We start from the raw sequence: 56527 nt of genomic DNA on the forward strand, positions 1-56527 counted from the left end.
CGCCCGGTCGACCCGACGACGGTCGGCGCACCACCAGGACGGACGGGAGGCCCGGTGCCAGCGGGCACCGGGCCTCCCGTCCGTCATGTGGTGGCGTCAGGGACGCCGGTCCCAGAACGGGACCGACCGTCTGCCTCAGTACTCGATGCGACCGCGCCGGTCGTGGAACTCGCCCGTCGGGCCGTCGACGCCGAGCGTGGCGAGCATGACCGTGGCGTCCGTGCCCTCGGTGATCGTCTGGTGCCCGCCGAAGCCGTTGAACTCCGTCGCCGTGTAGCCGGGGTCGCTCGCGTTCACGCGGAACGTCGGCAGGTTCTTGGCGTACTGGACGGTGAGGGCGATGACCGCGGCCTTCGACGCGGCGTACGGGATCGACGGCACGGGGTACTCGTCGTGCCCGGGCGTCGAGAGCCAGCGGGTGAAGCCGACCCCGGAGGCGACGTTCACGACGACGGGGTTCGACGACGCCTGCAGCAGCGGGAGTGCCGCCTGGGTGACACGGACGATGCCGACGACGTTCGTGTCGAGCACGCCGGTCATGACGGCTGCGTCGAGGTCGTCGACGCCGAACGAGGCGCCGAGCACCCCGGCGTTGTTCACGAGCACGTCGAGCTCGGGGATCGACGCGATCGCGCTGTCGACACTGGACTGGTCGGTGACGTCGAGCTGGACGACGTGGGCACCGAGTGCGCGGGCGTCGTCGCCGGTGGACGGGTCGCGCATGCCGGCGTACACGGTGTGGCCGGCCTCGATCAGGCGGCGGACGGTCTCGAGTCCGAGGCTGCGGTTGGCCCCGGTGATGAGTGTGGTGGTCATGTGCCCAGCCTGTCCCCTCCGCCACCGGACTCCCAGGTGCCGCTCGACGGTGGGACTCCGAGTACCACCCCGGACGGTCACGGACAGGCGAGGATGGGGACATGAGCGAGTTCGCGAACGTGCTGCGGTCGTGGCGGGACCGGGTCCGTCCGGAGGAGGTCGGGCTGCCCGCCGGCGCCGGACGCAGGACGCCCGGGCTCCGACGCGAGGAACTCGCCGCGCTCGCCGGGGTGAGCGTCGACTACGTCGTCCGGCTGGAGCAGGGCCGGTCGGTGAACCCGTCGCCGCAGCTGCTCGGCGCCCTCGCGACGGCGCTGCGCCTGACCACCGAGGAGCGCGACCACCTGTTCCGCGTCGCCGACGCCGCCCCGCCGTCGCGGAACGTCGTCCCGCGGCACATCACCCCCGGCGTGCAGCGGATCGTCGACCGGCTCGGGGACGTCCCGCTCGCGGTGTTCACGGCGACGCACGACATCCTGCTGTGGAACGACCTCTGGGCGGCGATGAACGGCGACCCGGAGCGCCTGGTCGGGCTCGAGCGCAACCTCGTCTGGCGGCACTTCATGGTCGGGCAGCACAACGTGGACTACGACGACGAGCACGCCGAGGAGTTCTCCAGCGACCTCGTCGCCGACCTCCGCACCGCGTACGGGCGCTACCCGGGCGACCGCGCCCTCGCCGACCTGGTCGCACGGCTCCGCGCCGAGTCGCCCGAGTTCGCCCGCCGCTGGGACACGGCCCGCGTGGCCGAACACCGGGCGAGCCGGAAGACGGTCCACACCGCGGCCGGGCCGATCGAGGTCGACTGCGACGTGATGACCGTGCCGGGCGGTGACCTGCGGATCGTCGTCTACACGGTGGTGCCCGGCTCCGAGGCGGCGACGACGCTCGACCTGCTGCGGGTCACCGGACTGCAGGACCTCGCGCCGCGCTGAGCGCGAGCAGGCCGGACGTCCGGACCGCGCACACCGCGAGCCGGCCGACCGACCGGACCGCTCACACCGCGAGCAGTGCCAGCGACGCGTTCTGCCCGCCGAAGCCGAACGAGTTGTTGAGCGCCGCACGGACCCGCGTCCGACGAGCGGCACCGGACACGACGTCGAGGTCGATCGCCGGGTCGAGGTGCTCCAGGTTCAGCGTCGCCGGCACGGTCCCGGTCTCGAGCGCCTTCACGGTCAGGATCGTCTCGACCGCACCGGCCGCGCCGAACATGTGCCCGATCGCGCTCTTCGGGGCGGTGACCACGGCGTCCCGGCCGACGACCCGGGCGATCGCGGCTGCCTCGCTCGCATCGCCGAGCGGGGTGCTCGTCGCGTGCGCGTTGACGTGGTCGACGTCCGCGCCGGTGAGCCCAGCCATCCGGAGCGCCTGCGTCATCGCCCGCCCCTGCCCCGAGCCGTCGGCGCGCGGCGCGGTGATGTGGAACGCGTCCGAGGTGATTCCCCACCCGGCCAGCCGAGCGTGCACCCGGGCGCGACGGGCAGCGGCGTGGTCGGCCCGTTCGAGCACGACGATCCCGGCTCCCTCGCCGAGCACGAACCCGCGGCGGCTCAGGTCGAACGGCCGCGAGAGCGTGGTCGGGTCCTCGCCCTCCGGCTTCGCGAGAGCCTGGGACTGGGCGAACGCGGCCATCGTCACCGGGGTGACCGCCGCCTCCGTGCCCCCGGCGACGACGACGTCGGCCTCGCCGGAGCGGATGAGTCGGGCACCCATCGCGATCGCCTCGGCGCCCGACGCGCACGCCGACACCGTCGTGTACGCCCCCGCCCGGGCGTCGACCTCGATGCTGATCTGCGCCGCGGCCCCGTTCGCCATGAGCATCGGCACCGTCCGCGGTGACACCCGGCGGGCCCCGCTCCGACCGAGTTCGTCATGTGCGTCCAGCAGCGTCTCGATGCCGCCGATGCCCGTCCCGACGACGACGGCGAGCCGCTCCGGGTCGAGCCCGGTCGCGGCTCCGGCGAACCCGGCGTCCGCCCAGGCCTCCCCCGACGCGACGAGTGCCAGCTGCTGGCTCCGGTCGAGCCGGGCGGCCCGCACCCGGCCGAGCGCCCCCTCGGCGTCGAGGGCGGCGTCGGCCCCGACGCGGATCGGCACCCGGGCCCACAGGTCGCCGTCGCGACCGAGCTCGTGCACACCGGACCGGCCGGCCACCAGGGCGTCCCAGAGCGGGTCGACCCCGTGCCCGAACGGTGAGACCGCGCCGTACCCGGTGATGACGATGTCGCTGCTGTCGCTGTTTGTATGCTGCACAAGTTGAGTTGTACCACGTACAATTCGGCCATGGCAACACCACGTGGCACGGCGACGCGCGCTCGGATCCTCCAAGCGGCAGCGGATCTCCTCGCCGACCGGAACCCCCGCACCCTGACGGTCAGCGAGGTCGCGCGGTCAGCCGGGGTCTACCCGAACCAGATCACGCACCACTTCGGCTCGAAGGACCGGCTCGTGGTGGACGCCGCCTTCGTCCGGTTCCTCCGCGACACCACCCGGCTGCAGGCGGCGGGACGACGGGCGTCGACGTCCGAGGGCTTCCGCGACGTCCTCGCCCGGACCGCCCTCGCGATGCCGTCGACGGGCCTTCTCGTGACCGCCCTCGGGCTGGCGCAGGGCGACGCCGCGCTGCGGGAGCGCACGAGCACCCTGCTCGCCGTGCTGTTCCGCCAGTCGGAGCGCTGGCTCGAGCGGGTCGTCGCGGACCACGGCTGGACGAGCGAACGCGGGGTCGCACGGGACGCCAGGACGTTCTGGAGCGCCGTGTTCGGTGCCGTCCTGTTCGCCACGGCCGGGGCGGTCGGCGGCCCCTCGGACGTGGACGTCGCCGCGACCGTCAGCATCCGGGGCTGACGACCGCGGCGACGCGAGCGCTCGGTGGTGGGCCGGTCTCAGTGGCTCGTCGGGCTCACTCGCCGAAGCCGGACCGGACCAGGGCCTCGAGCGCGTCGACGGCGTCCTGGGCGTCGGCACCCGTTGCCTCGATCGACACGGTCGCGCCCTTCGGCAGGGCGAGGGCCATGATCCCGAGCAGGCTCTTCGCGTCGACGCCGTTGACGCGGACGGCCGCCTCGTACTTCGCGGCCGTCTTCACGAACTCCGCCGCGGGGCGGGCATGCAGACCGGTCTCGTTGACCAGCTGCACGGTGGCGGACGCGGCCACGTCGTCAGCGGGGCCGGCTCCGGTGTCCGGCACCGGGCCTCCAGGCTGGTCGCCGTCGGGCCGGGAGGCTCCCCCCGCGTCCGCCTCGGACGCTGCGGCCGTGCGGGCGGCTGCGAGCACAGCGTCGACGTCGCCGCCGGTCTGGGCGGCGACCGCCGCGGCGACCGTGCCCTCGACGACAGGGGCGTCGGACACGTGGACCCGTGCGCGGACGTCGTCGTCGAGGAAGTCGAGCGCGGTGTCGGTGGTCAGGTAGGCGGACCCGAGGTCGCACAGGACGACGACCGCGTCGGCGGAGGCGAGCTCCTCGATGCCGGCGGTGATGGCGTCGAAGGACGTGCCGATCCCGCCGTCGTCGGTGCCGCCCGCGGCGACGAGCTGGACGTCGGCGGCCATCTGCCGGGCGAGCTCGACGGTGCCGGAGGCGATCGCCGCGCTGTGCGAGACGACCAGGATGCCGACGCTCACGCCGCGTCCACCGCGGCGCGCAGGATGTAGGCCGTCGACTGCGCCCCGGGGTCCCGGTGCCCGACGGCGCGTTCGCCGAGGTAGCTCGCGCGGCCCTTGCGGGCGACGAGCGGCTCGGTGGCCTCGGCCCCGCTGCGTGCGGCGTCGGCGGCGGCCTCGAGGACGCGTTCCGGGGACTCCCCCGCCTGCGCTGCCGTGGTGGCGGCGTCGACCGCCGGGGTCCACGCGTCGATCATCGTCTTGTCGCCGACCGCGGCCTTGCCGCGGGAGACGACGCCGTCGCGGGCCGCGGCGAGCACCTGCACGAGCGTGTCGGCGTCGAGCTCGGTGGCGTCGCCGGCCGCCTGGGCCGCCTTGAGGTACGCCGTGCCGAACAGCGGGCCGGCGGCGCCGCCCACGGTGGAGATGAGCTTCGTCGCGACGGTCTTGAAGACGGCGCCGGGGGTGTCGAACGTGCCGGCCTCGACGGCCTCGAGCACGGCGCGGAACCCGCGGTCGAGGTTCTCGCCGTGGTCACCGTCGCCGATCTCCCGGTCGAGCGTGACGAGCTCCGCCCGGTGCTCGTCGATCGTCGCGGCGGTGCGTCGGACCCAGTCGGTGGCCCATGCGGTGTCGAGCGCCAATGTCGTTCCTTCCTGCGGGGTCACGCTCGGCCCTGCGTGCGGGCCGGGCGTGACCGGTTCGGCGGCCGGGGGTGCCGGCCGGTCGGGTGTCAGCGACCCCAGCGCAGTGCCGGGGTCTCCACCGGTGCGTCCCAGAGGGTGAGCAGGTCGTCGTCGAGCACCGTGACGGTGATCGAGAAGCCCTGCATCTCGAGGGACGTGACGTAGTTGCCGACCAGGCTACGCGCGACCTCGTGGCCGCGATCGGAGAGCACCTCGGCGGCGCGTCGGTAGGCGATGTAGAGCTCGGAGAGCGGCGTGCCGCCCATGCCGTTCACGAACAGGAGCAGGCGCGACCCGGCCGCCAGGTCCAGGTCGGTGAGGACGGGCTCGAGGACCCGGTCGACGAGTTCGTCGGCCGGCGCCATCGCGATGCGCTCCCGCCCGGGCTCCCCGTGGATCCCGATGCCGAGCTCGACCTCGTCGTCGGCCAGCGTGAAGGACGGCTCCCCCGCGTGCGGCACGGTCCCTGGCGCGAGCGCCAGGCCCATCGACCGCGTGACGTCGTTGACGTGCCGGGCGACGGCCGCGACCGCGTCGAGGTCGTCCCCGCGCTGCGCAGCGGCTCCGGCACACTTCTCCACGACGACGGTGCCGGCGACCCCGCGCCGACCGGCCGTGTAGAGCGAGTCCTGCACGGCCACGTCGTCGTCGACCACGACGGTCTCCACGCGGATGCCGTCCATCTCGGCGAGCTCGGCCGCGGTCTCGAAGTTCAGGACGTCGCCCGTGTAGTTCTTCACGATGTGGAGCACACCCGCGCCGCCGTCGACGGCCTTGGTCGCGGCGACGACGGGGTCCGGCGTCGGGCTCGTGAACATCGGCCCGGGCACCGCGGCGTCGAGCATGCCGAAGCCGAGGAAGCCGGCGTGGAGGGGCTCGTGCCCGCTGCCGCCACCGCTCACCAGCGCGACCTTGCCCGCCACCGGGGCGTCCGCGCGGTGCAGGTGGACCGGGTCCTCGACCAGCTCGATGTGTCCGGCGTGGGCCGCGGCGAACCCGCGGACGGTCTCGGTGACGACGTCGTGCGGGTCGTTGATGAGCTTCTTCATGGCGGGAGGACTCCTCGGGTCGGGACCGGGACGAGGCCTGCACACCGCCGACGTCGTCCGGAGTGGAGCCAGGCTACAGCGGGCGGGTGTTCCCGGAGGGTGCACGTCCGTGCACCGCCTGGCAGGCGGGAACCGGGGTGTCGATGGTCGGACGCCCGCTCCTCGTGCACGTTCGTGCACTTTTCTGTCGAAGGCTCACGAGGACCCCCCGTGGGCTGGAAACCCGGCAGTATGCTCGCCCCAATCACTCGATGGGGAGTGCCGAGCACCAGCGGGCATCCCCAACCAACACAGTTGGAGGTCACCGATGGACGACATCGGCGTCAAGTTCCTTTCCGAGCTCGTGGGCACAGCGATGCTCATCATCCTGGGTGGCGGTGTCGTCGCCGCCGTCTCGCTCAAGAAGTCGAAGGGCTTCGGCGCGGGCTTCCTCATGGTCACGATCGGCTGGGGCTTCGCGGTCTTCGCCGGCGTCACGGTGTCGTACAAGTCCGGCGGCCAGCTCAACCCCGCGGTCAGCCTCGCGCAGGCCATCCTCGGCAACATCTCCGTCGGCACGATGCTGCTCTTCTGGCTCGCGCAGATGATCGGTGCGGTCATCGGAGCCGTCATCGTCTGGCTCGCGTACAAGCAGCACTTCGATGAGGAGCCCGACCCCGCCGCCAAGCTCGGCGTGTTCTCCACCGGCCCCGCGATCCGCTCGTACGGCTGGAACCTCGTCACCGAGATCATCGGCACGTTCGTCCTCGTCTTCACGGTCATCGCCTTCACGAACGGCAAGACCCCGTCGGAGCTCGGCGCCATCCCCGTCGCCTTCCTCGTGATCGCGATCGGTGTCAGCCTCGGTGGCCCGACCGGCTACGCCATCAACCCGGCACGTGACCTCGGCCCGCGCATCGCGCACGCCTTCCTGCCGATCAAGGGCAAGGGCTCGAGCGACTGGGCCTACGCCTGGGTGCCGGTCGTCGGACCGCTGCTCGGTGGCGCGATCGCCGCCGGCCTGTCCTACGCACTCCTCCCCGTCGTCGCCTGACGCCGACCCCTCCCAGCACCACGGTCGACCCCGACCCCGGGGCCGAGCGCAGCACCGACCACCCAGAAGGAGCACCCATGGCCGACTACATCGTCGCCATCGACCAGGGCACGACCAGCACCCGCGCCATCGTCTTCGACCACTCCGGCTCGATCGTGTCGAGCGGTCAGAAGGAACACGAGCAGATCTTCCCGCGCGCCGGGTGGGTCGAGCACGACCCCAGCGAGATCTGGGACAACACCCGTGAGGTCATCGGCCAGGCACTGTCCCGCGCCGACATCACCCGCCACGACGTCGCGGCGGTCGGCATCACGAACCAGCGCGAGACCGCGGTCGTCTGGGACAAGACCACCGGCAAGCCCGTCTACAACGCGATCGTCTGGCAGGACACCCGCACGCAGGCACTCGTCGACAAGCTGGCCGCCGGTGACACCGACCGCTACAAGTCGATCGTCGGCCTGCCCCTGGCCACCTACTTCGCCGGCACGAAGATCATGTGGATCCTCGAGAACGTCGAGGGTGCGCGTGAGAAGGCCGAGGCGGGCGACCTGCTCTTCGGCACCACCGACACCTGGGTCCTCTGGAACCTGACCGGTGGCACCGACGGCGGCGTCCACAAGACCGACGTCACCAACGCGTCCCGCACGCTGTTCATGGACCTCGAGACGCTGCAGTGGCGCGACGACATCCTCGCCGACTTCGGGGTGCCGAAGTCGATGCTCCCCGAGATCGTCAGCTCCTCCGAGGTCTACGGCCACGTCGAGTCCTCGAGCCTGCTCCGCGAGGTCCCGATCGCGGGCATCCTCGGCGACCAGCAGGCCGCGACCTTCGGGCAGGCCGCGTTCGACAAGGGCGAGTCGAAGAACACCTACGGCACCGGCAACTTCCTCATCTTCAACACGGGCACGGAGATCGTCCGCTCGGAGAACGGGCTGCTCACCACCGTCGGCTACAAGCTCGGCGACGGCGAGACCCACTACGCCCTCGAGGGCTCGATCGCCGTCACGGGCTCGCTCATCCAGTGGCTCCGCGACAACCTCGGCCTCATCCAGAGCGCGCCGGAGGTCGAGGCCCTCGCCAAGACCGTCGAGGACAACGGCGGCGTGTACTTCGTGCCGGCGTTCTCCGGGCTCTTCGCGCCGTACTGGCGTCCCGACGCCCGCGGCGCGATCGTGGGCCTGACCCGCTACGTCAACAAGGGCCACATCGCGCGTGCGGCCCTCGAGGCGACGGCGCTGCAGACCCGCGAGGTGCTCGACGCGGTCAACGCCGACTCCGGCGTCGACCTGACCGAGCTCAAGGTCGACGGCGGCATGACGGCGAACAACGCCCTCATGCAGTTCCAGGCCGACATCCTCAACGTTCCCGTCGTCCGTCCGGTCGTCGCCGAGACGACCGCGCTCGGTGCCGCCTACGCCGCCGGCCTCGCGGTCGGCTTCTGGGCCAACCTCGACGAGCTCCGCGCCAACTGGCAGGAGGACTCCCGCTGGGAGCCGCAGCTCGACGCCGCCGAGCGCGAGCGCACGCTCCGCCTCTGGAAGAAGGCCGTCACGAAGACCTTCGACTGGGTCGACGAGGACGTCCAGTAACACGGGACAGCAGCACTGACGGCCTGGAGGCCCGGTGCCGGTCCCCGGGACCGGCACCGGGCCTCCTTCGCGTTGTCCGGTACGCGCTACGCGGCGCCGACCCAGTCGGCGAGTTTCTGCTCGGCCGCGCCGGAGTCGACGGCCTCGGCCGCGACCAGGAGCTGCTCGCGGAAGCGGTGCAGGATCGGGCGGTCCCACTCGGCCGGGTCCTGTGCCAGTCGGAACGAGACCAGGCCGGCGGCTGCGTTCAGCAGCACGATGTCGCGGACCGGGCCGGTCTCGCCGGCGAGCACCCGACGGACGATCGCGGCGTTCACCTCGGGCTCGCCGCCGAGCAGGTCCTCGGTCCGGGCGCGGGGGATGCCGAGGTCGCGGGGGTCGAGGTCGTGCTCGGTGACCCGGCCGCCGGTGACCTCCCAGATGTGGCTGTGGCCCGTGGTGGTGAGCTCGTCGAGGCCGTCGTCGCCACGGAACACGAGTGCCGTCGCGCCGCGGGTCTGGAACACGCCCGTGATGATCGGCACGAGCTCCAGCTGGGCGACACCGACCGCGTTGGCCTCGCACCTGGCGGGGTTCACGAGCGGTCCGAGGAAGTTGAACACCGTCGGGACGCCGATCTCCCGCCGGACCGAGGCCGCGTGCGCGAACCCGGGGTGGAACGCGCTGGCGAAGGCGAAGGTCAGGCCGACACGACGGAACGTCTCGGCGACGCGCTCGGCGTCCATCGTCAGGTCGAGCCCCAGGGCCGCGAGCACGTCGGACGACCCGCTCTTGGACGACGACGCCCGGTTGCCGTGCTTCACCACGGGGACCCCGGCGGCGGCGATCACGACGGCCGCCATCGTCGAGACGTTCACCGTCCCGACGACGTCCCCGCCGGTGCCGACGATGTCGAGCGCCATCGGGTCGACGTCCAGCGGGACCGCCGCCTCGAGGATCGCGTCGCGGAAGCCGACGACCTCGTCGACCGTCTCGCCCTTGGCGCGGAGGGCCACCGCGAAGGCGCTGATCTGCGCGTCGGTGGCGCGCCCGGCGACGATCTCCTCCATGGCCCATGTGGACTGTCTGATGCTCAGGTCCTCGCGCGCCATGAGCGCACTGATCACCACGGGCCAGGTCAGGAGGTCAGACATGCCGACGATCGTACTGTTTTCGAACGACCCGCCAGTTGACTGGCAAAACACTGTCGGTGGTTTCGGCCATAATGGAGAACGTGACAAGCACCCCTCTCTCCAGACCAGCCAGCGGTACGGTCCTCAACAGGCCGAACCCCGTTGCCGTGGGGACGATCGTGTGGCTGGGCAGCGAGGTCATGTTCTTCGCCGGCCTGTTCGCGATCTACTTCACGCTGCGCAGCACCTCGCCCCAGCTGTGGGCCACCGAGACTGCGCACCTCGAGGTGCCCTTCGCCTCGGTGAACACGATCATCCTGGTGCTGTCCAGCTTCGCGTGCCAGTTCGCCGTCTTCGCGGCTGAGCGCTTCCAGGTGCACCGCACCAGCTGGAAGCCGACCGACTGGGGCATGACGGAGTGGTTCTTCGTCACGTACTGCATGGGCGCGATCTTCGTCTGCGGCCAGATCTTCGAGTACGCCAACCTCTGGCACGAGGGCATCACGCTCTCCTCGAGCGCCTACGGCTCCGCCTTCTACTTCACCACCGGCTTCCACGGCCTCCACGTCACCGGTGGCCTGATCGCCTTCCTCCTCACGATCGGTCGTGGCTTCGCCGCCAAGAACTTCGGTCACAAGGAGGCCACCACGGCCATCGTCGTGTCGTACTACTGGCACTTCGTCGACGTGGTCTGGATCGGCCTCTTCGCCGTCATTTACCTTCTCAAGTAGGAAACGGACAGCACCAAGCGCATGTTCAACAGCAGCAAGTCCAAGAAGAAGGGCCGTCGCTCCCCCGTGGCGACCGTCTCGCTCATCGTCGTGGGTCTGATGACCACCGGTGGCGCGTACGCCCTGTTCAGCTCGACGGCCAGCGCCGACGACAACGTCAGCACGGTCGCCGCGTCGAGCCAGTCGCAGGTGAACGAGGGCGAGAAGCTCTTCGCGTCCAACTGCGCCACGTGCCACGGCCTGTCCGCTCAGGGCACCAGCGAGGGCCCCTCGCTCATCGGTGTCGGCGCAGCGTCGGTCGACTTCCAGGTCGGCACCGGCCGCATGCCGCTCGCGCAGCAGGGCCCCCAGGGCGAAGAGAAGCCCGAGCAGTTCACCAACGACCAGGTCGACGCGATGGCGGCCTACGTCGCTTCCCTCGGCCCCGGCCCGTCGGTGCCGTCCGAGTCGCTCACCAACGGTGCTGACGGTGACGCAGCCGAGGGCGCCGAGCTCTTCCGCATCAACTGCGCCATGTGCCACAACGTCGCCGGTGCCGGTGGCGCCCTGACCGAGGGCAAGTACGCCCCGAACCTCGAGACGGTCACGGGCAAGCACATCTACGAGGCCATGCAGACCGGCCCGCAGAACATGCCGGTGTTCAACGACCTGAACATCACGCCGGAGCAGAAGGCCGACATCATCACGTACCTCAAGTACGTGCAGGACAACAAGTCCCCCGGTGGGTTCGCCCTCGGGTCCCTCGGCCCGGTGGCAGAGGGTCTGTTCATCTGGATCTTCGGACTCGGCGCAGTGGTCGCGATGACCGTGTGGCTGACCGCGAAGTCCAACTGATCGTCCGTGTCGCACGACACTGAAGGGAACACCATGGCAGAGCACGACGACGAGGCGCTGAACTCGTCCTCGGCTGTCGAGAGGCACGCGGCATCGGTCGGCGGCGGGACCGCGGTCGTCCCCGCGGAACCGTTCGAGAACCCGGGCGAGCCGCCGCACCGTCCGCGTCGCACCGACGTCGACCCGAAGAAGGCCCGCCTGGCCGAGCGCCAGGTCGCGACGTTCTTCTACCTGTCGATCGTCGGCAGCGTCCTGTCGATCGCCGCGTACATCGCGTTCCCGATCAGCGCGGACGACTTCGGCACGGTCCGCCTCGCGAACCTCTTCCTGGGTCTCTCGATCTCCCTCGCCCTGCTCTCGCTGGGCATCGGCGCCGTCTACTGGGGCAAGTCCCTCGTCACGGACCGCGAGATCACGGAGCAGCGCCACCCCACCCGTGGGACCGACGCCACGCGCGCCAAGGCCGTCGAGGCCTTCCAGCTCGCCGACAAGGAGTCCGGCTTCAGCCGTCGCAAGCTGATCCGCAACTCGATGATCGGCGCGCTCGTCGCGTTCCCCCTCCCCGGCATCGTGCTCGTGCGTGACCTCGCACCGGCCGCCGACCCGAACGAGCTCCTCCGCCACACCATGTGGGCCAAGGGGACTCGTCTCACGAAGGACCCGACCGGACTCCCGATCAAGGCATCGGACGTCACGATCGGCTCTGTCTTCCACGTCATCCCCGACGGGCTCCTGGACAAGGAGCACATGCTCGAGGAGAAGGCGAAGGCCGCGGTGCTGCTCATGCGCCTCGACCCGAAGGACCTCAACCCGGCGAAGGGGCACGAGAACTGGGGCTACGACGGCATCGTCGCGTACTCCAAGATCTGCACCCACGTCGGATGCCCGGTCGCGCTCTACGAGCAGCAGACGCACCACCTGCTGTGCCCTTGCCACCAGTCGACCTTCGATGTCTCGAACAACTGCGAGGTCATCTTCGGACCGGCTGCCCGTCCCCTCCCCCAACTTCCTATCGCGATCGACGACGACGGCTACCTGGTGGCGCAGAGCGACTTCCACGAACCTGTCGGGCCGTCCTTCTGGGAGCGTGCACGCTGATGACAACCACAACCACGACACGAGCGCCGGAGACCAGCACCAAGCCGGCTCCGGAGCGCGGGTCCCGCATCATCGGCGGGATCTCCAACTACATCGATGAGCGGACCAGCATCTCCGGCCTGGTGAAGGAGGTCGGGCGCAAGATCTTCCCCGACCACTGGAGCTTCATGCTCGGTGAGGTCGCGCTGTACAGCTTCGTCGTCATCCTGCTGTCGGGGACGTTCCTGACGTTCTTCTACCAGGCCTCGATGGCCGAGGTCGTCTACAACGGCACCTACGTCCCGCTCAAGGGCGTCGCGATGTCGACGGCCCTGCAGTCCACGCTCGACATCTCGTTCGACATCCGCGGCGGGCTCTTCGTCCGGCAGATCCACCACTGGTCGGCTCTGCTCTTCGTCGCCTCCGTGATGCTGCACATGGCCCGCGTGTTCTTCACCGGCGCCTTCCGCAAGCCCCGCGAGCTCAACTGGGTCTTCGGCTTCGTGCTGTGGGTCCTGGCCATGGCCGAGGGCTTCACGGGCTACTCGCTCCCCGACGACCTGCTCTCCGGCAACGGTCTGCGCATCATCGTCGGCATGATCGAGGGCGTCCCGGTCATCGGCGTCTGGATCGGCTACATCCTGTTCGGCGGCGAGTTCCCCGGGACCGCGATCGTCGGGCGTCTGTACACGCTCCACATCCTGCTGCTGCCGGCGATCCTCGTGGCGGTCCTCGGTGTCCACCTCGTGCTCGTCGTGATCAACAAGCACACGCAGTACGCGGGCCCCGGCAAGACCAACGACAACGTCGTGGGCGTCCCGATCCTCCCGGCGTTCGCCGCGAAGGCCGGTGGCTTCTTCTTCATCGTCGCGGGCATCCTCGCCCTCATCGCCACGCTGTTCACGATCAACCCGATCTGGAACTACGGCCCGTACGACCCGTCCCCCGTGTCCGCCGGTACCCAGCCTGACTGGTACATCGGCTTCGCGGACGGCGCGCTCCGACTGGTGCCGCCGCACTGGGAAGTCCTGTGGTTCGGCTACACGGTCTCCTTCAACCTGCTGGTCCCCATCGGGGTCCTGGTCGCGTTGATCCTGGCGATCTTCCTGTACCCGTTCCTCGAGGCCTGGGTCACCGGTGACAAGCGCGAGCACCACATCGCCGACCGTCCCCGCAACGCCCCGACCCGCACCGCGATCGGTGCCGCCGGCATCACGCTGTACGCCAGCCTCTGGGCAGCGGCGAGCTCGGACATCATCGCGACGCACTTCATGGTCTCGGTCGACCACGTGATCCACGTGATCCAGGCCACGACGGTCCTCGGCCCGTTCGTCGCCTTCTGGATCACCAAGCGCGTGTGCCTGGCACTGCAGAAGAAGGACCGCGAGATCGTGCTCCACGGCTACGAGTCGGGCCGCATCGTCCGCCTCCCGCACGGTGAGTACATCGAGGTCCACGAGCAGCTCGACGAGTACGAGCGCTGGCGTCTGCTGCAGTTCAACGAGTACAAGCCGCTGATGATCCGCCCGAACGCCAAGGGTCAGATCACCCCCGCGCAGAAGGTCCGCGCCGGCATGACGCGCTTCTTCTTCGAGGACCGCATCGCCCCGGTGTCCAAGGCCGAGCTGGAAGCCGCACACGCGGCACACCACGGTCCCGACCTCGAGGGCAGCCACCAGGCCCCGCAGGTCGGAGCAGGCGGACACTAGCTGTCACGGTTCGACGAACAACCCCCATCACGCTGTGGTGGGGGTTGTTTCGTTGCCGGCGACAACACGCCGTCTGGGGTTCACCTGCGATTCAAGGTCACGTGTTGGACTGCTCCAGGACGATGTGGCAATGTGTTGCACCGTGCACTCCCCCAGCGGGAGATCCTCTGCCGAGGAACCACCAACGGAATGAGAACCCGATGGACGCCCGGACGGCTGAACACCCCAGGCCGAACCACTTCCTGCTCCACCTCAGCGACACCCACCTCATCGCGGGCGACGGCGACCTCTACGGAGCCGTCGACTCAGCAGCCCGGCTGACGCAGATCATCGACGAGATCGAGGCCTCCGGCGCTCGACCCGAAGCGATCGTCGTCACTGGTGACGTGGCCGACAAGGGCGAACCGGGTGCCTACGCCCGTGTCCGACAGATCATCGAACCGGCGGCGGACCGCATCGGCGCCCAGGTCATCTGGGCCATGGGCAACCACGACGAGCGCGGCGCCTTCCGCCAGGAGCTCTTCGGGCTGCAGCCAACCGACCGACCCGTCGACTTCGTGTACGACGTGAACGGTCTCCGGGTCATCACGCTCGACACCAGCGTCCCCGGAGCCCACCACGGTGTCGTCACGCCGGAGCAGCTCGACTGGCTCGCCGAAGTGCTCTCCGAGGCCGCACCGCACGGGACCGTGCTCGCCATGCACCACCCGCCCGTGCCGAGCGTGCAGGATCTCACGGTCCTCGTGGAGCTCCGCGAGCAACAGGCCCTCGCCGAGGTCCTCGAGGGCTCGGACGTCCTGACGATCATCGCCGGGCACCTGCACTACTCGACCAACGCCGTGTTCGCCGGGATCCCGGTGTCCGTCGCCAGTGCCACGTGCTACACGCAGGACCTCAACGAGTTCCAGCGCGGTACCCGTGGTCGCGACGGAGCGCAGTCGTTCAACCTGGTCCACGTGTACGGACACACTGCCGTGCACTCGGTGGTGCCCATCGGGACGTACTCCACCGTCGGACAGCCGGTCTCGTCCGCGGAGACCGAGGCCCGTCTCGCCGCGGCCGGCGTCACGATCCCCGCTGCCGTCGAGCCGGCCCCCGTCACGTCGAGCATCCCGGTGTTCACGCTCGACGCGGTCCCCGTCTCCCCCATCCGCCGCTGACCCGCCCGGCCCTCGTGCCGACCCTGCCTGGGGCGTCGTCCCGATCGGTCACACTCCGTCGCTCCCGCAGCGCCGAGTGGTCACTCGTCGTCGGTTGCCAGCGGCGCAGACGACAACCGGTGGCCGCCCGGCGGACGTGAGCGGGATGTCGTGACCGGTCGCGCCGTCGAGTGCATCGGACGGTGTCCGCTCCGACTGGCAGTGAGATCGCACTCCGTGTCGGGTCCGGCGGACCGGAGGCGACACGAAGTGGGATCTCACCGGGGCCAGACGGGGACCCGGGGTGCGGCGCCGAGTGGTCACACTTCGTCGGTGCCCGGGGGCGCAGACGACAGCGGGTGACCGCTCGGCGGACGTGAGCGGGGTGTCATGACCGGTCACGACAACCGGACGCGGCCGGGTCTTGCGGACTCGGCACGGGCCTCCCGGCCGAACGCGGGCGCCGTCCGGCGACGAGATCGCACTCCGTGTCGGGTCCGGCGGAACGGAGGCGACAGGAAGTGCGATCTCAGCGCGGACAGACGAGGAACCAGGGCGCGGCGCCGAGTGGTCACACGTCGTCGGTGCCCGGCGGCGCAGACGACAGTCGGTGACCGCTCGGCGGACCTGAGCGGGACGTCGTGCCCGCTCGCGACGCCGAGCGCGTGCGAGCGCTCCCTGGGCGGTGAGATCGCACTCCGTGTCAGGTCCGGCGGACCGGAGGCGACACGACGCGCGATCTCACCGAGGAGCGACGGCGGGCGTCAGACCTCGTCGGGGCGCTCCCAGGGCGCCGGGAACGGGAAGTAGCGCTCCAGGAAGTCGGTGACACGCGTGGTGCGCTCGTCGTCACTGACCTCGGGGAAGCTGCCGTCGTTCAGGCAGAAGAAGTCGGCGTTGCGCTTCTTGAGCAGGTCCTCGAGCTCGCGGAGCCCGGAGAGCATGGTCGTGTCGATGTAGCCGACGGGGACGTTCTCCTGCACGATCGCCCGGCCCGTGAGCAGCGCGTAGTAGTGGTACAGGGAGTTCGTCACCGAGATGTTCTCGGCGGCACGGAAGCGGGAGGCCGCGGTGGCGCGGAACTCGTCCGCGAACTCGTGCTCCATCTCCGTCATGATGCTGGCACGGAGTGGCGTCGGCGCGTGCTCGAGGTGACGCGTGGTGACGGCCCCGAAGCGCTGCTGCAGGAGGCGACGGTTGACCCGCGCGGAGTTCTCGAAGCCGCTGCGCCGCGGGTTGTTCGACCCGAGGCCGATGCGGGTGTCGGCGAGCAGGAACTTCGTCACCGAGCCGGGGCTGAAGAACACCGACGGGTCGACCGGTCGCCCGAAGAACATGTCGTCGTTCGAGTAGATGAAGTGCTCGCTGATGCCCGGGATGTGGTGCAGCTGCGACTCGACGGCCTGCGAGTTGTGCGTCGGGAGCACCGAGGGGTCGGCGAAGAACTCCTCGCTCCGGACGATGCGGACGCGGGGGTGCTCGGCGAGCCAGGCCGGAGCCGGGGAGTCGGTCGCGATGTAGATCGTCCGCACCCACGGCGCGTACATGTAGACCGAGCGCAGGGCGTACTTGAGCTCGTTGATCTGCCGGAAGCGGGCGGGGGCGTCGTCGCCCTCACCGAGCACGGCGGAGGACTGCGCTGCCTGACGGGCGCGCTGGTACTCGATCGCGTTGCCGTCGACCCACGAGAACACGATGTCGATCGGGAAGCGGATGTCGGAGACGTGGTCGTCGAACATGTGCTCGACGGTCTGCCACGTGCGGCCGTAGCGCTCGATGTCGACGAGGACGAACTCCTCGATCGGCAGGCTGCGACGCATGAGGGCGTTCTCGACGGGGGCGAGGACCTCGGTGTCCGTCACCCGCCAGAACTCCATCTGCACGCTGGTCTCGGCGCCGTAGCGGAGCCGTCCGATGGGTTCGAGCCGGGGGCGGAACACGCGGAGGACCGTCTCGTCGACCGGGCCGAGGCCGTCGTCGACGACCAGCACCGCCGGCTTGCCCGGGGGCTTGGCGTAGAAGGGCTCCCCCATGGCGGCGTCCATCACGGCTGACTCAGCACGCTGCCGGTCACGCTCGTCGAGGGCGATCACCGGGCGCTGGTCGTTCCCGCGGATGAGCAGGTGGTCCACGTCGCCGGCGGTGAGCGCGTCGTCGAGGAAGAGCAGGTCGTCGATCATCGACTGCTGCGGCGTGAGGTGCCCGTTCAGCAGGGTGAAGCGCCCTTTGCGGAGGACGACGTCGGACCGGTCGAGACCGCCGGAGGACGGTCGAGGGTGCAGCAGAGGACTCTCGGTCACCGGCTCGGTCTCGTTGCTCATCCATGCCCTTCTGGTCGTGCGGTCGGGACCTGCACCCGACCCCAGCGATCCTACCGGGCGGCCGGTGTCTCCGTGGTTCGGGGCACCTTGACCGCCAGGCCCATCACCACGAACAGCGCCGCGGCGACGATCTGGAGCGCCGCCCAGAGCTGTCCCGGGATGGGCACGGTGACGAGCGGGTTCCAGCAGACGGCGATCGCGGCGGTCACCACGAGGGCCCACCAGGCACGGCCGCGGAGCGCGAACACCAGGATGATCAGCGCGAGGACCGTGATCCCCCAGCGCACGGCGACGAACGCCGGAGCGTCGAGGAACGCCACGCAGGCGAGCAGGACGATCGCGGCGATCAGGCCGGGTGCCAGTGCCGGCCGGGTGAAGTCCGGGACGGGACGGGAGGCTCGACCACCGCCGCCAGCGCGGCCGCCGGTCCCGGCGCGGTCGGCACCGGGGCCGGCCGCACCATCCCTGGTCGCGCCGGTCCCGAACGAGGACCCGCGCGTCGAACCGAGCGACGACCCCACTGCGGGCCGTCCCTTCCGCGCCGCCATCAGGCCGAGGCCTCGTCCACTTCGATCGCGGTCATCGAGCGGGACATGGGCGGCAGGCCGCGGAGCCGCTCGAGGGCCGGCACGAGCTCGTCGACGTAGGCGCGGTAGCCCTCGTCGTTGAGGTGCAGGCCGTCGTCGGTGTACTTGTCCGACAGGTGGTCGCCGTCGGCCAGGGCAGGCCAGGCGTCGAGGTACTGCGCGTGGCACGTGGCGACGAACTGCCGCAGGTGCCGGTTCGCCTCTTCGATGCGCGGCGTGTGGTCCGCCTGTCGCGGCAGGATCGACACGAGCAGCAGGCGGACGCCCGGCAGCTCGCGACGGAGCGTGACGAGGATCGTCTCGACGTTGCGGACCACGTGCTCCGCGCTCTTGCGGTGGTTGCCGAAGTCGTTCGTGCCGATGAGCAGCACGATCACGTCGGGGGCCGCCGCGACCACGGAGTCGATCCGGGCCAGGACGCCGTCGGTGGTGTCCCCACCGATGCCCTGGTTCAGGGTGCGTTCGTCGGGCAGCCGCTGGTCCCAGGAGCCGCCCTCGGTGATGCTGTCCCCCAGGAACAGGACCAGTTCTCGGTCGTTCTCGGTCATGATGCCTCCTCGTGCGACGGCGCGCGGGACCCATTCTGCTCGGTCCGGTTGGTCTGCGTCGAGTCCGTGCGGTGGGCCTCCCGCTCGGCTCGGGCGGTGATGCGCTCGACCATGCCCGGGAAGATCACCCCGTGGAAGGGCAGGATGCCGTACCAGTACAGGCGTCCGGCCAGGCCCTGCGGGAAGTAGATCGCGCGCTGGTGGTAGTCGCAGCCACCGTCGTCGGTCGGGGTGACCGTCATCTCGAGCCAGGCGCGTCCGGGCGACTTGAACTCGGCGCGCAGCCGCAGGTAGTGCCCGCGGTCGAGCCGCTCGACACGCCACCAGTCGAGCGCATCGCCCTGCTCGAGCCGCTTGGGGTCGCGGCGCCCGCGGTTCAGGCCGACGCCACCGAGGACCTTGTCCATCCAGCCACGGGCGACCCAGGCGAGCGGGAAGGAGTACCAGCCGTTCTCGCCGCCGATGGACTCGACGACGCTCCACACGGCCTCGGGCGGTGCGGACGAGTGCCGGTTGCGGTCGTCCACGTAGACGGTGTGCCCCGCCCAGTCCGGGTCGCTCGGCAGCGGGTCCGCGGTGCCGGTCAGGGTGGCGTTGCGCCAGCTGGTCGTGACCTCGCCGGCGCGCATCTTCCGCAGCGCGAGCCGCACGGAACGCCGGTACGAGGTGAGGCCGCCCTCGGGGCGGGGCACCACGTCGTCGATGTCGTGTTCGCGCTGGACGCACTCGAACTGCAGCGACTCGATGATCGGCGTCGCGAGCTTGCGCGGGATCGGGGTCACCGCGTTGAACCAGTGCGCGGCGAGGCCCGGGGTCATCACGGGCAGCGGGCTGATGGGGCGCTGCGGGAGCTTGGCCTCGACCGCGTAGCCGTTCAGCATCTGGCCGTACCGCAGGACGTCGGGGCCGCCGATGTCGAACGTGCGGTTGACGTCGGCCGGGATCTCGAGCGCCTTGACGAGGTAGTAGAGGACGTCGCGGACGGCGATCGGCTGGATGCGGTTGCGCACCCACCGCGGCGCGGGCATCCAGGGCAGGACGTCCGTGACGTGGCGGATCATCTCGAAGGACGTGCTGCCGGAGCCGATGACGACGCCGGCCTGGTAGGCGATCGTCGGGACGCCGGACCCCAGCAGGATGTCCCCGACCTCCTTGCGGCTGCGGAGGTGCTTCGACAGCTCACCGTCGGGGTGCAGTCCGCCGAGGTACACGAAGCGGCGGACGCCGGCGGCCTTCGCCGCGTCGGCCATCGTCTGGGCGGCGACCCGCTCGGCCTCCTCGAAGTCGCCGTCGGCGCCCATCGCGTGGGCGAGGTAGTAGACCGCCTCGACGCCGTCGACGGCGGTGCGGACGGCGTCGGCGTCCTGCAGGTCGCCCTGCACGACGTCGACCCGGTCGTGCCAGGGGACGTCGTCGAGCTTCTGCGGGGTACGGGCGAGGACGCGGACGGAGTGTCCGGCGTCGAGGAGGTGTGGGACGAGACGACCGCCGATGTAGCCGGTGGCCCCGGTGACGAGGACGCGCATGCCTGGCACGGTACGCGCTGCCCCTTGAGGCTAGGCTTGCCCGGTGGACAACGCACCCTTCTCCGTCACCGCCGACGCCGTCCGTCGGCTCATCGACCACGCGATCCTGAAGCCGGAGCTCACCCGCGCCGACGTCGACGCGCAGCTCGACGAAGCGGCGACACACCGCGTGTTCAGCGTGTGCGTCCGACCGAGCGACGTCCAGCACGCGGTCGAGCGGCTGCAGGGCACCGGCGTGGGCGTCGGCACCGTGATCGGCTTCCCGCACGGCACCACGACCACCTCCACCAAGGTCGCCGAGTCGCTGCAGGCCCTGGCCGACGGTGCCTTCGAGCTCGACATGGTGCAGAACATCGGCGCTGCGAAGTCCGGGGACTGGCAGCGCGTCGAGCAGGACGTCCGCGCCGTCGTCGACGCTGCGGGTGACACCGTCGTGAAGGTCATCCTCGAGACCGCGTTCCTCACCGACGACGAGGTCGTCGCCGCCAGCCGTGCCGCCGTCGCCGGTGGTGCCGCGTTCGTGAAGACGTCGACCGGGTTCGCCGGCGGCGGGGCCACGACCGAGCACATCGCGCTGATGCGCCAGACCGTCGGGGCCGACACCGGCGTGAAGGCCTCGGGCGGCGTCCGCGGGCTCGACACCCTCGTCGACATGGTGCACGCCGGCGCCGACCGGATCGGCACGAGTGCCTCGGCCCGCATCCTGGACGAGGTCGCGCACCGCGTCGCGACCGGTGCTGCCTCCGGTGTCGGCGACGACACCACCTCCTACTGACCCGTACCCACCAGCACCGAGCCGGTGCGCGCCCGACGTGACGCCCGCGTCGAGGAGCCGCTCCGAGCCTCCAGAGAAGACGCATCGGAGCGCCCATGTCGAACCCCGCACCCGCCACCGACGACCTGAGCGGGTCGCTGGCCCTCGCCGTCGACCTGGGTGGCACCAAGGTCGAGGCCGCGCTGGTCACCGAGCAGGGCGTGGTCCTGCCCGGCAGCCGCTTCCGGAGCCCCACCGGGCCGCAGCGGACCTCGGACGAGCTCCAGGCCGCCGTCGACGAGGCCGTCACGAACGCCCTCGGCGCCCTGCCCGAAGGCGCTGCGCTGGCCGGGGTCGGCATCGGCTCCGCCGGACCCGTCGACGAGGTGAACGGTCGCGTCTCACCGCTCAACATGCCCGTCTGGCGCGGGTACCCCCTCCGCGACCGCGTCGCTGCCCACGTCCCCGCCGGCACGCCCGTCGTGCTCCGGATGGACGGCCTGGCCATCACGCTCGCCGAGCACTGGCTCGGTGCGGCGCAGGGCCACGACCACGTGATGGGCATGATCGTGTCCACCGGCGTCGGCGGCGGCCTGATCCTGCACGGCCGCACCGTCAGCGGGCCGACCGGCAACGCCGGCCACATCGGCCACGTCGAGTGCGGTGGGTTCGACGACCCGTGCGCCTGTGGCGGCACCGGCTGCCTGGAGGCCGTGGCCAGCGGTCCGAAGACCGTGGCCTGGGCGCGGCGCCAGGGCTTCACCGGGGAGACCGGCGAGGACCTGTCGGCGGCGTACGCCGCCGGGGACGCCATCGCGGTCGCCGCCGTCAAGCGCAGCGGCCGGGCGCTCGGCCAGGCCATCGCCGCCGCCACGTCGCTCGTCGACCTCGAGGTCGTGGCGATCGGCGGCGGGTTCTCCCACGTCACGCCCGACCTGTTCGAGTACGCGCGACAGGCCGTCGCGGAGCGCGTCGAGTTCGGCTTCGTCACGAAGGTGAAGATCGTGCCGACCGGGTTGTCGCAGGACGGCCCCCTCATCGGAGCAGCCGCGCTCGTGCACCGGGCGCACGTCCTGCGCTGAGCCGCCGGGAGGCCCGTGGGGCGTCGTGCCTGGTGGCTCGGCTCGCGCGGTGCGCCTCGTGCCGATCGGCTCGGCGCGGCCGAGTGGTCACGACGCCCCGCTCAGGTCTACCGAGCGGTCGCAAGACGTCGCTGCGCGCCTCCGGCGACGACGGACCGTGACCAGTCGACAGACCGCCGCCGGGGTGTCGTGACCGGTCGGAGGCTCGGATCCGGTCTGCGGCGCTGGGGTGCCGGTGGGGCGCTGTCCACAGCGTGCCCGGTCGTCGTGGTGGGTGGGGCAGGATGTGCGGGTGCCCTCCTCGCGCCTGCTGACCACGGACGACTGGCCAGCGGCAGAACTGCGGGCCGCCACACTGGCGGGCGAGCTGGTCGAGGTCGGCGCGTGCTGGGCCTCCATCGCGGAACCGCAGGACGCAGGCCTGCGAGCGGCGTCGTTCGCGTGGAGCACCGGCGACGCGAGGGTCATCGCCGCAGGTCGGACGGCAACGTGGATCTGGGGCGCACGGTCACGACCGCCGCTCCCCCACGACGCCTGCGTCCGGGCCGGCCAGCGCATCCACCGACGTGGCGGGGAACGGATCCGAGAGGTCGCGATCACCGCCGAGGACCTCGTCCACCCGGGCGGCGTCGCGGTGACGACCCCGGTCCGAGCCGCCCTCGACCTGCTCCGCGTGCACGGACACGCGGCCTGGGAGGCCTCCGCCGAGTCGGTCGCGGGGCTCATCGCGATCGGTGCGGTCGAGCCGCCGGCCCTGCGGCACCGCCTGGAGCTGCTGGGGACCGTGCCCATGGTGCGACAGGCCGAGCGGCGCCTCGCGGAGCTGCTCAGACCGACATGACGTCGATCCCGCCCGATCGGACGATGCTCAGCCGGCGCTGACGCGGTAGACGTCGTAGACGGCGTCGATGCGTCGGACGGCGTTGAGCACGCGGTCCAGGTGGGTGGTGTCGCCCATCTCGAACACGAACCGCGAGAGTGCCAGTCGGTCCGAGGACGTCGAGACCGTCGCGGACAGGATGTTGACGTGGTGGTCGGTCAGCACGCGGGTGACGTCGCTGAGCAGGCCGGAGCGGTCGAGCGCCTCGATCTGGATCTGGACGAGGAACACCGACTTCGACGACGGGGCCCACTCGACCTCGATCATCCGGTCGGGCTCGTTCATGAGCGACTTCACGTTGGTGCAGGTCGCCTGGTGCACGGAGACGCCCTGGCCGCGGGTGATGAAGCCGACGATCTGGTCGCCGGGCACAGGGGTGCAGCACTTCGCGAGCTTGACGAGGATGTCCGGCGCACCGCGGACGAGCACGCCGCTGTCGCTGTTGCGGAGCTGCCGGCTCGTGACCTGGCGGGGGAAGGCGAGTTCTGGCTCGTCGGTCTCGGTCTCCGACTGGACGCCGGCGAGGACCTTCTCGATGACGGACTGCGTCGAGACGTGGCCCTCCCCGATGGCGGCATAGAGCGCGGACACGTCGTCGTACCGCATCGCCGAGGCGACCTCGGAGATCGAGTCCTGGCTCATGATGCGCTGCAGCGGGAGGTTCTGCTTGCGCATGGCGCGGGCGATGGCGTCGCGGCCCTGCTCGATCGCCTCTTCGCGGCGCTCCTTGGTGAACCACTGTTTGATCTTGTTGCGGGCCCGCGGGCTGCGTACGAAGGTCAACCAGTCCTGGCTCGGGCCGGAGTCGGGGTTCTTCGACGTGAAGATCTCGACGACGTCGCCACTCGACAGGGAGCTCTCGAGCGGGACGAGGCGTCCGTTGACCTTCGCACCCATGGTCCGGTGCCCGATCTCGGTGTGCACGGCGTAGGCGAAGTCGACGGGGGTGGCGCCGGCGGGGAGGCCGATGACCTTGCCCTGCGGCGTGAAGACGTAGGTCTCCTTGGCGCCGATCTCGTAGCGGAGCGAGTCGAGGAACTCGCCCGGGTCGCTGGTCTCCGCCTGCCAGTCGGTGATGTGCGCGAGCCAGGCCATGTCCTGGTCGGTGGCGCTCGACGTGTCGACGTCGCGGCCGGCAGCGCGCTGCTTGTACTTCCAGTGCGCGGCGACACCGAACTCGGCGCGCTGGTGCATCTCGTGCGTCCGGATCTGGATCTCGACCGGACGCCCCTGCGGACCGAGCACGCTGGTGTGCAGCGACTGGTACAGGTTGAACTTCGGCGTCGCGATGTAGTCCTTGAACCGCCCGGGCAGCGGGGTCCAACGCGCGTGCACCGAGCCGAGCATGGCGTAGCAGTCGCGCACGGTCGGCACGAGGACGCGGATGCCGACCAGGTCGTAGATCTCGTCGAACTCACGACCGCGCACGATCATCTTCTGGTAGATCGAGTAGTACTGCTTCGGTCGGCCCATCACGTCGCCGCGCACCTTCGCGGCCTTGAGGTCCTTCTTCAGCGTGCCGATGACGTTCTGGACGAACTGCTCGCGCTTGGGCTGGCGTTCCTTGACCAGGCTGTCGATCTCGACGTAGAGCTTCGGGTGCAGGACCGCGAACGACAGGTCCTCGAGCTCGAGCTTGATCATCTGGATGCCGAGACGGTGCGCGAGCGGCGCGTAGATCTCGAGCGTCTCCTTGGCCTTGCGCGTCGCCGAGGTGGACTCGACGAAGCCCCACGTCCGGGCGTTGTGCAGGCGGTCGGCGAGCTTGATGACGAGCACGCGGATGTCCTTCGACATCGCGATGACCATCTTGCGGACGGTCTCGGCCTGGGCGCTGTCGCCGTACTTGACCTTGTCGAGCTTCGTGACGCCGTCGACGAGCATGGCGATCTCGTCGCCGAAGTCCTGTCGGAGCTGGTCGAGCTGGTAGTCGGTGTCCTCGACGGTGTCGTGGAGGAGCGCCGCCGCGATGGTGATCGGGCCGATGCCGAGGTCGGCGAGGATCTGCGCCACGGCCACCGGGTGCGTGATGTACGGCTCACCGGACTTGCGCTTCTGGCCGTCGTGCGCGCGCTCGGCGACGGAGTACGCCCGCTCGATGAGCGTGACGTCGCCCTTGGGGTGGTGCGACCGGACGGTGCGGATCAGGGTGTCGACGGCTCCGGCGGGCTGTGCACGCGAGAAGAGCCGCGGGAGCAAGGACCGGAGCGATCCGAGGTTGCCCGTGGTGTTGGGGCCGAGTGGCGGACTGGTCGGCTCGGAGGGCGATCCCGGGCGGCTGGGCGCGGAGTCGTCCTGCTTCGAGGATTCACGGATGTCCGTCATGCTGCGCCTCCCAGGACCTGATCCGACAACACTACGCGCGTCGGGTCAGTGCCCGTGACCGTGTTCGCCGGAGGCTGCGGGGTCGGTGTCGTCGCGGACGACCGGGGCACCCGCCGACTCCCAGGCGACCATGCCGCCGGCGAGGTTGACCGCCGGCACGCCCGCCTGTTCGAGCGCGGCGACCACACGGGCGGAACGCATCCCCGAGTGACAGACGATGATCGCGGGCTCGTCGGTCGGTTGGATCTCGCTCCACCGTTCCGTGAACTCGGACATCGGCACGAGGGTCGCCTGCGGGGCGTGGACCTCGGCCCACTCCCCCGGTTCGCGGACGTCGTACAGGCGGGAACCGGACTCGATGCGGGCGAGGGCGTCCTCGACGGTGATCTCCTGCACGGCGATCAGGCCTCGGCCGCTGCGTCTGCCGGCACGCCGACCTCGGCCCGCCGCTTGGCGTTCGCGGCTTCCTTCTTGGCGTCCGCCTGCTTGATCTTCGGCTCGTTCTCGCGCAGGTGCGCGTACATCGGCGAGGCGATGAAGATCGTCGAGTACGTGCCGACGATGATGCCGATGAACAGGGCGAGGGAGATGTCGCGCAGCGTTCCGGCGCCGAGGATGTACGACCCGATGAACAGGATCGCCGCGACCGGGAGGAGCGCCACGATCGAGGTGTTGATCGAGCGGACGAGCGTCTGGTTGACCGCGAGGTTGACCGACTGCACGAAGGTGCGGTGCGACTCCATCGCGGTGTTCTCGCGGACCTTGTCGAACACCACCACGGTGTCGTACAGGGAGTAGCCGAGGATCGTCAGGAAGCCGATCACCGCCGCGGGCGTGACCTCGAGCCCCACGATGCCGTACACACCGGCCGTGATGAGCAGGTCGTGGAGCAGCGCCACCATGGCGGACAGCGACATCTTCCAGGTGCGGAAGTAGAGCGCCATGAACACGGCCGCCAGGGCGAGGAAGATCACCAGGCCGCGGATGGCCTGCGCGAGGACGTCGGCACCCCACGTCGCACCGATGAAGGTCGAGGCGACCTCGGACTCGTCGACGTCGTACGCCTTCGCCAGTGCCGACTGGACCTCGGTGGTCTCCCGGTCGGTCAGCTGGCCGGTCTGCACGCGGATGCCGTGCGTCCCGAGCTGCGAGACGCGCGGGATCTCGTCGGACACGATGTCCTCGACGGCGTTCGTCGCGAGGTTCTGGTCGACCGACTTGACGTCGGAGATCGTGAACTCGGACCCGCCGGTGAACTCGATGCCGAGCTGGTAGCCGCCGCGGAGCCACGGCACCGCCAGGGAGACCACGATCGCCACGACGGCGATGAGGTACCAGGTGCGGCGGCGGCCGACGATGTCGTACGACCGCTTGCCGGTGTAGAGGTCGTTGCCGAACTTGCTGAAGCTCGCCATCAGCTGTCCTTCCCGTTCGACGCGCCGCCGTTGCCGGCCTTGCGCTCCGCGATGGTCTGTCGTCGCTGTGCCTCACCGGCACTGCGCTGCCGCTTGCCGTCCACGACCGGCGCGCGGAACTGTGCGCGACCGCGGTAGACCGCGCCGAGGGCCGCCGGGTCGAGCCCGGAGAACCGGTGCCCCTCGTTGAAGAAGCGACGGCGGGAGATGAGCTGGAGCATCGGGTGGGTGAAGAGGATCACGACCACGATGTCGATGAGCGTCGTGAGGAGCAGCGTGAACGCGAAGCCCTTCACGTCGCTGACCGCGAGGACGTAGAGCACGATCGCGGCGAGGAAGTTGATCGAGTCGGACGCGATGATCGTGCGGAAGGCTCGCTTCCACCCCGACTCGACGGCACCCTCGAGGGCCCGTCCGTCGCGGAGTTCGTCGCGGATGCGCTCGAAGTACACGATGAAGGAGTCCGCCGTGATGCCGATCGCGACGATCAGACCGGCGACACCTGCCAGCGACAGGCGGTAGTCGACGCGCCAGGACATGATCGCGATGACCAGGTACGTCAGGGCGGCGGCCACACCGAGGGACAGGACCGTCACGAATGCGAGGGCTCGGTACTGGATCACCGAGTAGATGATCACCAGGATCAGACCGATCAGCCCGGCGACGAGGCCGCCGATGAGCTGTGCGGTGCCGAGCGTCGCCGAGATGTTCTCGTTCGACTGCACCTGGAAGTTGATCGGCAGCGCACCGTACTTGAGCTGGTCAGCCAGGGTCTTGGCGGACTCCGACGTGAAGTTGCCGCTGATCTGCGCCTTGCCGTTCGTGATCGCGACGTTCGTCGTCGGCGCGGTGATCACGTTGCCGTCGAGGACGATCGCGAACTGGTTCTGCGGCTGCTGGAGCGACACGAGACGGTTGGTGACCGTGCGGAAGTCCTTGGTGCCGGCGCCGTTGAACGTCAGGTTGACGGCCCACTCGCCCGTGGTGGTGCCCTGTGAGCTCGTGGCGAGGCCCGAGGTGGCGTTCGAGATGTCCGCACCGGAGACCTCGACCGGGCCGAGGATGTACTTGCCGGCACCGTCTGCGTCGCAGGTGACGAGCGGCTCGTCGTCCGGCGCCGTCGTGACGTCGTCCGGGGCCTTGCAGTTGTAGTTCGTGAAGAGGTCCTGCAGCTTCGGCGTCACCCACGCGAGGTCGCTCGCGTTCGACGGCTTCGTGCTCGGGGTGGCCTCGAGGGACGCGGGCGGCGAGTACGGCGTCGGCGACGCGCTCGACCCGGAGTCCCCGCCGACCGAGGTGTTCGCTGCGGCCTCGGTGTAGAGCACCGGACGGAAGGTCAGCTTGGCTGCCGCTTCGATGCGCTGGATCGTCTGCTGGTCCGGCTTGCCCGGGATCGAGACGACGATGTTGTTGGCGCCCTGGGTGTTGATCTCGGACTCCGAGACACCGGTGGCGTCGATGCGCTGGCGGATGATGTTCACCGCCTGCTGCAGCTGCTGCGAGGTGACGGATCCACCCTCGGTGTTCTGCGCCGCCAGGGTCAGCTGAGTGCCGCCCTGCAGGTCGAGGGCGAGCTCGGGGACCCAGCTCGCGCCCTCGTACCACTTGCCCGTGTCGTCCTTGCTGGTGGCCGCGAGGATCGACGCGGCCGTGTTCAGGCCGGCGAGGATCGCGATCAGGATCACCAACCAGGTGAGCGAGCGCAGCGCCTTCTTGACGGGTGTCGATCGTGCCACCGGTCGTCTCGTCTTTCTGTCAGGACCGTCGGCGGTGTGCGCCGACGGAAGAGTGTCGCCACCGGGTCACGGTCGTGTCCCGGTGCCCGAGGGGTTCAGTCCTCGGTCTTGCGCTTCGCCTGCTCGGCGTCGTCCGCACGCTCGCCGTAGATCGGCTCACCGTTGAGTTCGGTGACGTGCTTCGGCTCGTCGTCGGTGGTGGTCGTCGTCGTCTCGATGTCCGAGGCGGCGTCGTCGACGACGCGGGAGAGCGTCTGACGGTGCACGGTGACGACGGTCCCGGGGGCGATCTCGACGTCGGCGGTGACCTTCTCGTCGTCGACGGAGAGCAGCGTGCCGTACAGGCCGAAGGACAGCATCACGCGAGCACCCGGCACCATCTTGGTGGCGAGCTCGCCCTGCTGCTTCTTGCGCTTGCGGCTGTTGTAGAACATGAAGGCCGCGAACGCCACGACGATGACGATGAGGATGACTTCTTGACCCATGGTTGCATTGCCTTCTCTGGTATTTCGGTTTCGGGCCGTAGCAGTCTAGGGCACCGGGCTGTGGCTGGCGTCGCGGCCGGTTGACGGGCCGGGACTACTCGTCGTCGAACAGCCCCGGGAGGGCCGAGGCGCCCGGTTGTCCGGGCGTGAGACCGAGGTGACGCCAGGCCGACGGGGTCGCGATGCGCCCGCGTGGCGTCCTGGTGACGAGCCCGATCCGGACGAGGAAGGGCTCCACGACGGACTCGATGGTCTCGGACTCCTCGCCCACGGAGACGGCGAGGGTGTTCAACCCGACCGGTCCCCCGTCGAAGCGGGTCAGCATGGTCTCGAGCACGGCACGGTCGAGCCGGTCGAGCCCGAACTCGTCCACGTCGTACAGCTCGAGCGCGCCCTGGACCGCGGCCATGCCGTCCCCGGTGGCGTGCACGAGCTCGTAGTCGCGGACACGGCGCAGCAGACGGTTCGCGATGCGCGGTGTCCCACGCGACCGACCGGCGATCTCGCGCAGGGCGAAGCGGTCGAAGTCCAGGCCGAGCAGGTGTGCCGCACGGATGAGGACCTGCTCGAGCTCGTCACGCTCGTAGAACTCGAGGTGCGCGGTGAAGCCGAAGCGGTCCCGCAGCGGGTTCGGCAGCAGCCCGGCACGGGTGGTGGCACCGACGAGGGTGAACGGCGCGAGGTCGAGCGGGATGCTCGTCGCCCCGGCGCCCTTGCCCACCATGACGTCGATGCGGAAGTCCTCCATCGCCAGGTAGAGCATCTCCTCCGCCGAACGCGCCATGCGGTGGATCTCGTCGATGAACAGGACCTCGCCCGGCATCAGGGACGAGAGCACCGCGGCGAGGTCGCCGGCGTGCTGGATCGCGGGGCCGCTCGACATCCGGAGCGGTCGTCCGGACTCGTGGGCGACGATCATCGCGAGGGTGGTCTTGCCGAGGCCGGGAGGACCCGCCATCAGGATGTGGTCCGGCGTGCGGTCCTGCATCGCTGCGGCCTTGAGCAGCAGGTCGAGCTGCCCGCGGACCTTGCGCTGCCCGACGAACTCGGCCAGGGACTTGGGTCGGAGGGCGCCCTCGAAGGCGAGTTCCTCGGGTGACTGGGCGTCGGCCGCGGTGATGCCGCCGCTCATCGAGCGGCCCCGGTGGGCCGGAGGGCACCCAGCGCTGCACGGAGGAGCGCCTGGGTGCCCATCGCCGCCACGCCGGGCTCGGTGGCGATCGTGTCGTCGACGGCCGTGCGAGCGGTGTCCTCACGCCAGCCGAGCCCGACGAGCGCGGTGACGACGTCCTCCGATGCCGGGTGCGCGACCCCGCCACGGGCGCCGGTGGGGGCGGTGGACGTCTCGAAGGGGACGAGCTTGCCCGAGAGCGCGACGATGATGAGCTTGGCGGTCTTGGGCCCGATGCCGGACACCTTGCGGAACGCGCCGTCGTCGTCCTTCGCCACGGCGTTCGCGATCTGCGCCGGGTCCATCTGCCCGAGGACGCCGAGCGCCGACTTCGGTCCGACGCCGGACACGCTGCGCAGCAGGTCGAACACGCGGAGGGCGTCCGTGGACTCGAAGCCGAAGAGCAGGTGCTCGTCCTCCCTGACGATCATCGCGGTGCGCAGGAAGACCTCTGCCCCGTGGCGGAGCGTCAGCGCGTGCGCCGGCGTGACGGTGACGAGGTAGCCGACCCCCGCGCACTCGACCACGACGCTCGAACCGGCGATGTCGATGCAGGTTCCCCGGAGACTCGCGATCATGCCCCGAGCCTAGGGGCAGCGGCCGACGACGACGCGCGCCGCGCTGCGGCCTCGGCACGCTGGAGCGGTGAGGTGGCGCGGCTGATCGGCGACGCCGCACTGCGGCCGGTGGTGCCGGCCTGTGCGTCCCTCCACGCACGCTGCGCCGGGGTGAGGGTCCCGGTGCCGGTGCTCACCGCGTCGGGCGCGCCGAGCCTCCAGGCATGGCACACGGCCAGCGCGAGCGCGTCGGCCGCGTCGGCCGGCTTCGGGGCCTCTGCGAGTCCGAGCACGCGCGCGATCATCGCCTGCACCTGCCGCTTGTCGGCGTTGCCGTAGCCCGTGACGGCCGCCTTGACCTCGGACGGGGTGTGCAGGCCGACCGGGATGCCGCGGACGGCCGCTGCGTGCAGGGCGAGTCCGGCTGCCTGGGCGGTCCCCATCACCGTGCGGACGTTCGCCTGCGCGAAGACGCGCTCGACGGCGACGGCGTCCGGGTGGTGGGCCTCGATCTGCTCCGCGATGCCCGAGGCGATCAGCACCAGGCGCTGTTCGAGCGCCATGTCCGCCGGGGTGCGCACGACCGTGACGTGCACCAGGCGGGCGCGCCGGTCCGGGGTGACCTCGACCACCCCGACACCGCAGCGGGTGAGCCCGGGGTCCACCCCGAGCACGCGGAGCACCGGCTCAGTCCTCGTCCTCGTCGAGCTCGGCCTGGACGTCGGCGGGGACGTCGAAGTTCGCGTAGACGTTCTGCACGTCGTCGCTGTCCTCGAGCGCGTCGATCAACCGGAACACCTTGCGGGCGGTCTCGGCGTCGACGGGGACCTTGAGGCCGGGGACGAACTCGGCGTCGGCGGAGTCGTAGTCGATGCCGGCGTCCTGCAGCGCGGTGCGTGCTGCGACGAGGTCGCTGGCTTCGGTGATGACCTCGAAGCCACCGCCCTGGTCGATGACGTCCTCGACACCGGCGTCGAGCACGGCCGTCATGACGTCGTCCTCGGTCAGGCCGTCGGTCTTGGTGACGGAGATGACGCCCTTGCGCGCGAAGTTGTAGGCGACGCTGCCCGGGTCGGCCATGGTGCCGCCGTTCCGCGACATCGCGGTGCGGACCTCGGCAGCAGCACGGTTCTTGTTGTCCGTCAGGCACTCGATCAGCATCGCGACGCCGTTCGGGGCGTAGCCCTCGTACATGATGGTCGTGTACTCGATCGACTCACCGGTCAGGCCGGCACCACGCTTGACGGCGCGGTCGATGTTGTCGTTCGGCACCGAGGTCTTCTTGGCCTTCTGGATGGCGTCGACCAGGGTCGGGTTGCCCGACAGGTCGGCACCGCCCATCTTCGCGGCGACCTCGATGTTCTTGATGAGCTTGGCGAACGACTTCGCACGGCGGCCGTCGATGACGGCCTTCTTGTGCTTGGTGGTCGCCCACTTGGAATGCCCGGACACGGTTCTCCTTGCGTCGTGCGGAAAGTCCCGATCAGTTTACCGGCCGGGAGGCTCGGCGTGCGCCCGGCACGCAGGCCCTGTGGACAGGGGCTCACCCTGGGCGGCCTGTGGGGAACCGCCCGGGACGGCGGGACACCGGTGTCGTGTCAGGGAGGCGCGGCACGACACCGGTGTTCGGGTGTGACGCCGCGGAATTCGGCGGTGTCCCGCCGGATCGCCGGTGTCCCGCCGGAACGCCGGTGTTCAGCTCAGCAGGCACGGCGACACGCATGGCGAGACGCCGGTGTCGTGCGGACGGGCGGACGCGCCGGTCAGGCGTGCCGGACGAGGTCGAGGAAGCGCCTGTGGAAGCGGTCCTCCCCTGCGACCTCCGGGTGGAAGGCGCTGGCGATGACGTTGCCCTGCTGCACCGCGACGACCTGGCCGTCGGACAGCGCCCCGAGGACGTGGACGTCGTCGCCGTGCTGCTCCACCACGGGTGCGCGGATGAACACCGCGTGCACCGGGGCCTCGCCAAGGTCGGGCATCGGGATGTCCGTCTCGAAGGAGTCGTTCTGACTGCCGAACGCGTTGCGCCGCACCGTGGTGTCGAGGACCCCGAGGGTCTGCTGCCCGCCGATCGCGTTGGTGATGCGCTCGCTCAGCATGATCATGCCGGCGCAGGTGCCGTAGGTGGGCAGCCCACCCTGGATCGCCTCGGCGAGGGGCTCCGCGACACCGAACGCCCGGGACAGCTTGTCCATGACGCTGGACTCGCCGCCGGGGATCACGACACCGTGCAGGCCCGCGATCTCCTCGGGACGGCGGAGCGGCACCACCTCGGCGCCGAGCTCCGTCAGCGAGGCGATGTGCTCGCGGAAGTCGCCCTGCAGCGCGAGCACCCCGATGCGGGGTGCCGCGCCCGTGGTCGGACTACCAGCCACGCTCGGCGAGGCGGTGCGGTGCGGGGACGTCGGCGACGTTGATGCCGACCATCGCCTCTCCCAGACCACGCGAGACCTCGGCGATGACCTTGGGGTCGTCGTGGAAGGTCACGGCCTTGACGATGGCGGCGGCACGCTTGGCGGGGTCGCCGGACTTGAAGATGCCGGAGCCGACGAAGACGCCGTCCGCGCCGAGCTGCATCATCATCGCCGCGTCGGCCGGGGTGGCGACACCACCGGCGGTGAACAGGACGACGGGGAGGGTGCCGGTGCTGGCGACCTCCTTGACCACGTCGTACGGCGCCTGGAGCTCCTTGGCGGCGACGTAGAGCTCGTCGTCCTTCAGGTGGCGGAGCGCTGCGATCTCCTTGGCGATGGTGCGGATGTGGCGGGTGGCCTCGGACACGTCCCCGGTGCCGGCCTCGCCCTTGGAACGGATCATGGCCGCGCCCTCGGTGATGCGACGGAGTGCTTCGCCGAGGTTCGTGGCGCCACAGACGAAGGGCGTCGTGAAGTTCCACTTGTCGATGTGGTTGACGTAGTCGGCCGGCGACAGGACCTCGGACTCGTCGATGTAGTCGACGCCGAGTTCCTGCAGGACCTGGGCCTCGACGAAGTGACCGATGCGGGCCTTCGCCATGACGGGGATGGACACCGCGGCGATGATCTCCTCGATCATCGAGGGGTCCGACATGCGGGCCACGCCGCCCTGCGCACGGATGTCGGCGGGCACGCGCTCGAGTGCCATGACGGCGGTGGCGCCGGCTTCCTCGGCGATGCGGGCCTGATCGGCGTCGATGACGTCCATGATGACGCCGCCCTTGAGCATCTCCGCCAGACCGCGCTTCACGCGGGACGATCCGGTGATGGAGGTGCCGGGAGTGCTGGTGTCGGTGGTGCTGGTGCTGTCGCTCATGATGCCCCCATCCTAGTGCTGAGCGCTCAGGACTGCTGTGCGGACCAGCCGTCCGCGACCAGTCGTCGGGTGTCCCCGAGCATCTGCGACATCGACTTCGTCCTGGCGATGACGGGGAAGAAGTTCGAGTCCGACTCCCACCGCGGCACGACGTGCTGGTGCAGGTGCGCAGCGACACCGGCGCCCGCGACCTCGCCCTGGTTCATGCCGATGTTGAAGCCGTCGCAGTGTGACACCTCCCGCAGGACGCGCATCGCGGTCTGGGTGAGCTCGCCGATCTCGCGGAGCTCCTCGGGGGTGGCTTCGTCGTAGAGCGGCACGTGCCGGTACGGGCAGACCAGCAGGTGGCCGTTGTTGTACGGGTACAGGTTGAGCAGCACGTAGGCGTGCTCGCCCCTGGCCACGATGAGGGCGTCCTCGTCGGACTTCCGCGGGGCCTCGCAGAACGGGCAGTCGTCCTTGTGCCCGCGGCCTTCGCCGGCCCGCCCGGAGTCGATGTACGCCATCCGGTGCGGGTTCCACAGGCGCTGGAAGGCATCCGGGACCGCGGCCTGCGTGGCCGCGTCCCGGATGACCAGCCGGTCGTCCTCGGTGTCGGACATCAGACCTGCGCGCGCTCGCGGATCGCGGTGAGGATGCGCTCGACCGCCTCGTCAACGGGCACGGCGTTGTCCTGGCGCCCGTCACGGAAGCGGAAGCTCACGGCGCCGGCGTCGCGGTCCTCGCCACCGGCGATCAGCTGGAACGGCACCTTCTGCTTGGTGTGCGTACGGATCTTCTTCTGCATCCGGTCGTCGGAGTGGTCGACCTCGGCGCGGACGCCCTCGGCACGGAGCTTGGCGACGACCTCGTCGAGGTAGTCGCCGTACTCCTCAGCGACGGGGATCCCGACGACCTGGACCGGGGCGAGCCAGGCCGGGAAGGCACCGGCGTAGTGCTCGGTGAGGACGCCGAAGAAGCGCTCGATCGACCCGAACAGCGCACGGTGGATCATCACGGGGCGCTGGCGGGTGCCGTCGGCGGCGGCGTACTCGATGCCGAAGCGCTCCGGCAGGTTGAAGTCGAGCTGGACGGTGGACATCTGCCAGGTGCGGCCGATGGCGTCACGGGCCTGCACGGAGATCTTCGGGCCGTAGAACGCCGCACCCGCGGGGTCCGGCACGAGCTCGAGCCCGGACTCCTCCGCGACCTCGCGCAGGGTGTTGGTGGCTTCCTCCCAGACGTCGTCGTCGCCGACGTACTTCTCCGGGTCCTTCGTCGACAGCTCGAGGTAGAAGTCGTCGAGGCCGTAGTCACGGAGCAGCGACAGCACGAACTCGAGGGTCGTGGTGAGCTCCTCCTTCATCTTCTCCTTGGTGGTGAAGATGTGGGCGTCGTCCTGGGTCATGCCACGGACGCGGGTGAGGCCGTGGATGACGCCGGACTTCTCGTTGCGGTAGACCGTGCCGAACTCGAACATGCGGAGCGGCAGGTCGCGGTAGGACCGGGGCTGCGAGCGGTACGCCAGGATGTGCATCGGGCAGTTCATCGGCTTGAGGTAGTAGTCGGCACCCTGGCGGGTGACGTTGCCGTCCTCGTCCGTGGCCTGGTCCATGTGCATGGCCGGGAACATGCCGTCCTTGTACCAGCCGAGGTGCCCGGACTGCTCGAACAGGTCGCCCTTGGTGATGTGCGGCGTGTAGACGAACGAGTAGCCGTTCTGCTCGTGCCGACGGCGCGAGTAGTCCTCCATCTCACGACGGATGATGCCGCCCTTGGGGTGGAAGATCGCCAGTCCCGAGCCGATCTCGTCCGGGAACGAGAACAGGTCGAGCTCGGCGCCGAGCTTGCGGTGGTCGCGCTTGGCGGCTTCCTCGAGTCGCACCAGGTACGCCTTGAGCTGGTCCTTGTCGGGCCACGCGGTGCCGTAGATCCGCTGCAGCTGCGGGTTCTTCTCGGAGCCGCGCCAGTAGGCGGCCGCGACGCGCATCAGCTTGGCGGCGTTGCCGATCCACCGGGTGTGCGGCACGTGCGGGCCACGGCAGAGGTCCTGCCAGACGACGTCGCCGGACTTCGGGTCGACGTTCTCGTAGACCGTGAGTTCGCCGGCACCGACCTCGACGCTCTCGCCGGAGTCGCCGTCGGCTGCGGCACCCTTGAGCCCGATGAGCTCCTGCTTGTAGGGCTCCCCCGCCATCAGCTCGCGGGCTTCGTCGTCCGTCACGACCCGGCGACGGAAGCGCTGGGCCTGCTTGACGATGCGGTCCATGCCCTTCTCGATGGCCTTGAGGTCCTCGGGCGTGAAGGGCTCGGCGACGTCGAAGTCGTAGTAGAAGCCGTCGGTGACGGGCGGGCCGATCCCGAGCTTGGCGTCCGGGTTGATCTGCTGGACGGCCTGCGCGAGCACGTGCGCGGCCGAGTGGCGGAGGATGTCGAGCCCGTCCTGCTCGTCGAGGGTGACGGGCTCGGCGGTCTGGCCGTCCTGCACCTCGGCGGCGAGGTCCTTGAGAACGCCGTCGACACGGATCGCGACGACACCGCGGACACCGTCGAAGAGCTCGGTGCCCGTCGTGGTCGTCGTCGCGGTGCGGGGCTCGGGTGCCTGGGGCACGTCTGCGGGCTGGCCGGCTTCCGGCGATGCGACTGACTCGGTCACGATGGTGGGACTCCTCGGTAGGAACGGTTCGTCAAGACTAGTGCGCGAGCGGGCGCCACCAGGTCTGGCCCGGAGGCGTCGGCGCGACTCAGGCGGGGACGGCGCCGAGCGTGGTGACGGGCAGGCGCGTCTCGAGCCGTTCGCGGCCGGCGAGCCCGTCGAGCTCGAGCAGGGCGGCGAACCCGATCGCCTCGTACCCGGCACGCTCGAGCAGCGTGATGGTGGCAGCACCGGTGCCACCGGTCGCGAGCACGTCGTCGACGACCAGCACGCGGGTGCCCGCCGGGAGCTGCGCGGGACGGAGCTCGAGTTCGGCCTCGCCGTACTCGAGCGCGTACTGCTCGCTGAGCACCTCGCCGGGGAGCTTGCCGGCCTTGCGGACCGTCAGGACGCCGACCTGGTGCTGCGCCGCGATGCCGCCGGCGAGCGCGAACCCGCGGGCCTCGATCCCGGCGACGACGGCGAACCCGCCGCCGACCGCGAAGGGCGCCGCGAGCGCTTCGCACACCCGGCCGAACGCGACGGCGTCGGCGAACACCGGGGTGACGTCGCGGAACAGGATGCCGGGCTTCGGGAAGTCCGGCACGATCGCCGTGAGTCGCTGGACGAGGTCGGACGCGGTTTCGGTCATGCACCAACCGTACGGTCCGCACGGCCCTTGTCCGGACACTGCCCGCACGGTCAACCCCCGCGTTCTGGTCCTGGCCGACGACCCGTTGCTCGGGGTCCCCTGGACCGGTCGGGACACGGGCGCACCGGGCGCCCGCCGACAGGGACAGGGGATGCGACACCGTGGACGAACGCACCAGGACCAGGAACCGTACGAGCAGCACGACCAGCAGGAGGACCAGGACCAGGACCGCGGTCTCCGCCGTCGCAGCGCTCACCGTGACCGCGGTGGTCGCCGGGCTCGTCGCGGCGAGCCCGGCCCAGGCAGCGCCGACCGTGACGACCGCGACCATCCGAACCGCGACCACCGGCCAGGTCTTCGCCGGTGGCCTCTTCGTCCAGCCGGACGGCCAGGCGGCCCAGGCGGCGACCGCGCTGACCGTGTCCGGCGACACCGCGGGCGTCGCTGCGGCACGGACCATCGCTGCGCAGCCCGTCGCGATCTGGCTCGGCGAGTGGTTCCGGGGCGACATGCTCGACCGGTACCTGGCCCGTGCCCTCGCGGCGGCCGAGGCAGCCGGCCGGACCCCGGTGTTCGTCACCTACGCGATCCCGAACCGGGACTGCGGCGGGTACTCGGCCGGCGGCCTGTCCGCCGCGGACTACCTGGCGTGGAACCAGCGGATCGCGGACGACCTCCGCGGTCACCGGGCGGTGGTCCTCGTCGAACCGGACTCGCTGTCGGCGCTCCCCCGGTGCACGAGCGAGGCCGCGACGCGTCCGCCGCTGCTGGCGGAGGCCGTGGCCGCGCTGTCCGCGGCCGGCGTCCCCACGTACCTCGACGGCGGCAACAGCACGTGGAACACGGCCGAGGCGCAGGCGGCCCTGCTGCGGTCGGCCGGCGTCGCCCAGGCGCGCGGGTTCTTCACGAACGTCGCGAACTTCCAGCTCGTCGACCAGGAGCGTGCGTACGCCGACCGGGTGAGCGCGCTGACCAGTGGCTCCCACTACGTCGTCGACGTCTCCCGGAACGGCCGTGGGTGGAAGGGCACGTGGTGCAACCCGACCGGAGCGGGGCTCGGGCAGACACCACGGGTCAGTGCCGGCACGACAGCGATGGACGCACTCCTCTGGGTGAAGACACCGGGGTCGAGCGACGGCACGTGCAACGGCGGTCCGGCTGCGGGCACGTGGTGGTCCGCGCAGGCGCAGGCGCTGGTGGCGAACCGGCGGTAGCACCAGGAACGGGTGGCCCGGCCGTCGAGACGGTCGGGCCACCCGTCGGTGGTGCGCGGTGCGCTCATCGCCACATGTGCATCGTGGCGCCGAGCATCACCCACTCGGCCTCGCGAGCGGCGCGCTCCCGGCGGAGCTGCTCGGCGAGGAAGAGGTCGACGGGCAGCCGCTGCGGGCGGGTGCGTCGACTCCAGACGATGAGTGCCATCCCGAGGCGCATCGCGAGCCGATCGGTCAGGGAGACCGAGCGGGCTGCGGTGGTCGCGCCGGGCTGGCGGAGGACGGACTTCGTGGACATGGTGGTCACCGGTTCTGGTTCGGAGTGGTTCCGGGGCCCTGAGGGCGCGACGGATTCGCCGGCGCTCGGGCAGGGAGGATCGACCGACAGGCGCACAGGAATGCACGCCGATCGGTCACGAGAATGCAGTTCGACATTCCGCGACGACGTACGTCCGCATGCTCGGACGGCATTCCGGGCACATTTTTCCCGACCCCGCACGACCGCGTCGTGGAGAGCGCAGGACGTGTCCGGCGCCATGATCGACCCGACGGGACGACCGACCGGTCACCGCGCTGATCGAGGACGATCAGCGGGAGACGACCACGGCACGAGCAGTGCTCGGCATCACCCGGATGGGACGTGGTGGTCAGGACCGGCGGGCCGTCGTGGCGACGGACCAGTGCGTGGTGACGAGCCTGAGCGTGGCGGACGCGGTCGCGTCAGCAGGACCCGGCGGAGGAGCCGGTGGTCCCACGGACTGCACGGAACGGCGTCTGCGTGGTGATGGTGATGATCGAGATCATGGTCGGCCCCCTTTCGGCGCGGGTCAGGAACAGCAACTGGCGGTGTCGGGAACCGTGGTTCGCGACGTGTGAACAGTAGCGACATTCTCCCCGACCGCGCAACCCATTCCCCGAAATGCGTCGGAATTGCAGAACTGAACACACGAGAACGCCCCGGGACCGATCGGTCCCGGGGCGTTCAGTGGGTCGTCTGCCTAGACGGCAGCCGGTGTGGCGACCCGTGCGACGAGCGACCCGCCCGACACCGCGATGCGGACGGTGTCCCCGGCCTGCACGGCACCCTCGACGACGAGCGTCGCGACGCGGTCGTCGACCTCGCGCTGGATCAGGCGACGGAGCGGACGGGCGCCGTACTCGGGCTCGTACCCGTGCTCGGCGAGCCAGTCGACCGCGGCCTCGTCGACCGAGAGCACCATGTCCTGCGCGATGAGGCGCAGCGAGGTCTCGGCCAGCAGCAGCGACACGATCGAGCGCAGCTGCGTCCGGTCGAGCTTGCGGAAGAGCACGATCTCGTCGATCCGGTTGATGAACTCGGGGCGCATCGACTCGCGCAGCTTGCCCATCACGCGGTTCCGGAGGTCGTCCTCGCCGTAGCCCCCGTCGGCCGACGCGGAGAACCCGAGTGCGCCGGAGCGTGACGCGAGGAACTCCGACCCGATGTTCGACGTCATGATGACCACGGTGTTGCGGAAGTCGACGGTGCGGCCCTGTCCGTCCGTGAGTCGACCGTCGTCGAGCACCTGCAGCAGCAGGTTGAACACGTCGGGGTGTGCCTTCTCGACCTCGTCGAGCAGGATCACCGAGTACGGGTTCCGGCGGACGCGCTCGGTCAGCTGGCCGGCCTCGTCGTAGCCGACGTACCCGGGAGGGGCACCGACCAGCCGGGACACGGTGTGCCGCTCGCCGAACTCGCTCATGTCGAAGCGGAGCATGGCCGACTCGTCACCGAACAGCGACGACGCGAGGGCCTTCGCGAGCTCGGTCTTGCCGACACCGGTCGGTCCGAGGAACAGGAAGCTCCCGACCGGGCGATCCGGGTCACCCATCCCGGTCCGGCTGCGTCGGACAGCGGTCGCGATGGCGCGCACCGCATCCTCCTGTCCGACGACCCGCTGGTGCAGCTCGTCCTCCAGTCGGGCGAGACGGGTCCGGTCACCCTGGGTGAGCCGGGCCGCGGGGATGCCGGTGGCACGGGACACGACGGCTGCGACGTCCGCTTCCGTGATCACGGAGTCGGTCTGGTCCGGACGGGAGGCCCGCCCAGCGTCCGCCGATCCAGCAGCGGCGATCCGGGCCTCCAGGTCGGCGGTCTGGTCGCGGAGGCGGGACGCTTCCTCGTAGCGCTCATCGGTGACCGCGCGGTCCTTCTCCGCCATCAGCTCAGCGAGCTGGTCGCGGAGCGCCTCGACGTCGACGTCCCCCGATCGGAGGAGGCGGCTGCGTGCGCCGGCCTGGTCGATGAGGTCGATCGCCTTGTCGGGCAGGTGCCGGTCGGTGACGTAGCGGTGCGAGAGCTCGACCGCGGCGCGCAGGGCACCTTCGGTGTAGGTGACGCCGTGGTGCTCGGCGTACCGCGGGCTGAGCCCGGTGAGGATCGCGACCGCGTCCTCGACGCTCGGCTCCCCCACCGTGACGGGCTGGAAGCGACGCTCGAGGGCGGCGTCCTTCTCGATCCGGCGGTACTCCGAGAGCGTGGTGGCGCCGACCATGTGCAGGTCGCCCCGGGCCAGGCGCGGCTTGAGGATGTTGCCCGCGTTCATCGAGCCGCCCTCACCGCCGCCACCCGCACCGACGACGGTGTGCAGCTCGTCGACGAACACGATGAGCTCGTCGGCGTGCGCGCTGATCTCGTCGAGGGCCTTCGTCAGGCGTTCCTCGAAGTCACCGCGGTAGCGGGTGCCGGCGAGCATGGCGGGCAGGTCGAGGGCGACGACGCGCTTGCCCTGCAGCAGGGCGGGGACGTCGCCGTCGACGATGCGCTGGGCGAGGCCCTCGACGATCGCGGTCTTGCCGACGCCGGGCTCACCGATCAGGACGGGGTTGTTCTTGGACCGACGGAGCAGGATCTCGACGGCCTGCTCGATCTCGTCCGCACGGCCGATCACCGGGTCGATGTGCCCGTCGCGGGCGCGCTGGGTGAGGTCGGTGCCGAACTGGTCGAGCGTCGGCGTCTCGCTGTCCGTGCGGGTGTCAGCCGCTTCGCTGGTGCCTGGCATGGGGCGCCCCTCTCGTGCCGCGTCGGCGGCCTGCTGTGCGTAGGACTGCATGACGGCCGGGGTGATCCCGGCGTTCGCGAGGAGCTGGCCGGTGACCGTCTCCTGGTCCATGACGAGCGCGAAGAAGACGTGCTCGGGGTCGGTGTAGGTGCTGCCGAAGCCGCGTGCGGCCTGGGTGGCCTCGACGAGGATCCGCTGGGCGGAGGGCGTCAGCGCGGGACGACCCTCGACGGGCTCGGACGACGGGGCGGGGAGGCGCTCTTCGACCTCGGCCGCGAGGCGCTCGGGGTCGACGCCTGCGGACCGGACGACGGCGTCGAACGGCTGCGTGCGGACGAGCACGTGCAGGACGTGCAGGGCGTCGATCTCCCGCTGCCCCTGCTCGACCGCGTACTCGGCGGTGCGCTGGAGCATCTCGTGGGTCCGACGGCTGAGCAGTCGGGTGATGTCGACGGGGCGGCCGAACGGCATGGAGCGCTGCTGGCCGGTGTTCTGGGCGGCGAGGAGGCGTGCGAGGAACTCGTCGAACGAGTCACGCCCGCCGATGGGGCCGGATTGTTCTGGCAACGGGACCTCCTGGGGGTACTTGAGTGCCTTCGACTCAATGCAACGCAGGAGGTACCGGGGCATTCCCGGTCAAGGAAGAAAGTTGCGCCGACTCGACTCAGGTCCGCGCGATGGCCGCCGTGGTCGCTTCCGTGACGCGGAGCAGGTCCCCCGGGGCGATCTCGATGTCGAACCCGCGACGACCGCCCGAGACGAAGATCGTGGCGTACTCGGACGCCGACGCGTCGAGCACCGTGGGGATCTTCGAGCGCTGCCCGACGGGGCTGATGCCGCCCACGACGTACCCGGTGCGCTTCTCCGCCAGGGCGGGGTCGGCCAGGGTCGCCTTCTTGCCACCGACCGCGGCGGCGATGGCCTTGAGGTCGAGCCGGTTCGCCACGGGGACGATCGCCACCGCCAGGGCGCCGTCGACCGACACGACGAGCGTCTTGAACACCTGCTCCTCACGGAGCCCGAGCGCGGCGGCGGCCTCTTCACCGAAGTTCGTCGCCGTCTCGTGGTGCTCGTAGACGTGTGGGACGAACGGCACGCCCGCACGCTCCAGCGCCAGCGTCGCGGGGGTGCTCGGGGAGGTCATGCGGCGATCCTCCCGTGCCCGACGCACCTGGGGACCGCGGCACGCGGGGGTTACGCTGAACGGACCATGACCGTCATCGAGGTGATCCTGCGCGCCGTCGCCGCGCTGCTCGCCGTCGACCCCTCCACCGGCGTCCTGCCGCTGCTCGCCGTGGCCGCACTCGGTGTCGCGGCTGTCGGCACCGCCGTGGTCGTCGCGCAGCTGGTCGTCCTGGTGCTCGGGATCCGGGTCGGTCCGGCAGCGTCCGAGGCAGACCGGCCGGTGGACGCCGGCACGCGCATCGCGTGGAGCCACCCCGACGCCGCGGGGCACGCGCGCCCGAGGGCTCCTGGGGTGGTCCTCGCGACCTGACGCCGATCGATCGGTGGCGGGTCGCACACGTGACCTCGACCACACCTCTCGAACGGAACCGTCATGGACCTCTCCACCCTGCCCTTCGTCGGCGCACTGCTGCAGCTCGGCGCCGACCTGCTCGCCTCGCTCTCCGGGGCGCTCTCCCCCGTCGCCGGACCGCTGGCCGCGGCGCTGGCCGTCGTGCTCGTCACCCTCGTGGTGCGCGCCGTGCTCGTGCCCCTGTCCGTCCTGCAGGTGCGGGCGGAGCGGGACCGCCGCCGACTCGCGCCGCAGCTGGCTGCGCTGCGGAAGCGCCACGGGGCTGACCGGGAGCGACTGCAGCGCGCTGTCCAGGAGCTGTACACCGCCGAGCAGGTCTCACCCCTCGCCGGATGCCTGCCGGTGCTCGCGCAGGCCCCGGTCGTGTCGCTGCTGTACGCCCTCTTCACGCACACGACGATCGCGGGGACGTCGAACGTGCTGCTCCAGGCCACGCTCGCCGGGGTGCCGCTCGGACAGTCCCTGGTGGCGGTGGTCAGTTCCCCGCTGTGGGTGCACGCCTGGGTGGTGGTCGTACTGCTCGTCGTCCTCGCCGTCGTGGTCGAGGCCACCCGTCGGTCGGCCCTGCACTGGAACCCGGTCGCCGCACCAGACGCCGACGTCCCCGGCGCTGCCGCCGCGACCGCGATCGGGCGGTGGGCACCGTTCCTCACGGTGGTCTTCGCCGCGATCGCACCGCTCGCCGCCGCGGTCTACGTCGTGACGAGTGCCACGTGGACGTACGGCGAGCGGGCGGTGCTGCGGCGGCTGGTGCGCTGAGGCGGCTCAGCCCTCGTGCTTCGGCCCCTCGTCGACCGGGTCGTACTCGGTGTCGCGTCCCTGCTCCTCGGACGGGAGCGGGACGTGGCGCTCGGTGCCGCTGCCGCCGGGGCTCGTCGCGACGTAGTCGGCCTCACCGGACTGGGTGTCGTGGCTGAGTGGCTCGAGGGTCTCGGCGTCGGGCTCGCGTGCGTCTGTCATGTCCCCGGCGTACTCCCCCCGATCTGGGTGCGCGCCGGAGCGGTCCGAGTGCCAGCATGAGAACCGACGAGAGCAACGACCGGAGCCCGGGAGTGCGCATGGCCGACGACGACCGCGACACCGCTGGCGAACGCGCGCGCCTCGAGGGCATCGCCTGGGGCGCCGGGTCGAGCGAGGCCGAGGCCGCCCGGGCGCGGATCGCCCTCGGGGACCTGCAGCGCGGACGTGGGCGGGTGCGCGCAGCGGTGCCTGGCGACGCGACCGACGTCGAGGAGGCGCAGCCGCGTGGCCAGGCCGTGCCGAGCCTCCAGGCCGACCGTGACCACCTGCCGGACCGGGTGCCGGGCGACGGTGCCGGCCTGCCGGACTGGGTGCCGGGCGACGACGCCGGCCTGCGGGACCGGGCGCCGGGCGACGGTCCTGCCCAGGACGACGTCGGCGACCAGGACGCCGCGCCGACCCCGGCACCAGGCCGTCCGTGGGCCAGACCGCTCCGACTGGCTCGGTGGGCGCTGGCACGGCCGTGGGTGGCCGGCGGGGTCGCGGCCGTCGTGGTCGTGGCGTTCGGGACGGGGCTCGCCGTCGGGAACGCCCACCCGGTCACGCCCTCGTCGCCCTCGGTGACGCCGACGGCGGGATCGGTGACGCTCGAGCAGCTGCTCGACGCACCGCAGACGTACGCCGACCAGCTGCCGGGGGCCTTCGAGGCGCCGGTCAGCCTGCACACCACGCGGCTCGTGTTCACGAACCGGTCGCTCAGCGGGGACGACGCAGCCACGCCGTGGGCGGTGTGGGCCGGGGTCGGCACGGACCGGGCGACCATCTGCCTGGTCGCGACCGCCGACCGCCGGCACGCGACGAGTGCCTGCTACCCGCGCCAGGACGCCCTGCACGGGTCGGTGTCGCTGTCCGCGTCGTCGCTGAGCGGCACGATGACGGTCGACCTGGTCGGCGGCGGGGTGCGCGGCACGGTGACGAACGAGTTCTGACGACGGGGCCGTTGGAGCGCTCCTTCGAAGTTCCTCCGCACACTCGCGCTCCTGCGTGGTGGCGTGCAACACTGGATGGATCGCACTCGCCGTGGAGTGACCAACCACACATCCCACCCGCGAGCGCGCACTGCCCGACCGACAAGGTCGTGGTGTCGTCGACGTGACGAACCCGTCGCGCGCTCCACCACGTCCCGAGGAGGTCAGCCCCGTGTCCACGAGCACCGCGTCCGTCACCACCACGTCGACCGCGTCGACCACGTCGTCCGTCACGACGTCCGTCCTGACCTCGAAGGCCGTCGTCGGCATCGCCGTCCTCGGCCTCGCCACCTTCTTCGCCATCACCACCGAGCTGATGCCCGTCGGGCTGCTCGGCACCATGAGCACCGACCTCGGCGTCACCGAGTCGCAGATGGGGATCGTCATCACCGTGTACGCCGCGGCCGTGGCGGTCCTGGCGCTGCCGCTGACGTCCTTCACCGCGCGGCTGCCCCGGAAGGCCGTGCTCGTCGCGACGCTGATCGGGTACGCCGTGTCGAACCTCATGGTCGCGCTCGCGCCGTCGTTCGCCGTGGTCTGTGCCGGGCGCGTGGTCGGGGGCGTCGCGCACGCGCTCTTCTTCTCCGTCGCGTCGGCGTACGCCACCCGGATCGTCCCCCCGCGTCTCGCCGGCCGGGCGATCGCGTTCGTGTACTCGGGCAGCTCGCTCGGCTTCGTGATCGGCGTGCCGCTCGCCACCGGGGTCGGACAGTCGATCGGGTGGCGCCCCGCCGTCGGGTCCGTGGCCGTGTGCGCCGCGGCACTCGCCGTCGTCGCGGCCCTGTTCCTGCCGGCCGTCCGCGGCACGTCGTCGCCGCACATCGGGTCGCCGCGGGCCTGGGCGCGCACCGGGCTGCTCGCCGTCGTCGTCGCCGACCTGCTGCTCTTCGCCGGGCACTACATCGTCTACACGTACGTCGGTCCCTACGCGATCGACGCCGGGCTCGACACGGGCCTGGTCAGCGGGGCACTGCTGGTCCTCGGCGGGACCGGGGTCATCGGGCTGTGGCTCGCCGGCGTGTTCGTCGACACCGCCCCCCGGCAGACGCTCATCGTGTCGGTCGCGGTGATGGCGGCCGCGTTCGTCGCGCTGCCGTTCGTGCACGGCTCGATCATCGGGACGATGGTCGTCGCCGGCGTGTGGATGGCCGCGAACGGCACGACGGGCACGCTCTTCATGGCGGCGGCGATCCGTGCCGGGGGCGTCTCCCCCGACATCGCCGGCGCACTGGTCAACGGGGCGTCGAACATCGGCATCGCGGGCGGTGCGGCCATCGGCGGGCAGGTGCTCGGGATGACGGGCATGCAGACCCTGCCGATCGCCGGGGCAGTCGTGTTGCTCGGGTCCCTCGGCGTGGTCGTGGCCGCGCGGCGGGGCTTCCCGCTGCACTCGTCGCACCAGGAGCACCTGTCGACGTCCTCGATCGAGGCGATCACGTCCTCGCTCGCCGTCGTCACCACGTCGATCCCGACGATCAGCCGGGCGATCCAGACGATGACGGGCTCGGTCGCCACGGTGACCGGGTCGACGCGGACGCGGCACGTGGCGGAGTAGCGCGGCGGGTGGTCGGGTGGCCGGGCAGCGGGGCGGCGGGCGGCCGATTGGCGGGCGGCCGAGTGGTCGCAACACCCCGACTGCAGCCCGCCGAGTGGTCGCAGGACGTCGGTCCTCGGTGCTCGATGCGACGAGCTCCGACCGTTCGGCAGCACTGAGCGGGGTGTCGTGACCGGTCGGCGAGGCCCGGAGTCGCGCAGTCTCCGAGTCGCGCAGGCTCCGACGGCGGCGGCCGGTCGGGGCGGCCAGGCTCCGACGGCGGCGCAGTCTCCGACGGCCGCGCACGACGGCGGCGCAGGCTCCGACGGCGGCGCACGACGGAAGACGGCGCAGTCCCCCACGGTGGCGCACGGCAGAAGACGGCTCGCGCCACGGGATTCCGTGGTGCGAGCCGTCTTCGGTTGTGCGAGAGCCGAGCTCCGCGCCCAGGTCAGGTCGACCAGGAGGCCCGGCGCACCCGGCAGCGCCGGCGTCAGTCCTGCAGGTGCTCCGTCCGACGGCGGTTGCGGACAGCGCGGAACGTGAGCAGCCCGGCCCCCAGGAGCACGAGCACCCCGGCCGCCAGGGCTGCGGGCAGGACGTCCGCGCCCGTGTAGGCCAGCGGCCCGCCCGCACCGGTGCCGCCCGTCGACGAGGACGGCGTGGTCCCACCGCCGACGGTCGGGGGCGTGGTCGGCTGCGTCGTCGGCACGGGGCTCGGCGTCGCGGTCGGCGTCGGCGTCGCGGTCGGCGTGGGCGTCGGGGTCGGCGTGGGCGTCGGCACCACGGCCGCGGGCACGACGAGTGCGAGCGGCACGGCCGACCCGGTCTCCGGCGTCACGATCGTCTGCGGCTCACCGGCGGAGTCACCCGTTCCCGCGACGACCTGGTAGGACGTGGTCGGCTCCAGGCCGGTCAGGTCGAAGGTGCCGTCCCGGCCGGTGGTGGCGGTCACGGGACCGCCCGAGTCGGGCTCGGTCGGGGTCGCGACGACCGTCACGCCGGCCGCGGGTTCGCCGTCCGCGTCGGTCACGGTGCCGGGCTGGTCGACGACCACGGCCGTCGGGGCAGCGGGCGTGGCGAACGGGAAGTCCACGGCGGTCGCGTCGCCCGTCGTCGTGACCGCATCACGCTCGACCCCGCCGGTCGCTCCGGGCACGGGCGTCGTCGTCCGCACGGTGTAGGTGCCGGGTGCCGCGGCGAACAGGTACGCGCCCGCAGCGTCGGTCTCGGTGGAGCCGACCAGCGTGCCGTCCGCGTCGAACAGCTCGACGACGACCCCCGCGGGCACGGAGGTGCCGTCGATGGTCACGGTGCCGGTCACCGTGTTCACGGCACTCGGCGCCGCGATCGGCTCCTGCGGCACGGGCGCGACCCCGGCGGCGCCGGTCGTGATGGTCGTGGGCGCCTCGTCACCGACGGCCACGGCCAGGTCGGTCGACGCGGGCAGGTCCGCCCCCGCGTAGACGCCGTCGCTGTTCGTGACGACCTGGACGGGCGCCGTGTCCGGCGAGGAGGGGTCGGTGATCACGACCGGGACGTTCGCGGCGGGGTGACCGGCGCCGTCCGTCACGGTGCCGATCACGGACGTCGTCGCCGGGGGCGAGGTGAACGGGAAGTCCACGGTGCGGTCGACCCCGCCCGGCGCAGTGTTCAGCGAGACGCCGGGGACGGACGCGGTGCCGGTCGCTCCCGAGGGCGCGGCGACGTCCACGCGGTAGTCGTTGATGACCGGCAGCTGCGGGAACACGTAGCGCCCCTCGTCGTCGGTCGTCGTGGTGTAGCTCGTGCCGCGCAGCGCGGTGACGGTGACCGTCGCGCCGGGGATCGGCGTGCCGTCGAGCGTCGCGACGCCGGAGATCGCCGCCGTGCGGTTCGCGAACCAGGTCTGGTACACCGGGAAGCCGCTCCGCTGCTGGTACGTGATCGTCAGCGAGTCGAGCGGCACCGTGGGCGTGAACCACGCCGTGGCTCCGGCGGTGTCGTTCGCCGCGGAGTTGCCGGTGAGCGTGCGCGTCGCGGGGTCCCACGTCGGGACGTCCTGGCCCGCAGCCACGCCGCCCGGGTCCGCGGGGCACGACCAGCCGCCCGGCGAGACCGACGAGCAGGAGTTGTAGGAGCTCCGGTAGCCGAGCTGTGCGGCCGTCGCCGGCGCACCACCCTGCACCGTCGCGGAGATCGTGGCCTGGTCGGCGTCGATGTCCCCGAGCACGAAGGACCAGCTGGACGCACCCGGCGTCGGGGTCGCGAACCGGTAGGTGGTGGTCGACGTACCCGTCGCAGAGTCCGTCGTCGGCCGCTGGTTCATGTAGGTGGAGTTCCGGCTGGTGCCGTAGACCGCACCGGGTGCCGTCGCGGGACCCTGCCACGTCGAGGCCCCGCTGATCACCGTGGACTGCCGCGAGTTCGACGTGAAGGTCGTCTCGGGGAACCCCGGCAGCGTCATCGTCCCCGTGTAGGCCCTGCTCGCGCCGCTGACCGTGAAGGTGCCCCAGTGTCCGTTCGGCTCGGCCGAGGCACTGGTCGCCCCGCCGAGCGCGAGCCCGGCTCCGAGCACGATCCCGGTCAACCCGGCCGTCATCATCCGCCACCGGCGCATGCGATCTCCCCTGTCCGCGCGCCGGCCCGTCCGCCGCGACGTCCGTCCAGGCTATCCACCGCGCGAACGCCAGGGACAGATCGAGACGTGATCGTCACCCCGACCTCGGTCAGCCCGACCGACCGAGCACCCCGACGAGTGCGTCCACCGCCGCGACCTGCCCGGCGACGAGCATCGTCCGGGCGTCGTCGACGGACACCCACCGGGCGTCGTCGACCTCCGGTACGTCGACGAACCGGCCGGAGCCCCGCGGCAGCTCGAGCCTGACGGTGTTGCTCCGCACCGCCGTGACGGAGAAGGCCGGCGCCGCGCCGGCGAAGACGACGACCCGCTTGCCCGAGGCCTGCCGGAACTCCCCCAGCTCGGTCCACGGCACGTCGGGCGCCGGCACGCCGATCTCCTCGTGGAACTCCCGCAGCGCGGCCTCGAGCGGCGGCTCGTCGGTGTACTCGCCCTTCGGGATCGACCACGCGCGCTCCCGCCGACGCCAGAACGGACCGCCCATGTGCGCGATGAAGAGCTCGGCCCCGGACGCAGCGCTCCGGTACAGCAGCAGTCCCGCACTCCGCACCACACCCCGAGGCTACGCTCGCCCGCATGACGCCCCTGCACCTCGCCGACGGTCGCACGGTCCTCGTCGCCGACACCGGCCCGACCACCGGCAGCACCACCGGCGCCGGCACCGCCACCGTGGTCTGGCACCACGAGACCCCGCACACCGGTGCCCACCTCGCCCCGGTCCTCGCCGCCGCCACCGCACGCGGCCTCCGCCTGGTCGCCGTCACCCGCCCCGGCTTCGGCGGCGCCGACCCCCTGCCGGGTCGCACCGTCGCCGACGGCGCCCGCGACCTCGAGCAGGTCCTCGACACCCTCGGCATCGACCGGGTCGCCGCGATCGGCGGGTCCGGCGGCGGCCCACACGCCCTCGCCGCGGCGGCTCTCCTGCCCGACCGGGTCACCGCGGTCGCGACCTTCGCCTCCCCCGCCCCGTTCGTCGATGCGCCAGCCTGGTGGGACGGCATGGCCGATGACGGCGGCCTGCGTGCGGCGGTCCTCGGACGGGAGGCTCGGCTCACCTGGGCGGACACCGCCGGCTTCGACCCGGCGCAGTTCACCGACGCCGACTGGGCAGCGCTCGACGGCGACTGGGCGGCGCTCGGTCAGGACGCGCAGGCCGCCGGCGAGACGGGGCGCGTGGGCAGCGCCGACGACGACCGGGCGTTCGTCACCGGGTGGGGCTTCGCGCTCACCGACGTGCACGTGCCGACCCTCGTCGAGCAGGGCGTGGACGACCGGGTGGTCCCGGTGGCGCACGGCCGGTCGATCGCCGCAGCCGTCCCCGGCGCCGTGCTCCACGAACGACCGGGTGCCGGACACGTCTCGGTCCTGGCCGGCGTCCCCGCGGCCCTGGACTGGCTCGCCGCCCCGAGGTGAGGGAGCGGGAGTCGTCGAGTCGCGGCGGGCGACCCGACGTCGTCTGCTCCCACGATGTGGGAGCGGGTCAGCCGGCGACGGTGCGGAGCTCGGCCGCGACCTGCCGGGTCAGCCAGGCGACGCCCCGGTTGTTGGGGTGCAACGCGCCCGGCTCCAGGTCGATCCGGCGGAAGCCGCTCGTGGAGTCGAGCGTGACGCCGGACACGTACGCGCCGGAGCGGGCGCAGCTCGTCCGTCCCTGGGTCCTCCGGAAGACGTCGAGGTAGCGGACACCGGCCGCCGTGGCAGCGGACCGGGCGACGTCGTCCAGTTCCTCCTGCACGCCGTGCAGGTACTCGACGTCCGTGTCGGTGAACGGGTAGGTGTCCGTCGGGAACGACCCGGTCAGCGTGCCGAGGTCGAGCCCGGCGCGGAAGCACCCCCTCGCCGGCGTGTGCTCGGCGTCGGGGAAGATCGCGGGGTACCCGAGGAACAGCACGCGGGCGTTCGGCGCGGCCCGGCGGACCGCGGCGAGGGTGTCGGCGATGCCGAGCGCCACGCGGGACTGGATCTTGGCACCGAGCTGGTCCTCGCCGTCGTGCACGAGGGTGCTCCGGCAGGAGGAGGCGTCGCGGCCGGAGAACACCGGGCCCTTCGCCGTCAGTGCCAGGCAGGACGCGGCCGTGCCGAACAGGTCGGCGTCGTTCCCGCCGATCGTCAGCGTGACGAGCCGAGTGCGCGCCGAGAGGGCCTCGATCTGCGGGGGAACGCCCTTGAACTGGTGCCGTTCGGTGACGTCCTCGCTCGTGGCCCCGCCGCAGGTGACGTCCTGCAGCGCGAGCCCGAAGCGGGCGGCGATCCGGTGCGGGTAGTCCCTGGCGGACTGCCCGCACGCGGACACCGGCAGCCGGGTCGGGTCGGCCAGGCCGTACCCGGCCGAGTACGAGTCACCGAGGGCGACGTACTCGCTCCCCGGGGGCAGCCCGGCGAGCTCCTCCGCGGGCGGGGACGCCACCCGGTAGGGCTGCGGGACCGGCCAGGACGGTGCTGCCGAGGCCGGAGCCGGAGCGACCACCCCGACCGCGAGCACACCGACGAGCGCCAGGGCGGCGAGCAGCGTCGAACGGGCGGAGCGGAACAGGGCGGGCCCCTCGGGTGCGGGTCGGGTGGTCGGGGACGATCACCCTACCCGCGGGCCGATCAGCGTCGGCCGAGTCGCCGCTCGCCGCCGCTGCCCGTGCGGTACTCCAGGCCGTAGTGCGCGAACACCTCGGGCTCGAGCTCCGCCGTCAGCTCGCCGTCCGTCGCGATCGTCGGGGCGTCCTTGATGAGCTTCTTGCCGAACGTCACGCTGAGGTGCTTCGGGGTGACGGTCGCACCGACCAGGGGCACGAACACGAGCTTCGTGAAGCCCATCACACCGGTGGTGACCGACCCGAACGCGGGCTCGGACGTCGCGGTGTCGTAGTAGATGCTCTCGAGGTTCCCGACCTTGTCGTCGCTCTCGTCGACGACCGGCAGGCCGATCCAGTCCCGGATGTTGGCCGCTTCGAACACGGTGCTCCCTCCGCGGCCTCCGGACGATCCGAAGCCGCGCCTCGACGCTACCGGTCGGTCGTCGCCGTCGTCCGCAGGTCGGGCGCGACGCCGAGCTCGTCCACGGCCCCGAGCACGTCGGCGGCGTGCACGGCGAGGATCGCGGGGTCGGGGTCCTCGGCGAAGACGTCACCGCGGCGGACCGAGGCGTCCGTCAGCACGATGTGTGGTCCGGTCGCCGGCGGTCCCCACGACTCGGGCGGGGCCGGGCCGAAGAGGACGACGGACGGGATGCCGTAGGCGGACGCCAGGTGCGCGGCACCGGTGTCGACGGTGACGACGAGCCGCGCCGCGGCGACCACCGCGGCGAACGGCTGCAGGTCCAGGACCCCGGCCAGGACGGCCCCGGGTGCCAGACCGACCGCGTCGGCGACGGCGGCGGCGCGCTCGACGTCCGCCGAGCCTCCCGTCAGGACGACGTGGAAGCCACGCTCCTGCAGCCCGCGCACCACCTCGGCGAAGCGGTCGACGGGCCAGTGTCGGGCGCCGTGGAAGGCGCCGACGTGCACGACCGCCGCGCCCTCGACGACGGGCGGCTCGACGGGACGCGTGATGGCGACGTCGTCCGCGTCGGCCGCGTACCCGTGGGCGGTGAGCAGGCCGGCCCAGCGTTCGCGCTCGTTGACCGGTCCGTGCTCCCACGCGGGCCCCTCGGCGCCACCGTGCGCGATGACGAGCCGGGCGCCGAGTGCGTCGACGAGGTCCTGCGACTCCGGGCCGGCACCGTGCAGGTTGACCGCGACGTCGGTGACCCCGGCGGGCACGCCGATCGGGTGGTCGAAGCCCTGCTGCGCGAGGTGCACGTCGACGTCCGGGATGAGCTCGACGACGGGGGCGAGCCAGGCGGTCGTGGCGAGGCTGATGCGGTGGTCGGGGAAGGCCCGGCGAATGGCGTGCAGCGCGGGGACCGCCACCAGCAGGTCGCCGAGCTTGATCGCGCGGAGCACGACGAGTTCGGGGCGGCCGTCGGACGGGGGCAGGGCTTCGAGGGCGGTCACGCTCCCGACGCTAGCGGCACGGCGGCAGCCACGCCCGGGACGCGCGGTCCGCGGCCTTCCTGCCGCCCGCGACACACGTCCTTGGTAGAACTCAGGGCATGGCTCTCTCCGTGGACCGTGTCGTGCGCGGTCTCCTCTTCGACCGTGACGACACCCTGGTCATCGACGTCCCCTACAACGCCGACCCGCACAAGGTGGTGCCCGTGCCCGGTGCGCACCGGGCGGTCGAGCGTGCCCGCGCCGCCGGGCTGCCGGTCGGGGTCGTCACGAACCAGTCGGTGATCGCCAGGGGCGGTGCCACCCGCGAGCAGGTCGACGCGACGAACGCGCGCGTGGACGAGCTCGTCGGGCCGTTCGACGTCTGGTGCGTCTGCCCGCACGGCTCCGCCGACGACTGCGCCTGCCGCAAGCCCCGACCCGGCCTGGTGCTCGAGGCCGCCGAACGGCTCGGCGTCCCCGCGTCGCAGCTCGTCGTGATCGGGGACATCGGCGCTGACGTCGGGGCGGCCGCCGCTGCCGGGGCGCAGTCGATCCTGGTGCCGACCCCGCGCACCCGGCAGGAGGAGGTGGACGCGGCCCCCACCGTCGCGGCCACCATCGAGGACGCCGTCGCGCTGGCGCTCGCCCGCGTCGCAGCGGCCCGGGCATGAGCGAGGCGGCCCGGCGCACCGGACCACGGGTGCTCGTCGCCCGGCTCGACTCCTTCGGTGACGTCCTGGTCACCGGTCCCGCCGTCCGCGCGGTCGCCGCCGGGGCGTCGCACGTCACCATGCTCTGCGGTCCGCAGGGCGCCCCGGCCGCCGACCTGCTGCCCGGCATCGACCGGGTCCGGGTGTGGGCGGCGCCGTGGGTCACGGAGACCGCCCGGCCGCTCGACGACGCCGTCCTCGCCGAGTTCCGCGCGGTCGTCGCCGAGGAACAGGTCGACGAGGCCGTCGTGCTCACCTCGTTCCACCAGTCGCCGCTCCCGGTCGCGATGCTGCTCCGCCTGGCCGGCGTCGAGCGGGTCTCCGGAGCGTCCGTCGACCACCCCGGCTCACTGCTCGACGTCCGGCTCCGCCCCGGCGAGGACCTGCCCGAGGACCTCCCCGAACCCGAGCGCGCCCTCCGCATCGCCGAGGCCACCGGGTTCGCGCTGCCGCCCGGGGACGACGGGAGGCTCGTGGTGCGGCACGACGCCGTCGCACCCGCTGCGGTGGCCGCGCTCGAGCGCTACGTGGTCGTCCACCCCGGCGCCAGCGTCGAGGCACGCTCGTGGCCGCCGGAGGCCCACCGTGCCCTCGTGGCCGCCTACCGCGACCTCGGCGTCCCGGTGGTCGTCACCGGGTCACCCGGCGAGCGGGACCTGACGGCGTTCGTCGTCGGTCCTGACGTCGCCGCGGACCAGGACACCCCCGTGCTCGACCTGGGCGGACGGACGAGTCCGGCCGAGCTCGCCGCCGTCCTGGCGGGAGCCGAGGTCGTCGTCGTCGGCAACACCGGACCCGCCCACCTGGCCGCCGCGGTGGGCGCCAGGATCGTCAGCCTGTTCTCGCCGGTGGTGCCCGCCGTGAAGTGGGCGCCGTACGCCGAGCACGTCGAACTGCTCGGCGACCAGGACGCGCCCTGCCGCCTCAGCCGGGCCCGCGACTGCCCCGTCCCCGGGCACCCGTGTCTGACCTCCGTGACCCCCGACGACGTGCTCGACGCCCACGAGCGCCTGACCGGTTGCGTTCTGCGGACGAAGCAGAGCACCCTGCGAACTGCTGCAGCGGACGAGCAGTAGCGTGCGGCACTGCTTCTCCTTCTCCTGTTCTCCCGGTCGACGGTCTGTCCGCTCGACGAACGAAAGGCCTGCATGCGCATCCTCCTGTGGCACGTGCACGGCGGCTGGATGGACGCCTTCGTCCGCGGGCCGCACGAGTACCTCGTCCCGACCACCGCGGTTCGGGACGGGTGGGGCCTGGGAGCGGGTGGCCGCGACTGGCCGAACGTCGTCGAGATCGCGCCGGAGGACGTCGCCGACGCCGAGGTCGACGTCGTCGTGCTGCAGCGCACCGAAGAGATGGCCGTCGCCGCGGAGCTCCTCGGCGGCCGCGACGTGCCGATCGTCTTCGTCGAGCACAACGCCCCGCGGGTGGACGTGCCGAACTCCGTGCACCCCCTCGGCGACCGCGACGACCTGACGATCGCGCACGTCACGCACTGGAACGCCCTGATGTGGGACTGCGGCACCACGAGGACCACCGTCGTCGAGCACGGCGTCGTGGACCCGGGGCCGCTCTACTCGGGCACCCTCGAGCGCTTCGGCGCCGTCATCAACGAACCCGTGCGCCGCAACCGGGTCGTCGGCACGGACCTGCTCCCCCGGTTCGCCGAGGTCGCCCCCGTCGACGTGTTCGGCATGGGGACGGACAAGCTCGCCGAGCTCGGGCTCGGCGACCGCCTGGTCGGGCTCGGCGACGTCAAGCCCGACCCGATGCACGCCGCACTCGCGGAACGCCGCGCCTACCTGCACCCGAACCGGTGGACCTCGCTCGGCCTCTCCCTCATCGAGGCGATGCACATGGCCATGCCGGTGCTCGTCCTCGCGACGACCGACGCGTCGCGCACCGTGCCCGCCGAGGCCGGCGCGATCGCGACCGACGTGACGGAGCTGACCCGGGCCTCCCGGCTGCTCCTCGACGACCCGGACGAGGCGCGCCGACGCGGTGCCGTCGCCCGGGAGGCCGCACTCGCGCGGCACTCGCTCGCCCGGTTCCTCGGCGACTGGGACGAGCTGCTCGACGACGCCGTGACGCGCCACCGGCGCACGCGGGGCGCGAGCCCCGCTCTCGAAGGGAGCTCCCGATGAAGATCGCGATGGTCTCCGAACACGCCAGCCCGCTCGCGGTGCTCGGTGGTGTCGACGCCGGCGGGCAGAACGTGCACGTCGCCGCCCTCTCCGGTGCCCTGGCCGACCGTGGCCACGAGGTGACGGTCTACACGCGCCGCGACGACCCCGAGCTCGCCGCCCGGGTGATGCTGCGCGCCGGCGTCGAGGTCGTGCACGTCGACGCCGGTCCCGCCCGCGCCGTGCCGAAGGACGACCTGTTCCCGTTCATGGGGACGTTCGCGCAGGTGCTGGCCGCCGAGTGGTTCCTCGACCGCCCCGACGTGGTCCACGGGCACTTCTGGATGTCCGGCCACGCGGCGCTCGAGGCCGTCACGCAGGTGCAGTCCCGCACCGGTGGCACCCGGATCCCGATCGTGCAGACCTTCCACGCGCTCGGTGTCGTGAAGCGCCGCCACCAGGGCTCCGCGGACACCAGCCCGGACGAGCGCGA

55 protein-coding genes (1 of these 55 cut by a window edge) are annotated in these 56527 nt (G+C 71.5%); 22 read left to right on the plus strand and 33 right to left on the minus strand.

Annotated features, from left to right (window positions below; translation table 11 throughout):
* Window positions 1-135: 135 nt before the first annotated feature.
* The gene (locus tag ITJ68_RS08515; RefSeq protein WP_194660863.1) at window positions 136-816 is read right to left on the minus strand and encodes an SDR family NAD(P)-dependent oxidoreductase; all 681 of its coding nucleotides are present in this window, start codon (window positions 814-816) and stop codon (window positions 136-138) included.
* Between the two features lie 101 nt (window positions 817-917).
* Between ITJ68_RS08515 and ITJ68_RS08520 the strand changes: the two genes are divergently transcribed.
* Complete coding sequence (locus tag ITJ68_RS08520; protein WP_194660864.1) at window positions 918-1751, plus strand: helix-turn-helix domain-containing protein; 834 nt, start codon at window positions 918-920, stop codon at window positions 1749-1751.
* 61 nt (window positions 1752-1812) lie between these two features.
* Here ITJ68_RS08520 and ITJ68_RS08525 read toward each other — a convergent pair whose 3' ends face one another.
* The gene (locus tag ITJ68_RS08525) at window positions 1813-3069 is read right to left on the minus strand and encodes a beta-ketoacyl-[acyl-carrier-protein] synthase family protein (RefSeq protein WP_323743258.1); all 1257 of its coding nucleotides are present in this window, start codon (window positions 3067-3069) and stop codon (window positions 1813-1815) included.
* A gap of 30 nt (window positions 3070-3099) precedes the next feature.
* On the opposite strand from ITJ68_RS08525, the gene ITJ68_RS08530 reads away from it, so the two are divergent.
* Window positions 3100-3663: a TetR/AcrR family transcriptional regulator C-terminal domain-containing protein gene (locus ITJ68_RS08530; protein ID WP_228505187.1), complete on the plus strand. Its 564-nt coding sequence runs from the start codon at window positions 3100-3102 to the stop codon at window positions 3661-3663.
* Between the two features lie 55 nt (window positions 3664-3718).
* Here ITJ68_RS08530 and dhaM read toward each other — a convergent pair whose 3' ends face one another.
* From dhaM to dhaK, 3 genes are all read right to left on the minus strand, one after another.
* Window positions 3719-4441, minus strand: a complete 723-nt coding sequence (gene dhaM, locus ITJ68_RS08535; protein ID WP_194660866.1) for a dihydroxyacetone kinase phosphoryl donor subunit DhaM — start codon at window positions 4439-4441, stop codon at window positions 3719-3721.
* On the minus strand, window positions 4438-5064 hold the full coding sequence (gene dhaL, locus ITJ68_RS08540; RefSeq protein ID WP_194660867.1) for a dihydroxyacetone kinase subunit DhaL: 627 nt from the start codon (window positions 5062-5064) through the stop codon (window positions 4438-4440). Before dhaL ends, dhaM begins: the two co-directional genes overlap by 4 nt.
* An 89-nt stretch (window positions 5065-5153) precedes the next feature.
* A complete protein-coding gene (gene dhaK / locus ITJ68_RS08545; RefSeq protein ID WP_194660868.1) occupies window positions 5154-6155 on the minus strand; it encodes a dihydroxyacetone kinase subunit DhaK in 1002 nt (333 codons plus the stop codon).
* A 307-nt stretch (window positions 6156-6462) separates the two neighbouring features.
* Between dhaK and ITJ68_RS08550 the strand changes: the two genes are divergently transcribed.
* Both ITJ68_RS08550 and glpK read left to right on the plus strand, forming a co-directional pair.
* Window positions 6463-7188 carry an MIP/aquaporin family protein gene (locus ITJ68_RS08550; RefSeq protein ID WP_194660869.1) on the plus strand — a complete coding sequence of 242 codons (726 nt, stop codon included), beginning with the start codon at window positions 6463-6465 and terminating at the stop codon, window positions 7186-7188.
* Window positions 7189-7265: 77 nt separating this feature from the next.
* The gene (gene glpK, locus ITJ68_RS08555) at window positions 7266-8777 is read left to right on the plus strand and encodes a glycerol kinase GlpK (protein ID WP_194660870.1); all 1512 of its coding nucleotides are present in this window, start codon (window positions 7266-7268) and stop codon (window positions 8775-8777) included.
* 86 nt (window positions 8778-8863) lie between these two features.
* Here glpK and trpD read toward each other — a convergent pair whose 3' ends face one another.
* Window positions 8864-9910, minus strand: coding sequence for an anthranilate phosphoribosyltransferase (gene trpD, locus ITJ68_RS08560; RefSeq protein ID WP_194660871.1), 1047 nt, complete (start codon window positions 9908-9910; stop codon window positions 8864-8866).
* A gap of 71 nt (window positions 9911-9981) precedes the next feature.
* Between trpD and ITJ68_RS08565 the strand changes: the two genes are divergently transcribed.
* The 5 genes from ITJ68_RS08565 to ITJ68_RS08585 all read left to right on the plus strand — a co-directional run bounded on the left by ITJ68_RS08565 (window position 9982) and on the right by ITJ68_RS08585 (window position 15400).
* Window positions 9982-10620, plus strand: coding sequence for a cytochrome c oxidase subunit 3 (locus ITJ68_RS08565; RefSeq protein WP_194660872.1), 639 nt, complete (start codon window positions 9982-9984; stop codon window positions 10618-10620).
* A gap of 21 nt (window positions 10621-10641) precedes the next feature.
* Window positions 10642-11454, plus strand: a complete 813-nt coding sequence (locus ITJ68_RS08570; protein WP_194660873.1) for a cytochrome c — start codon at window positions 10642-10644, stop codon at window positions 11452-11454.
* A 33-nt stretch (window positions 11455-11487) separates the two neighbouring features.
* The gene (locus tag ITJ68_RS08575; protein WP_194660874.1) at window positions 11488-12552 is read left to right on the plus strand and encodes a ubiquinol-cytochrome c reductase iron-sulfur subunit; all 1065 of its coding nucleotides are present in this window, start codon (window positions 11488-11490) and stop codon (window positions 12550-12552) included.
* Entirely contained in the window at window positions 12552-14240 is a 1689-nt protein-coding gene (locus ITJ68_RS08580) for a cytochrome b (protein ID WP_194660875.1), read from the plus strand. The genes ITJ68_RS08575 and ITJ68_RS08580 overlap by 1 nt, the downstream gene beginning before the upstream one ends.
* A gap of 200 nt (window positions 14241-14440) precedes the next feature.
* Window positions 14441-15400: a phosphodiesterase gene (locus ITJ68_RS08585; protein WP_194660876.1), complete on the plus strand. Its 960-nt coding sequence runs from the start codon at window positions 14441-14443 to the stop codon at window positions 15398-15400.
* Between the two features lie 743 nt (window positions 15401-16143).
* On the opposite strand, the gene ITJ68_RS08590 is transcribed toward ITJ68_RS08585, so the two are convergent.
* From ITJ68_RS08590 to ITJ68_RS08605, 4 genes are read right to left on the minus strand one after another with little or no spacing between them, the layout of a single operon-like run.
* On the minus strand, window positions 16144-17700 hold the full coding sequence (locus ITJ68_RS08590) for a stealth conserved region 3 domain-containing protein (RefSeq protein WP_194660877.1): 1557 nt from the start codon (window positions 17698-17700) through the stop codon (window positions 16144-16146).
* Between the two features lie 50 nt (window positions 17701-17750).
* Entirely contained in the window at window positions 17751-18248 is a 498-nt protein-coding gene (locus ITJ68_RS08595; protein ID WP_194660878.1) for a DUF6804 family protein, read from the minus strand.
* A complete protein-coding gene (locus tag ITJ68_RS08600; RefSeq protein WP_194660879.1) occupies window positions 18248-18835 on the minus strand; it encodes a GDSL-type esterase/lipase family protein in 588 nt (195 codons plus the stop codon). Before ITJ68_RS08600 ends, ITJ68_RS08595 begins: the two co-directional genes overlap by 1 nt.
* On the minus strand, window positions 18832-20361 hold the full coding sequence (locus ITJ68_RS08605) for an SDR family oxidoreductase (RefSeq protein WP_194660880.1): 1530 nt from the start codon (window positions 20359-20361) through the stop codon (window positions 18832-18834). The genes ITJ68_RS08600 and ITJ68_RS08605 overlap by 4 nt, the downstream gene beginning before the upstream one ends.
* Before the next feature lie 43 nt (window positions 20362-20404).
* On the opposite strand from ITJ68_RS08605, the gene deoC reads away from it, so the two are divergent.
* From deoC to ITJ68_RS08620, 3 genes are all read left to right on the plus strand, one after another.
* Window positions 20405-21136: a deoxyribose-phosphate aldolase gene (deoC, locus tag ITJ68_RS08610; protein WP_194660881.1), complete on the plus strand. Its 732-nt coding sequence runs from the start codon at window positions 20405-20407 to the stop codon at window positions 21134-21136.
* A gap of 95 nt (window positions 21137-21231) precedes the next feature.
* Window positions 21232-22197 carry an ROK family protein gene (locus ITJ68_RS08615; RefSeq protein ID WP_194660882.1) on the plus strand — a complete coding sequence of 322 codons (966 nt, stop codon included), beginning with the start codon at window positions 21232-21234 and terminating at the stop codon, window positions 22195-22197.
* Between the two features lie 292 nt (window positions 22198-22489).
* Window positions 22490-23038, plus strand: a complete 549-nt coding sequence (locus ITJ68_RS08620) for a hypothetical protein (RefSeq protein WP_194660883.1) — start codon at window positions 22490-22492, stop codon at window positions 23036-23038.
* 27 nt (window positions 23039-23065) lie between these two features.
* On the opposite strand, the gene ITJ68_RS08625 is transcribed toward ITJ68_RS08620, so the two are convergent.
* From ITJ68_RS08625 to ITJ68_RS08690, 14 genes are all read right to left on the minus strand, one after another.
* Window positions 23066-25402: a RelA/SpoT family protein gene (locus ITJ68_RS08625; RefSeq protein ID WP_228505189.1), complete on the minus strand. Its 2337-nt coding sequence runs from the start codon at window positions 25400-25402 to the stop codon at window positions 23066-23068.
* Between the two features lie 45 nt (window positions 25403-25447).
* Entirely contained in the window at window positions 25448-25798 is a 351-nt protein-coding gene (locus ITJ68_RS08630; RefSeq protein ID WP_323743259.1) for a rhodanese-like domain-containing protein, read from the minus strand.
* Between the two features lie 5 nt (window positions 25799-25803).
* A complete protein-coding gene (gene secF / locus ITJ68_RS08635) occupies window positions 25804-26817 on the minus strand; it encodes a protein translocase subunit SecF (protein WP_194660884.1) in 1014 nt (337 codons plus the stop codon).
* Window positions 26817-28553 carry a protein translocase subunit SecD gene (gene secD / locus ITJ68_RS08640; RefSeq protein ID WP_194660885.1) on the minus strand — a complete coding sequence of 579 codons (1737 nt, stop codon included), beginning with the start codon at window positions 28551-28553 and terminating at the stop codon, window positions 26817-26819. The genes secF and secD overlap by 1 nt, the downstream gene beginning before the upstream one ends.
* Before the next feature lie 95 nt (window positions 28554-28648).
* On the minus strand, window positions 28649-29038 hold the full coding sequence (locus tag ITJ68_RS08645; RefSeq protein WP_194660886.1) for a preprotein translocase subunit YajC: 390 nt from the start codon (window positions 29036-29038) through the stop codon (window positions 28649-28651).
* 94 nt (window positions 29039-29132) lie between these two features.
* Window positions 29133-30170: a Holliday junction branch migration DNA helicase RuvB gene (gene ruvB, locus ITJ68_RS08650; RefSeq protein ID WP_194660887.1), complete on the minus strand. Its 1038-nt coding sequence runs from the start codon at window positions 30168-30170 to the stop codon at window positions 29133-29135.
* Entirely contained in the window at window positions 30167-30787 is a 621-nt protein-coding gene (gene ruvA / locus ITJ68_RS08655; RefSeq protein ID WP_194660888.1) for a Holliday junction branch migration protein RuvA, read from the minus strand. The genes ruvB and ruvA overlap by 4 nt, the downstream gene beginning before the upstream one ends.
* Window positions 30784-31449: a crossover junction endodeoxyribonuclease RuvC gene (gene ruvC / locus ITJ68_RS08660; RefSeq protein WP_194660889.1), complete on the minus strand. Its 666-nt coding sequence runs from the start codon at window positions 31447-31449 to the stop codon at window positions 30784-30786. The genes ruvA and ruvC overlap by 4 nt, the downstream gene beginning before the upstream one ends.
* A gap of 4 nt (window positions 31450-31453) precedes the next feature.
* Complete coding sequence (locus ITJ68_RS08665) at window positions 31454-32218, minus strand: YebC/PmpR family DNA-binding transcriptional regulator (RefSeq protein ID WP_194660890.1); 765 nt, start codon at window positions 32216-32218, stop codon at window positions 31454-31456.
* A gap of 311 nt (window positions 32219-32529) precedes the next feature.
* Window positions 32530-33141, minus strand: coding sequence for a pyridoxal 5'-phosphate synthase glutaminase subunit PdxT (gene pdxT / locus ITJ68_RS08670; protein ID WP_194660891.1), 612 nt, complete (start codon window positions 33139-33141; stop codon window positions 32530-32532).
* Window positions 33131-34057, minus strand: coding sequence for a pyridoxal 5'-phosphate synthase lyase subunit PdxS (pdxS, locus tag ITJ68_RS08675; protein WP_194660892.1), 927 nt, complete (start codon window positions 34055-34057; stop codon window positions 33131-33133). Before pdxS ends, pdxT begins: the two co-directional genes overlap by 11 nt.
* 26 nt (window positions 34058-34083) lie before the next feature.
* Entirely contained in the window at window positions 34084-34659 is a 576-nt protein-coding gene (locus ITJ68_RS08680; protein ID WP_194660893.1) for an HIT family protein, read from the minus strand.
* Complete coding sequence (gene thrS, locus ITJ68_RS08685; protein WP_416354644.1) at window positions 34659-36692, minus strand: threonine--tRNA ligase; 2034 nt, start codon at window positions 36690-36692, stop codon at window positions 34659-34661. Before thrS ends, ITJ68_RS08680 begins: the two co-directional genes overlap by 1 nt.
* An 88-nt stretch (window positions 36693-36780) precedes the next feature.
* Window positions 36781-37323, minus strand: coding sequence for an adenine phosphoribosyltransferase (locus ITJ68_RS08690; protein ID WP_194660894.1), 543 nt, complete (start codon window positions 37321-37323; stop codon window positions 36781-36783).
* A 161-nt stretch (window positions 37324-37484) separates the two neighbouring features.
* Between ITJ68_RS08690 and ITJ68_RS08695 the strand changes: the two genes are divergently transcribed.
* On the plus strand, window positions 37485-38537 hold the full coding sequence (locus ITJ68_RS08695) for a glycoside hydrolase family 6 protein (protein WP_194660895.1): 1053 nt from the start codon (window positions 37485-37487) through the stop codon (window positions 38535-38537).
* 64 nt (window positions 38538-38601) lie between these two features.
* Here ITJ68_RS08695 and ITJ68_RS08700 read toward each other — a convergent pair whose 3' ends face one another.
* The 3 genes from ITJ68_RS08700 to ybaK all read right to left on the minus strand — a co-directional run bounded on the left by ITJ68_RS08700 (window position 38602) and on the right by ybaK (window position 42701).
* Window positions 38602-38844, minus strand: a complete 243-nt coding sequence (locus ITJ68_RS08700; RefSeq protein ID WP_194660896.1) for a hypothetical protein — start codon at window positions 38842-38844, stop codon at window positions 38602-38604.
* Window positions 38845-39535: 691 nt separating this feature from the next.
* Window positions 39536-42124, minus strand: a complete 2589-nt coding sequence (locus ITJ68_RS08705; protein WP_194660897.1) for an ATP-dependent Clp protease ATP-binding subunit — start codon at window positions 42122-42124, stop codon at window positions 39536-39538.
* Between the two features lie 97 nt (window positions 42125-42221).
* Window positions 42222-42701 carry a Cys-tRNA(Pro) deacylase gene (gene ybaK, locus ITJ68_RS08710; RefSeq protein ID WP_194660898.1) on the minus strand — a complete coding sequence of 160 codons (480 nt, stop codon included), beginning with the start codon at window positions 42699-42701 and terminating at the stop codon, window positions 42222-42224.
* Between the two features lie 66 nt (window positions 42702-42767).
* Here ybaK and ITJ68_RS08715 point away from each other — a divergent pair, with 66 nt between their 5' ends.
* Window positions 42768-43052, plus strand: coding sequence for a DUF6412 domain-containing protein (locus tag ITJ68_RS08715; RefSeq protein WP_194660899.1), 285 nt, complete (start codon window positions 42768-42770; stop codon window positions 43050-43052).
* A gap of 63 nt (window positions 43053-43115) precedes the next feature.
* Entirely contained in the window at window positions 43116-43853 is a 738-nt protein-coding gene (yidC, locus tag ITJ68_RS08720) for a membrane protein insertase YidC (RefSeq protein ID WP_194660900.1), read from the plus strand.
* Window positions 43854-43859: 6 nt separating this feature from the next.
* Here yidC and ITJ68_RS08725 read toward each other — a convergent pair whose 3' ends face one another.
* Window positions 43860-44054 carry a hypothetical protein gene (locus ITJ68_RS08725; RefSeq protein WP_194660901.1) on the minus strand — a complete coding sequence of 65 codons (195 nt, stop codon included), beginning with the start codon at window positions 44052-44054 and terminating at the stop codon, window positions 43860-43862.
* Window positions 44055-44152: 98 nt separating this feature from the next.
* Here ITJ68_RS08725 and ITJ68_RS08730 point away from each other — a divergent pair, with 98 nt between their 5' ends.
* On the plus strand, window positions 44153-45043 hold the full coding sequence (locus ITJ68_RS08730) for a hypothetical protein (RefSeq protein WP_194660902.1): 891 nt from the start codon (window positions 44153-44155) through the stop codon (window positions 45041-45043).
* 211 nt (window positions 45044-45254) lie between these two features.
* A complete protein-coding gene (locus ITJ68_RS08735; RefSeq protein WP_194660903.1) occupies window positions 45255-46637 on the plus strand; it encodes an MFS transporter in 1383 nt (460 codons plus the stop codon).
* 472 nt (window positions 46638-47109) lie between these two features.
* Here the strand turns inward: ITJ68_RS08735 and ITJ68_RS08740 are convergent, their stop codons facing one another.
* Together ITJ68_RS08740 and ITJ68_RS08745 are read right to left on the minus strand one after the other, a co-directional pair.
* Window positions 47110-49215: an MSCRAMM family protein gene (locus ITJ68_RS08740; protein ID WP_194660904.1), complete on the minus strand. Its 2106-nt coding sequence runs from the start codon at window positions 49213-49215 to the stop codon at window positions 47110-47112.
* A gap of 109 nt (window positions 49216-49324) precedes the next feature.
* Window positions 49325-49789 (minus strand): NUDIX domain-containing protein, encoded by a 465-nt coding sequence (locus ITJ68_RS08745; RefSeq protein WP_194660905.1) that lies wholly within the window; start codon window positions 49787-49789, stop codon window positions 49325-49327.
* 23 nt (window positions 49790-49812) lie between these two features.
* On the opposite strand from ITJ68_RS08745, the gene ITJ68_RS08750 reads away from it, so the two are divergent.
* Window positions 49813-50649 carry an alpha/beta fold hydrolase gene (locus ITJ68_RS08750; protein WP_194660906.1) on the plus strand — a complete coding sequence of 279 codons (837 nt, stop codon included), beginning with the start codon at window positions 49813-49815 and terminating at the stop codon, window positions 50647-50649.
* Between the two features lie 67 nt (window positions 50650-50716).
* On the opposite strand, the gene ITJ68_RS08755 is transcribed toward ITJ68_RS08750, so the two are convergent.
* From ITJ68_RS08755 to ITJ68_RS08765, 3 genes are all read right to left on the minus strand, one after another.
* Window positions 50717-51643 (minus strand): SGNH/GDSL hydrolase family protein, encoded by a 927-nt coding sequence (locus ITJ68_RS08755; protein WP_194660907.1) that lies wholly within the window; start codon window positions 51641-51643, stop codon window positions 50717-50719.
* 185 nt (window positions 51644-51828) lie between these two features.
* A complete protein-coding gene (locus ITJ68_RS08760; RefSeq protein WP_194625702.1) occupies window positions 51829-52185 on the minus strand; it encodes a PRC-barrel domain-containing protein in 357 nt (118 codons plus the stop codon).
* Window positions 52186-52232: 47 nt separating this feature from the next.
* Window positions 52233-53222 (minus strand): glycosyltransferase family 9 protein, encoded by a 990-nt coding sequence (locus ITJ68_RS08765; RefSeq protein WP_194660908.1) that lies wholly within the window; start codon window positions 53220-53222, stop codon window positions 52233-52235.
* A gap of 98 nt (window positions 53223-53320) precedes the next feature.
* Here ITJ68_RS08765 and ITJ68_RS08770 point away from each other — a divergent pair, with 98 nt between their 5' ends.
* The 4 genes from ITJ68_RS08770 to ITJ68_RS08785 all read left to right on the plus strand — a co-directional run.
* Window positions 53321-53872 carry a D-glycero-alpha-D-manno-heptose-1,7-bisphosphate 7-phosphatase gene (locus ITJ68_RS08770; protein WP_194660909.1) on the plus strand — a complete coding sequence of 184 codons (552 nt, stop codon included), beginning with the start codon at window positions 53321-53323 and terminating at the stop codon, window positions 53870-53872.
* A complete protein-coding gene (locus tag ITJ68_RS08775) occupies window positions 53869-54987 on the plus strand; it encodes a glycosyltransferase family 9 protein (protein WP_194660910.1) in 1119 nt (372 codons plus the stop codon). The genes ITJ68_RS08770 and ITJ68_RS08775 overlap by 4 nt, the downstream gene beginning before the upstream one ends.
* Window positions 54988-55059: 72 nt before the next feature.
* Window positions 55060-56055 carry a glycosyltransferase gene (locus tag ITJ68_RS08780; RefSeq protein WP_194660911.1) on the plus strand — a complete coding sequence of 332 codons (996 nt, stop codon included), beginning with the start codon at window positions 55060-55062 and terminating at the stop codon, window positions 56053-56055.
* Window positions 56052-56527 carry the beginning of a glycosyltransferase gene (locus tag ITJ68_RS08785; RefSeq protein ID WP_194660912.1) on the plus strand. 829 nt of this gene lie beyond the right edge of the window, so only the first 476 of its 1305 coding nucleotides appear in the window; the start codon lies at window positions 56052-56054; its stop codon lies off the right edge, out of view. The genes ITJ68_RS08780 and ITJ68_RS08785 overlap by 4 nt, the downstream gene beginning before the upstream one ends.

This window comes from Curtobacterium sp. VKM Ac-1395 (assembly GCF_015350975.1).
Classification (GTDB): Bacteria; Actinomycetota; Actinomycetes; order Actinomycetales; family Microbacteriaceae; genus Curtobacterium.

Excerpts from the sequence above, each read along its gene's own strand:
- ITJ68_RS08740 (WP_194660904.1), bottom strand. The coding sequence starts at position 49,215 with ATGCGCCGGTGGCGGATGATGACGGCCGGGTTGACCGGGATCGTGCTC.
- ITJ68_RS08530 (WP_228505187.1), top strand. The coding sequence starts at position 3,100 with ATGGCAACACCACGTGGCACGGCGACGCGCGCTCGGATCCTCCAAGCG.
- ITJ68_RS08585 (WP_194660876.1), top strand. The coding sequence starts at position 14,441 with ATGGACGCCCGGACGGCTGAACACCCCAGGCCGAACCACTTCCTGCTC.
- ITJ68_RS08775 (WP_194660910.1), top strand. The coding sequence starts at position 53,869 with ATGAGCGAGGCGGCCCGGCGCACCGGACCACGGGTGCTCGTCGCCCGG.
- ITJ68_RS08690 (WP_194660894.1), bottom strand. The coding sequence starts at position 37,323 with ATGACCGAAACCGCGTCCGACCTCGTCCAGCGACTCACGGCGATCGTG.
- ITJ68_RS08780 (WP_194660911.1), top strand. The coding sequence starts at position 55,060 with ATGCGCATCCTCCTGTGGCACGTGCACGGCGGCTGGATGGACGCCTTC.
- ITJ68_RS08645 (WP_194660886.1), bottom strand. The coding sequence starts at position 29,038 with ATGGGTCAAGAAGTCATCCTCATCGTCATCGTCGTGGCGTTCGCGGCC.
- ITJ68_RS08550 (WP_194660869.1), top strand. The coding sequence starts at position 6,463 with ATGGACGACATCGGCGTCAAGTTCCTTTCCGAGCTCGTGGGCACAGCG.
- secF (WP_194660884.1), bottom strand. The coding sequence starts at position 26,817 with ATGGCGAGCTTCAGCAAGTTCGGCAACGACCTCTACACCGGCAAGCGG.
- ITJ68_RS08750 (WP_194660906.1), top strand. The coding sequence starts at position 49,813 with ATGACGCCCCTGCACCTCGCCGACGGTCGCACGGTCCTCGTCGCCGAC.
- ITJ68_RS08680 (WP_194660893.1), bottom strand. The coding sequence starts at position 34,659 with ATGTCCGACACCGAGGACGACCGGCTGGTCATCCGGGACGCGGCCACG.
- ITJ68_RS08520 (WP_194660864.1), top strand. The coding sequence starts at position 918 with ATGAGCGAGTTCGCGAACGTGCTGCGGTCGTGGCGGGACCGGGTCCGT.
- ybaK (WP_194660898.1), bottom strand. The coding sequence starts at position 42,701 with ATGACCTCCCCGAGCACCCCCGCGACGCTGGCGCTGGAGCGTGCGGGC.
- pdxS (WP_194660892.1), bottom strand. The coding sequence starts at position 34,057 with ATGAGCGACAGCACCAGCACCACCGACACCAGCACTCCCGGCACCTCC.
- ITJ68_RS08565 (WP_194660872.1), top strand. The coding sequence starts at position 9,982 with ATGGAGAACGTGACAAGCACCCCTCTCTCCAGACCAGCCAGCGGTACG.
- ruvA (WP_194660888.1), bottom strand. The coding sequence starts at position 30,787 with ATGATCGCGAGTCTCCGGGGAACCTGCATCGACATCGCCGGTTCGAGC.
- ITJ68_RS08595 (WP_194660878.1), bottom strand. The coding sequence starts at position 18,248 with ATGGCGGCGCGGAAGGGACGGCCCGCAGTGGGGTCGTCGCTCGGTTCG.
- ITJ68_RS08600 (WP_194660879.1), bottom strand. The coding sequence starts at position 18,835 with ATGACCGAGAACGACCGAGAACTGGTCCTGTTCCTGGGGGACAGCATC.
- yidC (WP_194660900.1), top strand. The coding sequence starts at position 43,116 with ATGGACCTCTCCACCCTGCCCTTCGTCGGCGCACTGCTGCAGCTCGGC.
- ITJ68_RS08570 (WP_194660873.1), top strand. The coding sequence starts at position 10,642 with ATGTTCAACAGCAGCAAGTCCAAGAAGAAGGGCCGTCGCTCCCCCGTG.
- ITJ68_RS08575 (WP_194660874.1), top strand. The coding sequence starts at position 11,488 with ATGGCAGAGCACGACGACGAGGCGCTGAACTCGTCCTCGGCTGTCGAG.
- glpK (WP_194660870.1), top strand. The coding sequence starts at position 7,266 with ATGGCCGACTACATCGTCGCCATCGACCAGGGCACGACCAGCACCCGC.
- ITJ68_RS08515 (WP_194660863.1), bottom strand. The coding sequence starts at position 816 with ATGACCACCACACTCATCACCGGGGCCAACCGCAGCCTCGGACTCGAG.
- ITJ68_RS08615 (WP_194660882.1), top strand. The coding sequence starts at position 21,232 with ATGTCGAACCCCGCACCCGCCACCGACGACCTGAGCGGGTCGCTGGCC.
- ITJ68_RS08580 (WP_194660875.1), top strand. The coding sequence starts at position 12,552 with ATGACAACCACAACCACGACACGAGCGCCGGAGACCAGCACCAAGCCG.
- dhaK (WP_194660868.1), bottom strand. The coding sequence starts at position 6,155 with ATGAAGAAGCTCATCAACGACCCGCACGACGTCGTCACCGAGACCGTC.
- ITJ68_RS08625 (WP_228505189.1), bottom strand. The coding sequence starts at position 25,402 with ATGACGGACATCCGTGAATCCTCGAAGCAGGACGACTCCGCGCCCAGC.
- ITJ68_RS08770 (WP_194660909.1), top strand. The coding sequence starts at position 53,321 with ATGGCTCTCTCCGTGGACCGTGTCGTGCGCGGTCTCCTCTTCGACCGT.
- ITJ68_RS08605 (WP_194660880.1), bottom strand. The coding sequence starts at position 20,361 with ATGCGCGTCCTCGTCACCGGGGCCACCGGCTACATCGGCGGTCGTCTC.
- ITJ68_RS08730 (WP_194660902.1), top strand. The coding sequence starts at position 44,153 with ATGGCCGACGACGACCGCGACACCGCTGGCGAACGCGCGCGCCTCGAG.
- ITJ68_RS08590 (WP_194660877.1), bottom strand. The coding sequence starts at position 17,700 with ATGAGCAACGAGACCGAGCCGGTGACCGAGAGTCCTCTGCTGCACCCT.
- ITJ68_RS08715 (WP_194660899.1), top strand. The coding sequence starts at position 42,768 with ATGACCGTCATCGAGGTGATCCTGCGCGCCGTCGCCGCGCTGCTCGCC.
- ITJ68_RS08725 (WP_194660901.1), bottom strand. The coding sequence starts at position 44,054 with ATGACAGACGCACGCGAGCCCGACGCCGAGACCCTCGAGCCACTCAGC.
- trpD (WP_194660871.1), bottom strand. The coding sequence starts at position 9,910 with ATGTCTGACCTCCTGACCTGGCCCGTGGTGATCAGTGCGCTCATGGCG.
- ruvB (WP_194660887.1), bottom strand. The coding sequence starts at position 30,170 with ATGAGCGGCGGCATCACCGCGGCCGACGCCCAGTCACCCGAGGAACTC.